Here is a 55539-nt window from a genome sequence, read left to right as displayed (position 1 = left end):
AGGATGGGCGCGGCGAAGAGCTCGCCCTTGCGGCTGGTGGCGAGAAAAATGCCGAGCGGTGCGCCGATGGCGACGCCGATGAGGGCGGAGACGGCCACCATGAAGAGCGTATCGAGCGTCGCCGACCAGAGCAGCCAGAACATGTTAGCGGACATAGCCGAGGACCTCCGAGGTCAGGCCGCGCTCTTCAATGAGCGCCTGCGCGGGGGCGAGCGCCGCCTGGTCGAGCGAGACGACGAGCGTGCCGTACGGCTTGCCGGCGATTTCGTCGACAGCGCCCGCCAGAATGTTGACGTCGGTTGCGAGCGTCTTGCCGATTTCAGCGAGGATCGGGTCGGTTGCGGTCGGACCGGTGAAGACGATTTTGACGACCGCGGCGGCGCCCGGCTCCGGTTCGCTCGTCATCTTTTCGGTCACGAAGGCGGGCAGGCGCACGCCCGTCACGCCTTCCAGGAAGGTGCGTGTGACCGGGTGCTGCGGCCGGGCGAAGACCGAATAGGTGTCGCCTTTTTCCACGATGCGGCCGCGATCGAGAACGGCGACCTGGTCGGCGATCTCGCGCACCACCTGCATTTCGTGGGTGATGAGAAGAACGGTGAGACCGAGCTCGCGATTGACCTGTTTCAGAAGCGCCAGAACCGAGCGGGTCGTCTCCGGATCGAGCGCACTCGTCGCTTCGTCCGACAGGAGGACCTTGGGGTTCGTCGCAAGTGCGCGGGCGATGCCGACGCGCTGTTTCTGCCCGCCCGACATTTCGGCGGGGTAACGGTCGCGCTTGTCGGCGATGCCCACGAGCTCGAGGAGCGGTGTGACGCGCTTGGAGATCTCGGCCTTGGAGACGCCCGCGATTTCCAAAGGCAGCGCCACGTTGGCATAGGCCGTTCGCGACGACAGCAGGTTGAAATGCTGGAAGATCATGCCGACGGACCGCCGCAGCGTGCGCATCTTGCGCTCGTCCATCGCCGCCACGTCGATGCCATCGACGATGACCTGCCCGGAGCTCGGCCGTTCCAGGCCGTTGACCATGCGGATGAGCGTCGATTTGCCGGCGCCGGAGCGCCCGATGATGCCGGTGATGCTGCCTTCGGAAACGGTGAGGTCGATGTCTTCGAGCGCGACGAATTCGGCGCCACCGTCCGGTGCCGCAAAACGCTTGCCGGCCGAGGCGAAGCGCACGATCGCAGTCTCGTCTGCCGAACCGCTTTGGGGGCCGCCGGAGAAGCCGCCTGGCGCGCTTTTATCTGAATGTGGAGAAAGCTGAAGCATAAGGTCTCGGCTCTTAGCAGCGCAGCGGTCGGTTAAGGAAGCGGCCTCGGTCGCAGCGCCCGCACCTTTTGTGCGCGAAAGGCCGCGCGCACAAGGAATGGCTTTTCACGAGCGGAACCAGGCTTTCGAAAAACTTGCCGCAGAGCCGAGAATTTTGAGACCTCGGCCCGCGGGCTTCATCCCGCCTCGGCAAATTGACCCGCGATCACGAAGATGCCGGCGATGGTGGTGCAGATGGCGACGACATAAAAGTCGAGCAGGAGCCTCCAGCCTCGGGAGGCCTCTCCGATCTCCAGAAACCAGCGCAGGATCGCCATCGCCTTGGCCGCGGCAAGGGCGAGGATGAGGGCTGCCGACACGGCACCGGCGGTGCTGCTGGTGCCGAGCGACAACAGTGTCAGCGCGACGAGCGCGAGCCATGCCAGATCGATGTCCCGCATCTCCCTCACCGCAGCAGATAAAGGGTCGGGAAGATGAGGATCCAGACGAGATCCACCATGTGCCAGAACGCGGTTCCGGTCTCGATGTTCTCCGCACTGTTCTGCCACGCGACGATGGCGAGCACGATGATGCCCATCACCACGTGGAGGGCATGGAAGCCGGTGATCAGAAAATAGAGGGTGAAGAAGGTGTCGGTTTCGATGCCGATGCCAGCCGCGAACTCGCGGCCGTATTCGATGCCTTTCAGGATCAGGAAGCCGCTGCCGATCAGCATCGCCGCGACAAGCTGCGGGCGCCCGCTCTCTCCGCGCCGGACGCAGTGAAGCGCACGAGCCGCAAGCCAACCGCTCGTTACGAGCGTGATCGTGGCGAGGCCGGCGAGGAGCGGATGGAGATGCGCCTGCGAGGCCGCGAACTCCGCCGGGTGAAGCGCTCTTGCGATGCTGAACCCGGCGAGGAGGATGGCGAAAACCAGCATTTCTCCCAGAATCAGGATCCACATCATCGGATTGCCGGGCAGGCCGTCGAGCGGGCCCCAGCCTTCCGCAATCTCCTCTGCCGCATCCGTCATCGCCACATCCATCGCCGAAGCCCTCTGATGTTCCGTAAGGGCGGATAGCAGGGGCGAGCGCGCGCGACTTTGCGCAAACACAAGCTCGTGGCCCCGCGCATATGGCGCCGTTTCGAGCACGAAGCTCCTGCCGCTTCCAAAGTTTGCGTTTCTGCAAAGAGCGCCACGGCGTGGCTGCGTAAGTCGTCTGCCCATCGACACGAGTGCCTGCAGCAAGAGGAACGCCATGCCTGCCTGTCACCGGAGCCACGCGCGATGAGCGAGCGCTTCACCAAATCCGCGGCCCGCAACATTTTCTATGGCGGGTCGATCTTCTTTTTCGTCGCCTTCGTCGGCCTGACGGCGGAGAGCCACTGGCACATCGTGAGCCAATCGACCGACACGGCGACGCTCACGCCTTCCGTCGCGCACGGCAAGAGGGTGTGGGAAAAGAACGCCTGCATCGACTGCCACACGCTGCTCGGCGAAGGCGCCTATTTCGCGCCCGAGCTCGGCAATGTCTGGGTGCGCTACGGCGGACGCGACGATCCGGAGATCGCGCGCGAAGGCCTCAAAGCCTGGATCCGCTCCATGCCGACCGGCATCGAGGGCCGCCGACAGATGCCGCACTTCGATCTCAGCGAAAAAGAACTGAATGATCTCATCGACTTCCTGGAATGGACCAGCCGCATCGACACGCAGGACTGGCCGCCGAACGACGCCGGCTGAAGGAACAAAACCCATGAAATACGCATCGCAAAGAGTGGCGTACTGGTACTTCGCCGGCGCCATGAGCTTGTTCGCAGTCCAGCTTCTCGCCGGCACGTTGGCGGGGACCGTCTACGTCCTGCCGAACTTCCTGTCGGAATTGCTGCCGTTCAACATCATCCGGATGATTCACACCAACGCGCTGATCGTCTGGCTTTTGATGGGCTTCTTCGGCTGTGCCTATTACCTCGTGCCGGAAGAGGCGGAGCGGGATATCGAAAGCCCGTTCCTCGCCTATGTGCAGCTCGGGCTCTTGATGTTCGGGGCGCTGTCGGCCGTCGCGGGCTACACGGTCGGTATCCATGAGGGCCGCGAGTTCCTGGAACAGCCTTTGTGGATCAAGGTGGCGATCGCCGTCGTCGCGGTGATCTTCCTCTACAATATTTCGATGACGGTGCTGCGCGGTCGCAAGACGGCGGTCACCAATGTCCTGCTTCTGGGCCTCTGGGGCATCGCCGTCTTCTGGCTGTTCGCCTTCTACGAGCCCACCAACATCTCTCTCGACAAGGTCTACTGGTGGTACATCGTCCATCTGTGGGTCGAAGGCGTGTGGGAATTGGTGATGGCCTCAGTTCTCGCCTTCCTGATGATCAAGATGACCGGCGTCGATCGCGAAGTGATCGAAAAGTGGCTCTATTCGATCGTCGGCCTGGCGCTGTTTTCGGGGCTTCTGGGCACCGGCCACCATTATTACTGGATCGGTGCGCCAGGGTACTGGCAGTGGGTTGGCTCGATCTTCTCAGCGCTCGAAGTCGCGCCCTTCTTCGCCATGGTGATCTTCGCCTTCTCGATGGCCTGGCGCGGCCGGCGGGATCATCCGAACAAGGCCGCGATGCTGTGGTCGCTCGGCTGCACGGTGGGTGCCTTCTTCGGCGCGGGCGTGTGGGGCTTCCTGCACACCCTGTCCTTCGTGAACTATTACAGCCACGGCACGCAGCTCACCGCAGCCCACGGGCATCTCGCCTTCTTCGGCGCCTATGTGATGCTGAACCTTGCCCTCATCACCTATGCGATGCCGTATCTGCGCGGCCACAAGCCCTACAACCAGTCGCTCAACATCCTCTCCTTCTGGATCATGACGACGGCGATGACGGTGATGACCTTCGCGCTCACCTTCGCGGGCGTCGTCCAGATCCAGCTGCAGCGCGTGATGGGCGAAAGCTACATGGAGGTGCAGGACCAGCTCGCCATGTTCTACTGGATCCGTCTCGGCTCCGGAGCCCTCGTGGTCGTGGCCGCGCTTCTCTACCTCTATTCGATTTTCGGTCCCGTGCGGGAATGCCACGCCAGCCGGACTGCGGTCTTGCAGCCCGCCGAATAGATTGAGTCAGCGCCGGGCGGGATCCCGCCCGGCGTCTCTTCCCGAGCAGCCGAAATTTCTAGAAACTCGCCGGAGCCCATCATGTCCGCGCTGATCAACACAGCCCTGTCCGAGCCGGAGCTTCCCTTCTACGCGCCCTCGGGCTCCGAATGCCTTCTCTTCGAACACGCCTATCGCAACCAGCTGCCGGTGCTTCTGAAGGGGCCGACCGGCTGCGGAAAGACCCGCTTCGTCGCGCATATGGCCGAAAAGCTCGGGCGGAAGCTCTACACGGTCTCCTGCCACGACGACCTCACCTCGGCGGATCTCACCGGGCGCTATCTTCTGAAGGGTGGTGAGACGGTCTGGGTCGACGGGCCGCTGACGCGGGCGGTGCGCGAAGGCGCGATCGTCTATCTCGACGAGGTGGTGGAGGCCCGCAAGGACGTGACGGTCGTCCTGCATCCAGTCACCGACGACCGCCGTCTCCTGCCGCTTGAACGCACCGGCGAGCTCCTCGCCGCGCCGCCGGAATTCATGCTCGTCGTGTCGTACAATCCCGGCTACCAGAATGTCCTGAAATCCTTGAAGCCGAGCACGCGCCAGCGTTTTGTGGCGCTCGAGTTCGGCTTTCCGGCACCTGAGGAAGAGGCGCGCATCGTCGCCAGCGAAAGCGGATTGCCGCGCGAGCGCTGCGTGCCGCTCGTGCGGGTCGCCAATGCGCTCCGCGAACTCACGGGCCAGGACATCGAGGAAGGCGCCTCGACGCGTCTCGTCATCCATTGCGCCAGCCTGATCGCAAGCGGCATCAAGCCGGAGATCGCGATCGAGGCGGCGCTCTTGCAGCCCCTGACCGACGATCCCGACGTGATGACGGCGCTTGCCCGTATCGCAGAGATCGCGCTCGGCTGACGGCGATGTCGATCTTCGAGCCCGAGGAGACGGTCGGCGTCTTCTGGCACCGGCTTGTGGGCGGCGTCAGCACCTATCGGCATCATCCGGAGGCGGCCGTCCGTCTCGACGAGGTACGCACGCGGCTCGGCGTCATGTTTCGCGCTTTCGGCGGCAGCGGCGCCGTGCGCATCACCGAAGGGGCGGCAAGCGTCTCCTTGCACCGTCTGCCGCTCTTGCAGAAGGTCGGGCTCGGGGCGGAAAAGATGCCCCAGGCGATCCTCGATGCGGAGACGTTGCGGTTACCGGAGGTCCTCGACGTTTTTCCGGCCCGCGCCGACAACGAGGCGCTTTATGAATGGCTTGCGGCCTGGTTCGCGCATGCCGGAGCGACACCGATGGCCGCCGATCCGCTCGTTGCGGACGTCTTGCGGCTGCGGGCCGCGGTCGCTGCCATTCGGGCGACGCTGGTGGCCTGGCCCGGATTGCGGACGACCTATCAGCGCTTGCGACAGGCGATGCTGGAGGTGCGCCCGCGCCGGGCTCTCTCTGGCGCTGAGGCCGAGATCGAGGCTGCGATCATGAGCCTTCTGGGCGGCCACCGGGCCGATGGCGGGCCGTTTCTGGCGCTGATCGAGGACGCGCATATTGCCATTGCCGGCCTATCAGCCCCGCGGGGTTACCGGCCGTTTCTGCCGGTGCCGCTCTGGGGCGAGGTGATGGCCGGTGACGGGTTGGCCCGCGCGGAAGAGGGCGACGAGCCGGGCGGGGAATCCGTCACGGTCGATGCCAAGCGCCGGCGGGCGTCGCGCCACGACAGCGAGCAGAGCGACCGCGGCGATCCTCTGATCCTGCACCGGTTCGAGACGATCTTCAGCGTCGCCGAAATGGTCAACGTCAACCGCAAGGTCGAAGACGACGACGAGGACGGCGCAAGGCAGGCGGCCGACGATTTGCCCGAACTCAGCATCGGCTCGAACCGGCAGCGCGCCGCAAGTCGGGTCAAAATGGATCTCGATCTGGCGCCGGCAGCGGCCGAAGGGGAGGTGCTTTCCGCGAGCCTCACCTATCCCGAATGGGACTTTAAGCGGCAGTGCTATCGCCGCGATCATTGCCGGGTGATCGCGGGACCAGCGGCCGAAGAGGGCGAGGACTGGACACCCGATGCGGAGATGCAACGGCGCATTCGCCAGGTTCGGCGGCAGTTCGAAGCGCTCCGCCCGAGACGTCAGATCTTTTATGGCGAGCCCGATGGCGAGGATATCGATCTTGCGGCGATCGTCCGCGATGTCGCCGAGCGCCGGGCGGGCGGCGCGGGATCGGAGCGTGTGTTCACCACGGCGCGCGCCAATGACCGCGACCTCTCCATGGCCGTCCTCATGGACGTCTCTTTATCGACGGATGCGTGGCTCGGCGGGCACCGCGTGCTCGACGTGGAAAAGAGCGCGCTCCTCGCCCTGACGCACGGGCTCACCGCCTGTGGCGACGAGCACGCGATCTTCACCTTCACCTCCAGGCGCCGGACGTCTGTGCGCGTTGCGAGCGTCAAGGATTACAACGAGCCGCTCGGCGGGCGCGTGATCCGGAGGATCGAGGCGCTCAAGCCCGGCCAGTATACCCGCATGGGTGCCGCCATCCGGCATGTTGCCGCCGGCCTCAAAGAGCGGCCGCAGCGGCACCGGCTGCTCCTGCTTCTGACCGACGGCAAGCCGAACGACATCGATTATTACGAGGGCCGCTACGGCATCGAGGATACGCGCATGGCGATCCGCGAGGCGCGCAAGGAGGGCATCCGCGTCTTCGGCGTCACCGTCGATGAGGCGGCGCGCGATTACTTTCCCTATCTCTTCGGCCGCGGCGCCTATGCGATCGTCCCGCATGGCGAGCGGCTTCCGGCGGCGCTGCCGGCGATCTATCGCCATCTCACCGCCTGAGAGACGGGCCGGTGACGCCACGCCAAAGATCCAAGTCTTTGTGATTGCACAAAGTTCGTCGGTCGGAAGGGCTCTATCAAGACGCCATGGCGCACCCCCGGACGCCGCAACGACAGGACCATGATCATGACCCTCGCCAAGACCTCTCTCGCCGCTTTCGCCGCCAGCCTCGCGCTCGCATCCTTTGCGCTCCCGGCTCAGGCGGAAGAGTTCGACGTCAAGATGCTCAACAAGGGCGAAAAGGGCGTCATGGTCTTCGAACCGGATTTCGTGCGGGCGCAGCCGGGCGACACGATCAATTTCATCGCCGCCAATCCTGGGCACAACGCCGAAACCATGAAGGGCATGCTCCCGGAGGGTGCTGAAGCCTTCAAGAGCAAGACGAGCAAGGATTTCTCCGTGACGCTCGACAAGGAAGGCGTCTACGGCGTTCGCTGCACACCGCATTTCGCCATGGGGATGGTGGCGCTCATCGTCGTCGGCGATCCCGCGAGCAATCTCGAAGAGGCCAAGGCCGTGAAAACGCCGGGCATGGCGAAGAAGAAGTTCAGCGCGCTCTTCGACCAGGCGGCCGAGCACGACGTCGCGGCAAAATAGGCAACACCCGAGACAATCTGGCCGAAGGGGATGCCCCTTCGGCCACTCAGCTTTCGGCGGCCGCTCAGCTTTCGGCGCATAGTTTCTCTCTGGCGAGGCGGCGCCTCTGTGACAAAGACGCACTGTGGAAATCGGGCGTTCCTGTCGTGGCCAGAAACCGCCGTTTCACGCGCCTTCACGGCCCTGTGAAGAGGAGCTTGTGATATCCCTCTGCCGCGCTCGAAAGCGGTGCGAGGCGAGGCCAGCCGTGCGATTGCACTTGGAAGTCACCGAGGAGTCTGATTTCTTGCGCCCCCATGGCCGCTGCTGTTTCGCGCGGTGGAGCAAGGGGGAACGAAGAGCGTATGGAGTGGCTGACAGAGCACAAACTGCCGATCGGCGCATTGGCGCGCGACGGCGTCGACTGGCTGACAGCCAACGCCTCCGGCTTCTTCGATAGCATCTCTTTTGCCCTCAGCTACGTGATCGACGCGATCTTGTACCTCCTGCAAACGCCACCAGCGTTTGCGGTCATCGCGTTCACCACGGTTCTGGCTTTTCTCCTACGGCGCTCGCTGGCTTTTGCGGTCTTCGTGGCGGCGGGGCTCCTTCTCATCGTCAATCAGGGCTATTGGGAAGAGACGACGGAAACGCTCGCTCTCGTTCTGTCCTCTGCCATCATCTGCATGGTGATCGGTGTGCCGATCGGCATTGCGGCGGCGCGACGGCCCTGGCTGATGCAGGGGCTGCGGCCGGTCCTCGATCTGATGCAGACGATCCCGACCTTCGTCTATCTCATCCCGGCGCTCATTCTCTTTGGGCTCGGCATGGTGCCGGGCCTGATCGCAACGGTCGTCTTCGCCATTCCCGCACCCATTCGCCTCACCCAGCTCGGCATCGTCTCGACGCCGCGGCCTTTGATCGAGGCGGCCGATTCCTTTGGGGCCACCTCCTGGCAGCGCCTCTTCAAGGTGGAGCTTCCCTATGCCCTGCCGCAGATCATGGCGGGGCTGACGCAGACGATCATGCTGTCGCTCTCCATGGTGGTGATCGCCGCCCTGGTCGGTGCCGACGGGCTCGGCGTGCCGACGCTGCGAGCGCTCAACCAGGTCAACATCGCCCGCGGCTTCGAGGTGGGCGTGGCGATCGTCCTCGTCGCGATCATCCTCGATCGCCTGTGCCGCGGCCAGACGGACAAAAAGGCATGAGCGGCACATCCTCACGCCAGCCGGTCGTCCGCTTCAAAGGCGTCGATATCGTCTTCGGCGATCACCCGGCGAAAGCGCTGCCCTTGATCGATGCCGGCAAGAGCCGCGCCGAGATCCAGGACGAGACCAACCAGATCGTCGGCGTCAAGAACGCCGATCTCGACGTCTACGACGGCGAGGTCGTGGTGCTGATGGGGCTTTCCGGCTCCGGCAAGTCGACGCTTCTGCGTGCCGTCAACGGCCTCAATCCGGTCACACGAGGCGAAGTCTTCGTACATGACGGCGAGAGCGACGTGCCGGTGCATTCCTGCGGAACGCGGCAATTGCGCAAACTCAGGCGCAACCGCGTCTCCATGGTGTTCCAGCAATTTGCATTGCTGCCGTGGCGGACGGTGCGCGAAAACGTTGCGCTCGGGCTCGAACTCTCACATGTCGGGCGACGCCGTCGGCGCAAGGACGTCGAACGCCAGCTCGAGCTTGTCGGCCTCGGCGGCTGGGGCGACAAGCGCGTAGAGGAATTGTCGGGCGGCATGCAGCAGCGCGTCGGGCTTGCCCGTGCGCTCGCCAACGATGCGCCGATCCTTCTCATGGATGAACCGTTTTCGGCGCTCGATCCTCTGATCCGCGATCGCCTGCAGGACGAGCTTCTCGATCTGCAGCGGCGGCTTCAGCGCACCATCATCTTCGTCAGTCATGATCTCGACGAGGCTTTGAAGCTCGGCAACCGCATCGCCATCATGGAAGGCGGCATCATCGTGCAGGTGGGCACGCCGCAGGAGATCGTGCTGTCGCCGGCGAGCGAATACGTGCGCGCCTTCGTCTCGCATATGAACCCGCTCAACGTCCTGCGGGCGCAGGAGGTGATGCGGCCTCTGCGGGCGAACGGGGAGAGTGGGCCGGCCGCGGGCGAGGGGGCAGGAGCAGAGAACGGCGGCGCCGAGAGCTTCGAGCTCGTCTCGGACGGGATCGTCCGCAACGGCGAGACGCTGCCGCTCTTCGATCTGAAAAATCTTCGCTCCGGTTCTCTGGCGCCCGGAAGTCTGGTGCGGGTCGGCCGCGAAACCGGATTGCGCGATCTGATCGATGCGCGGCTCATGCATCGGGGGGATTTCGTCGTTGTCGGCGACGACGGCGTCAAAGGCGTGATCGGCGACGAGGAGCTGTTCGGTGCGCTCATCCGCGGCCGCAGCGAGCTTCAGGCGCGATAGGCGACGAGGAAGGTGCCGCCGGCAATGGCGGCGATCCCGAGCCAGTTGAGCGCGCTCAGCTTCTCTCCGAGGAAGGTGACGCCGAAGACAGCGACCAGAAGCACGCTCAATTTGTCGATCGGTGCCACCTGCGAGGCGTTTCCGAGCTGGAGCGCGCGGAAATAGCAGAGCCAGGACGCCCCCGTGGCGAGGCCCGAGAGAACAAGAAAGGCGTAGCTGCGCGCGGGGATCTCCGGCAGCCCGCGAAATTCGCCGAGGGCTATGAGGATTCCGCCCAGAGCCACCAGGATGACCACCGTGCGGATGAAGGTGGCGAGATCGGAGTTGACGTTTTCCACGCCGATTTTGGCGAAGATCGCCGTCAGGGCGGCGAAGACGGCGGCAAGAAGTGCCCAGACCTGCCACGACAGAATGGGTGAAGGCATGCCGGTTCTCCTGCTATTTTGCTGGGATCGTCCCAAAGAGAGCGAGCATAGGTGGCGGGGAGGCGCGCGTCATGCCGACAAAGCGCAGATTCTCCCTCTGCGGATTGACAAAAGGCGCTGCCCGCGCATATCTCACCGCCGAAAACGAGCACGGGCGCGCGCCTGAAGGGCGCTGCGAGAGATCAATGAAAATTCGCAATTCGCTGAAGACGCTGAAGAACCGTCACCGCGAGAACCGCATGGTTCGCCGCAAGGGACGCATCTACATCATCAACAAGACGCAGAAGAAGTTCAAAGTCCGCCAGGGCTGAACCCTTCCGGTGGCCGTCTTTGCACGGCCCTCTTGTTGCATTTCCCCCTTTGACGCCGATGTCGGCAGGCTCTAGCTTTCCGGCATGAGGAAACTTTTGTGCCTGAGCGCCGGCTGTGCCGCGCTCCTTGCTGCTCTCATGATCCCGTCTCAGGGCGGGGCGCAGGAGCTGCCGCGGGCCAACCCGTCCCCTGGCCATCCCTCGTCCATTATGCGCCATGAGGCGCCGTCGCTGCGCGATCTCTCGCAAGATGACCTCTTCGAGATGCTCAAGGCCGCGCCGAACGAGGCCTCCGCCAAGCCGGCGGAGAGCGAGCTGCTGCGCCGTTTCCGCGAATCCGACAGCGACACGATCGATCTGTTCATGGGCTGGGCGAGCCGGGCGATGAACGGCGAGGAATGGGGCGCCGCTCTCGACGTGCTCGACCGAGTGGTGATTCTCGATCCGGGTTTTGCCGAAGGCTGGAACAAGCGGGCGACCGCGCATTTCGCGCAGAAGGAATACGGCAAGTCGATCGCCGATATCGAGCGCACGCTGCAGATCGAGCCGCGCCATTTCGGGGCGCTCGTCGGGCTCGGTATGATCCTGCGCGAGCTCAACGAGAAGGACGAGGCGATCGCCGCGTTCAAGGCGGCTCTTGCCATCCATCCCCAATTGACGGAAGCGCGCGAGGCGCTCGAAGAGCTGGAAAAGGAACAGGCTGGCCAGGAGATCTGATCGCTGGCCGGGCGTCTTCTGACTTGGCCTCTGTTGGCAGATCTCTCCTGACAGAGCTTCCCCTAATAGAGCGTCCTGGCGCGCCAGGTGTTTGCCGCAGCAGGTGAGGCGCCGAGAGGTTCGGCGCCTTTTCTCTTTTCAGATGCCGGCCAGAGGCCGGCCTTACATCCCTGAATGACCGTCCGGGCTGACGAAGGCGAGCCGCAGGAGATTGGTCGACCCCGGCGTGCCGAACGGGACGCCGGCCGTCGTGATGATCCGCTCTCCAGGAGCCGCGAAGCCCTCGTTGTAGGCAACGGAGCAGGCCCGGTCGACCATCTCGTCAATGTCCATGACGTCGTCGCTGACGACGCAATGAAGTCCCCAGACGAGGGAGAGCCGACGCGCCGTCTCGCGCACGGGCGACAAAGCGAGGATCGGCACTGTCGGCCGCTCGCGTGAGGCGCGCATGCTCGTCGAACCCGACGATGTGAAACAGACGATGGCCGCAAGCGACAGGGTCTCGGCGATCTGGCGCGCTGCGGCCGTAATGGCATCGGCACCGGTTGCCAGCGGTTCGGCCCGCTGGGCATTGATGATCATCGGATAATACTGATCGCGCTCGACCGCTTCGGCGATGGAATTCATCACGCGCACGGCATCGACGGGATGCTCGCCGGATGCCGATTCGGCCGACAGCATGACGGCATCGGCCCCTTCGAAGACGGCACCGGCCACGTCCGACACCTCGGCGCGCGTCGGGGTTGCCGCGCCGATCATCGATTCCAGCATCTGCGTCGCCACGACGACCGGCTTGCCGGCGGCCCGGCCGGCCCGCGTGATGCGCTTTTGAATGCCCGGCACCTGCTCGAGCGGGATTTCGACGCCGAGATCGCCGCGCGCCACCATGATGGCATCGGCGAGCTCGATGATCTCATCGAGCTGTTCGACGGCCTGGGGTTTTTCGATCTTGGCGAGCACGCCGACACGCCCGCGCGCCAGCTTGCGCACTTCGGCGATGTCGTCCGGGCGCTGAATGAAGGACATCGCGACCCAATCGATCGGCTCTTCGAGCGCGGCTTCGAGATCGCGCCGATCCTTCGGGGTGAGGGCCGAAGTCTTGAGCGTCGTGTCCGGCAGGCTGACGCCCTTGCGGTTGGAAAGCTGCGAGCCGGCGATCACCTCGGTTTCCGCCTGGTCCGGCGCGTTCTTGATGACGCGCAGCTGGACGCGGCCGTCATCGAGGAGAACGCGGGCGCCGGGGCGCAGGGATTCCATCACGTCGCGATGCGGCAGCTGCACGCGATTCTTGTCGCCAGGCGTCGGGTCGCTGTCGAGGATGAGCTTCTGACCGATTTCGAGCGGGATGCGGCCTTCCGCGAACTCACCGATCCTGAGCTTTGGACCCTGCAGGTCTACGAGAATGCCGATCGGGCGACCGTGCTCGGCCTCCACATTGCGGATGAGGCGCACCAGGCGGCGCATTTCCTCATGGGTGGCGTGGCTCATATTGATGCGGAAAATATCCGCTCCGGCCACGAAGAGTGCGCTGATCGTCTCAACGGTGTTCGAGGCAGGACCCAGAGTTGCCAGGATCTTGACCTTGCGATTGCGTCTCATTGGCTGTCCACGCCCCCGCTCGTCTGTTCTGTCAATTGTACTGTCCAGCTTGCCTGTTCGCCGGTGTCGACCTCGAAAAAGCCCGTTCTTTGGAAGCCGCGGGCGACGCAGTCGCCGACACTGGTGATGGTGAATTCCTTGTCCCGCGTGCACATGAAGGCCTTGCCGCCCCATTCGCCTCCGCGGTCGTAGTCGACGGCGTAAATGTAATAGTAGCGGGCTGACAGGGCCCCGGCGAGAAGCGTTTCGCATACGCCGGGATCAATGTTCCACCAACCTTCCGTCTGCCAGTCGTCGGCTCCCTTGTAGCCGATTGCAACCCCGACGCGGCTCGAGGTCTTGTTGCACAGCCGGAGGTCTGCCAAGGCGGTTCCGGCTGTCGCGGCGAGGAAGGCGGCTAGGGTGGTGACCATCAGCCCGAGACGTACTGGCGTCATAAGGTCTCTCGACGTTCTCACATTCTCGGCTGCCCCAGCGCGGGTTTTGCGCAGTGAGCGCGGCTTGTCAACGAGGTGGTGCGGCAAAGTCGTTGCTGGAACGGCGAGATTTTGGGCAGAGGGCGGTGTGGGGAGCACTCAGAGCGGCTTGGTGACGGGGCGATGCGTGCGGGGCCGCGCAAAGACGACACCTGCGAAGATCGCGGCCGCACCGACCGCCTGGAGGGCGCCGAGCGATTCGTCGAAGACGAGATAGCCGAGGAGAGCCGCGGCAACCCCTTCCAGAAAGATGACGAGTGCCGAGAAGGCGGCCGGCAGATGGCCGAGGGCGAAGGCGAGAAGGCCCTGGCCGCCGGAATGGCTGATGATGGCAAGCGACAGGAGGGCGCCGATTGCGGCACCGCTTTGCGGCCAGAGCTGCGTTTCCATCGAGACGGCTTCCACGGCGAGAACGGAGGCGGTGACGATGGAGGAAAGAAACAGCGTCCGGCCGCCGCCGAGGACCCGCCGCGCACGGCGCACGGCGATGAAGTACCCCCCGAAGAAGAGCGAGGTGATGAGGCCATAAATATCGCCGGCGAGATTTTCCGGCGAGACGGAAAGGCTCTCGCCGATAAGGAAACCGCCGCCGAGGAGACACAGGCCCAATCCGACGACAAGCCGGCGGTCGACCGGCTCGCCCAGGAAGAGGCCGGACCCGAGCGCCACCCAGACCGGCGCGAGCGTCGCCATGAAGGTGGCGTTGGCGACCGTCGTTTTGAGAACGGCGAGATGCCAGAAGGTGAGGTCACCGGCAAAGAAGATGCCGGCCAGTGCCAGCGATCCGGCGACGGGCCGCCAGGAGGGTGCGGTGCGGCCGGACGGGGTTTCGAGCCTCGCCCAGATCCACAAGAGCGGCAGGGCAAGTGCGACGCGCCAAAAGGCGCTCGTCAAAGGGCCGACTTCGGCAAAACGGACAAAGATCGGGGAGGCGCCCATGGCAAAGGCGCCGAGCACCAGCGCGGACATCGGGATGATATCCGGCATTGCGGTCACGAGACCGCTACGTTCACCAGCTTCGCTCAAGACAATCTCCGGCACGCCTTGGCCTCGAAGCCGGGCGGCGTTATGGATGGCAGGGCCTAACATGGCCGGGCCCCTTGCGAAACTGCTTCACACGGACAGATGAACGATACGAATGCGGCGCGGGCCGTGACCGAGACCGCGCCTGCCGATTCACACAAGGTTGTCCCGGGTGATCCGGGTGGCGGACTTCTGATCCTCTGCGATCACGCTTCGCGGCGCATGCCTCCGGAATATCGTGATCTCGGCATGCCGGCAGCGGAGCTCGAGCGCCACATCGCCTACGATATTGGCGCCGGTGCGTTGAGCGAGGAGCTCGCCGAACGTCTGGATGCACCGGCCGTTCTGACGCAATTCTCCAGATTGCTGATCGACCCCAATCGCGGCGAGGACGATCCGACCCTCGTCATGCGGATTTCCGACGGGGCGGTGGTGCCCGGCAATGCCCGCATCGGAGCTGATGAGCGCGCGCGGCGTCTTGAGCGCTTCTATCGGCCGTACCATCGCAAAGTGTCGGAGACGATTGATCAGATGATCGAGACGGGGCGCCCGCCGGTCATCTTTTCGGTGCATTCGTTCACGCCGGATTGGAAGGGAACGCGGCGGCCCTGGCATGCGGGCATTCTGTGGGACAAGGATCCCCGCCTGCCGCTGCCGCTTTTGGAGGCGCTGAGGGGCGAGCATGGTCTCAGGATCGGCGATAACGAGCCTTACACGGGGGCTCTCGCCGGCGACACGCTTTACCGGCACGGCACGTTGCGGGGCCTCGCGCATGCCCTCGTCGAGGTCCGCAACGACCTTATCTCCACCGCTTCCGGCATCGCGGAATGGGCCGAGCGCCTGGAAGCGCTCCTGCGCCCACTTCTCGCCAATGAGGAGCTCTACGAGATCCGCCATTACGGCTCGCATGCCGATGCGCAAGCGTGAAAGGAGAGACAGTGAGCGAAGATAGGGAGCGAAGCGAGATCGAGGCGGCTGTCTTTCGCCGGCTTGTCGAGCATCTGCGCGCACGCAGCGACGTGCAGAATATCGACCTCATGAATCTGGCCGGCTTTTGCCGCAACTGCCTGTCGAACTGGTATCAGGAGGCAGCGGAGGAGAGGGGCCTTACGCTCAGCAAGGCCGAAAGCCGCGAGATCGTCTACGGCATGCCGTACGACGAATGGAAGAGCCGTCACCAGGCGCCGGCGAACGCCGAGCAGCAAGCCGATTTCGAGAAGAACAAGCCACAGCATTGAGGTCAGGCCGGCCGCCGCGTGGAAAACGTGGATGAGGTCTTTCCGGCATTGACCGAAGCGGGCATCACCTGCACGCGAAACCCAAGAACTTGAATCTCAGGAGAAAATCATGGCCGAAGAGTCATCCGGACCGGGCGGGGTGGCCGCCGGCCAGCTGCGCGCCTTTATCGAACGCATCGAGCGGCTGGAGGAAGAGAAGAAGACCCTGTCTGAGGATATCCGCGAGGTCTATGCGGAGGCCAAGTCGAACGGCTTCGACACCAAGGTGATGCGCCAGGTCGTGCGCCTCCGGAAGCAGGATGTCGCCGAGCGGCAGGAGCAGGAGGCGATCCTCGACCTTTATATGCATGCGCTCGGCATGGCGCCGGCGGCGCTCGACGACGATGAGGCCGCCTGAACCGTCCGATGAACGAGGATTGCGCCGCGCCCGTGTCTGAGCCTTGCGAGGCGAGACGGGCGCGATCGACCTTTCTTCCCGCCCCTTTCTTTGCCTCCCGCAGGAGCCTCTATCATGACGCCGAGCTACGACATTCTTGTTATCGGAGGCGGCGTCAACGGATGCGGCATTGCGCGGGATGCGGTCGGGCGTGGCTGGTCGGTTCTCTTATGCGAGATGAACGATCTCGCCAGCGGCACCTCGTCGTGGTCGACGAAGCTCATTCACGGCGGTCTGCGTTATCTCGAATATTACGAGTTCCGTCTGGTGCGCGAAGCGCTGATGGAGCGGGAGAGGTTGTGGGCGATCGCGCCGCACATCATCCATCCCTTGCGTTTCGTGTTGCCGCATCATCGCGGGCTGCGCCCAGCCTGGTTTCTGCGGCTCGGACTTTTCCTTTATGACCATCTGGGCGGGCGCAAGAATCTGCCGCCGACGAAGACGCTCGATCTCAGAAACGACCCGGCCGGGGAGCCGCTTGCCGGCGATTATCGCCGCGGCTTCGAATATTCCGACTGCGCGGTCGACGATGCGCGGCTTGTGACGCTCAACGCCTGCGATGCCCGTGACCGGGGCGCGACGATCGAAACGCGGACCAAGGTCATCAAGCTGGAGCGCGTCGAGGGCGGCTGGAAAGCCATTCTTCGCACGTCAGATGGCGAGGAGAGCGAAGTTCGCGCCCGGCTCGTGGTCAATGCGGCCGGTCCGTGGGTCGACGACGTCCTGGAGACGGCCGCGGATGCGAAGCAGCAGCCCATTCGTCTCGTGCAGGGCAGCCACATCGTCGTGCCGAAACTCTACGAGCACGACCGCGCCTATATCTTCCAGAATGCCGACGGGCGCATCGTCTTCGCGATCCCCTATGAGAGGGAGTTCACGCTGATCGGCACGACCGATCGCGATTACGACGGCGATCCCGCCAAAGTCCGCATCACGGCCGAAGAGACCAGTTATCTGTGCGAGGCGATCAGCGCCTATCTCCGTCGCACGGTTCGCCCGGACGAGGTGGTGTGGTCGTTTTCCGGTGTCCGTCCGCTCGTCGATGAAGGCAGCGGCTCAGCGCAGGCAGCGACCCGCGACTATGTCATCAAGGTCGACGATGGCGACGGCCGCGCGGCGCTCGTCAACGTTCTGGGTGGCAAGCTGACCACCTACCGGCGCCTTGCCGAGACGGTTCTTCTGCGCATCGAGGCGGCGCTCAACGAAAAGCGGGGCAAGCCCTGGACCGCCGATGCGCCTCTGCCGGGCGGCGATTTTCCGATCGACGGTCTCGCCGCGCTGGAAGAGAAGGTGGCCGGCCAGTATCCGGGCCTGCCTTGTCCGCTGATCGCCCGGCTTGTGCGCGCCTATGGCACGAAGACGTTCGAGCTCCTGGAAGGGGTCTCATCGCCCGCCGATCTCGGACGGCATTTCGGCGCCGACCTCTATCAGAAGGAGGTCGAGTATCTCCGACGTGCGGAATTCGCGGTGAGTGCGGAGGATATCCTCAACCGCCGTTCAAAACTCTGCCTGCACGTTTCGGCGGAGGGCCGGGAGGCGCTCGATCGCTATCTCGGCGAAGGGATTGCGAGCGCGGTGACGGCGCCCGCCACGTGAGCGGACAGGTCGGCGCTCCTTTTTGAAGCGCGGACACCGCTGAGTGATCTCTGGTGAGTGATCTCTGGGATCTGCGTCAGTCCAGCGACGCGACGAGAAGATAGACCTGGTCGGGTTCGTCGATGAAGGCGAGGTCGTCCTTCGTGGCGAAGCGATCGGTGCGCAGCTGCTCTGCCTTGCTGATCGCCCGGGCGACACCCTCATTCACCGGAATGGCGAAGAACTCGACCGCGCCGGAGGGCCGCGGTGCCTGCAACAGGGCGAAGATGAAGGTCCGCGTCGTATCCTTGCCCATCAGGCGTGAGAGATCGCCGGAATCGGGCTTTTGGGTGATGAGGCGAGCGACAGGGGCCGCCGGCGCCGTGATTTCGACTGCGGCGGCGAGGCCGAGCGGGGTCTCCTGCGGAATGGCGAGGCCTGCGGCTTCTTCGAGCGCGGCTGGCGCCTCGGGGCGATCCTGGGCGGGGCGATCCTGGGCGGGGCGATCCTGGGAAGAGGCATAGGCGAGCGTCGCCTCCTCTTCGGCGGCGATCCCGGTTTTCGATCCGGCGAGACCCGCAGCGGCGTCGATGGCATCAAAACCCTGTGGCTCGGCGTCGAGCGAGGCCGTCACGATCGGACGGGCTGCCGGCAGAGTGATTTCTTTCGCCATATTCGACGGCGCCAACACGGCATTTGCCAGGACGAGGCCGGCCGTCGCCTGCGCATCGCGCGGGGAGGCGGTGGCCGGATCGGCGTTGGCAAGGGCGCGCTCATAAAGAGCCGTCAACTCGCTGGCGTCCTCGGCCGTCGCCGGGCCTGCCGTCTCAGGCATGACGGCTGGGAGGCCGTCCGGGCGGGCCTGCGCCATCGCCGCATAGGCGAGAAGACCGACAGCGTCTTGCTCGGCGATCTGAGGCGCCGCAGGTGCGGTCGGATCCGCCGTCTCCGTCCGTGTCGCCACCGCGATCGCCCTGATGGCGGAAGGAGCGGCGCGTGGCAGCATCTCCGGAGGAGACAGCTCTTGCGGCGCAACGCTGGCGACTTGAACTTCCTGAGGTGCGGAGCGTGCCGTCTGGACGGGAGCAAGGGCCCGCGCCGGAGCTGTCTTGGAGCGCATCGGGCGGGTCTGATCGCCCTCGTCCTCGTCGCCGTCGAAGACATTCTTCAGCCAGGCGACGACGGTCGCCTTCTCGTTCGGGTTCGACGATCCGCCAGATCTTCCGAGCGTCTCTTTCTTGCCGCTGCGGCCATATTCGGCGAGCACGATCTTGTAGCCCGGCAAAGGCTTGCCGTCGGACGGGATGTGCAGGGTCTTGCCGTCCGGGAAGAGCGCCAGGAGCTGCTGGCGCGTCATGCGCGGCCAGTGGCGGACACTGCCGACGTCGAGATGCACGAAGGGCGAGCCGGACGTCGGATAGTAACCGACGCCGCCGACCTGTTTCTTCAATGCGATCTTGCGGAGTCTTTCGAGCGGCACACCGGGGATGAAGAAATCCATCGCCTTGCCGGCGGTGTGCTGACTGCGCTTGGCGACGCCGGAGGAGCGCTTGCGCAGCATGTTGTTAGTCTTCAGAGAGCGGAAAGCGGAGACGACCGTGACAGGGTTTTGCGCGCCGGCCTCCTGATAGACCTCCCAGACGAGGTCGAAGAGGCGCGGATCCATGTCGGTCGGCTCGTCGGCACGCCAGTCGCGCAGAAAATAGTTGAGGCGCTTCAGCTCGCGCTGGTCATAGCGGCCGTTGCGACGGAAGGTGAACTCGCCGCGTTCGCCCGTATGGGCGAAAAAGAGCTTCAGAGTTCGGTCGCCGGAACGCGATAGGGATGGATCGGAACCTCCGAGAAGGAGGGCGAAGGCCAGCGTCAGGCACACCATTGGGCCGCGCAGGCGCGAGAGTTTGAACTCGGCCGGTATCAGCAAGCGTGATCGCCTTCTTTTGCGGGAAGCCCCTTCCCCATCCCCAGGCACGAGAGCGAATTCTCGCTTCTCTTGCTTAACGCTCAATTACAAAATGGAAAGCTGTGGCGAAAATGCGACTGAGGCGCCATTTTCTCGCCTCAGCCTAGGTCATGGTTACAGATTGAGTAACTTAGCCAGCTTCTCGTCATAGCCATAAACGTCGGGAACGGTCTTCAAGCTTCCGTCTGCTTCCGGGATCATCGTGAAGTACGCAAGGAAAACCGGCAGCTTCTGCTGCAAGTTGATGCGCACTTCCTGGTTCGAATACATTCGTTTCAGCCGCGTAGAATTCCACTGGTCGTCGTTTGCCAGGATGGAGTCCGCGAACGCCATCGGATCTTGCACGCGCACGCAGCCGTGAGAAAAAGCCCTCGAGGATCTCTGGAACAGGCTTTTCGCAGGTGTGTCGTGCAGGTAAACGGCGTGCCGGTTCGGGAACATGAACTTGATGCGGCCGAGCGCATTGCGGTCACCCGGCGGCTGACGAATGCGAAGCTGCCGCGTGTCGACCGCGTACCAGTCGATCCGCGTCGGATCGAGCCGGTACGTCTTGCCGCGGATGTCGGCGAGAAGCTGGTAGCCCGTCGAGTTGAAGTATCCATAAGGATCCTTCCGGATCTTGGGCAGCATTTCCGCGGTTACGATCGAATTCGGCACGTTCCAGTAAGGATTGAGGATGAGATGGTCCATCTCGTCGCCGAAAAGCGGGGTCGGATGCGACCGCTGGCCGACGACGACACGCGTCTCGTGGTTGAGCGCGCCGTCGCGGTAAACACGGACCATGAATTCCGGCACATTGACGAAGATATAGTCGTCGCTGAAGTCGCGCGGCATCCAGCGCCACCGCTCCATATTCACGATGACGGTCTTGATGCGGTTTTCGCGGCTCGCGCCGTTCAGGGTCTCAAGCGTCTGCGGACCGACCATGCCGTCGACCGAAAGGCCGTTTTCGCGCTGGAAGTCTTCGACGGCGGCGACGACCGTCTCGTCGTAGAGCATCGCATCGTTGCCGGCGCGATAGGCGACCGGCGTCGGATCGAGCTTGAGATCGGCGCTGTAATCGTGCGCTTTCTCCAAGAACCCTGCCGGGGGCTGTGACCGCGAGGCCTCATCCATCTTGGTGGAAGACGCGGTCTGAGCCAGCGAACCCGTCGTTTCCGGCTCCGGCATGTCCGCGGCCGGGACGGGGGCAAACTGCGCTTTCTGTGGCGGTTCCGGGATCTCGATGCCGAGCCGCTCGCGCAATGTGAGGACGCGCGGGTCGCGCTGGCCGACCTTCAAGGTCGGGCCCTCGGCGATGTGCGGCAGCGGCTTGCCGTCGCTCTCGCGCAGCTTCGCGAGCTTCGCCTTCAGCGCCTGATATTGCGGATGCGGGGGCGCAAAGGCGGAGATCGTGGCGTCGACATCCTTCGCCATGGTCGTCTTGGCGAGGGCTTCACCGAGATCCGGCAGGGCCGGCGCGTAATAGACTTCCTTGTTGACCGACTTCGGCAGAACCCGGCCGATCGCAAGATGCGTGATGAAGCGGGCGGCGTTCTCGCTGAGGGCCACGTCTTTCGCCGCAATGGCATCGGCATCGGAGAGCTGGTCTTGCGGCAGCTCGATCGCCTCAAAGTCGGAAGGAGCAAGGCCGTCCTCAGCCGCGCGGGCCATGCGGTCGAGCAAGGCACGGGCCTGCTCCGTCGCTTTGCCGTCATGAATCCACACGGGAGCGAAAGATCGCTCTTCATAAAAACTGCGCACCGACGCGGCGATGTCTTTGGCGCGCGGATCGGAATATCCCGGCTGATGGGCGAGAGCGGCCCGGATCGCTGCGGCTTCCGTCGTGATGGCCGGTGACGACGTCTCGGCGGCGTCTTCGACCCCGACCGTGGCAACCTTTAGGGCAGGTGCTGCGGCGACAGGTGTCGCTGCCATCAACGCCAGGAAAACCGCCGTGCCTCTCAATCGCATCCAACTCTCCAGTTTGTCATTCCTTGGCGAACGCGCGCCTCAGGCCGCATCGGCGGCGGCCGTCTCGATCCCGTAGTCTTTCAGCTTCCGATAAAGCGTCGAGCGGCCAATGTGCAGGCGTCGTGCCACTTCGCTCATCCGGCCGCCGTAATGCTCGACGGCAAAGCGCACGGCTGCCTCCTCGAGCGCATCGAGCGCCCGCATCTCACCGTCCCGATCCAGAAGATGCAGGAGACCATAAAGGGGGGGCGAGATTTTGTCAGCCGATGCGACAGGCCTGTCAGGTGTTTCCCTATCGCGATGGTGCGCGCGTGCAACATGGCCTGTCCCCGATGCCCGCGTGCGGGCCGCGGCGGCGCCCTCGTTCTGCCAGGCTTTGACCAGTTCCGGGATGGCGCCGGCATCGAGAGCCGTCTGGATCTGCGGGAAATCCCAGGGGCGCAAAAACTCTCCCTCGCACAGGATGACGGCGCGGTAGACGGCGTTTTCGAGCTGGCGAATATTGTCGGGCCAGTGAAAGGCGGTGAGAAGCGCTTTCGCCTCGGGCGCCAGCCCCTTGAGGCGAGGGCGACCCTCTTCCGCGGCGAAGCGGGCGAGGAAGGTGGCGGCGAGTGGGAGAAGATCCTCGACGCGGTCGCGCAGCGGCGGCAGCCAGATCGGGAAGACGTTGAGCCGGTAGAACAGGTCCTCGCGGAAGACGCCCTCGGCCACGCGGTCGACGAGCCGGCGGTCGGTCGTGGCGATGAGGCGAAAGTCGGCGCGGGCCACGCGTTCGCCGGCGAGAAGCGGGAGGGTGCCCTCTTCAAGAACGGCGGCAAGGCGCGCCTGCACGCTCGCCGGCAGGTCTGCGATCTGCCGCAAAAGCAGGGTGCCGCCCTGGGCCTCGTGGAGGCGGCCGCGAAGGGCCGGCGTCGCACCCGTCGCGGGACGGCCGAAAAGAAGCGTTTCGATATCGTCGGCGGTGTCAGCACCGCAATCGACGCTGACGCAGGGTCTCGCCCGGCGCGCGCTTTCGCCATGGATGGCGTGTGCGAACCATTCCTTGCCGGTGCCGGCCTCGCCCTCGATGAGGACGGGGATGGCGGAACGTGCCGCGCGCTGGCCGAGCTCCATGGTGCGCATCATCGCCGGTGCGGATGCGATCATGTCGTCGAAGGAGACGGTCTCTTCGCGCCGGTGGCGCAGGCGCTGGACCTCGCCCTGCAAAGCCGAGAGCTTGAGCGCATTGGCGATCGAGACCCGCAGGCGTTCGGGAGCCGCCGGCTTGACCAGAAAATCGAAGGCGCCGGCGCGCATCGCCGAGACGGCGGTGTCGATGCCGCCTTGCGCAGTCTGGACGATGACGGCCGGAGGCGCCGGCATTTTCTTCAGTGTTTCGAGCACCATCATGCCGTCGACATCGGGCATGACGAGGTCGAGGATCACGACATCGATCGGAGAGGAGGCCGTATCTTTGAGGCGGTCGAGGGCGGCCTGACCGCCGGATACCGATTCCGACAGATAGCCGAAGGAGTGCATCATGCCTGCGAGCAGACGCAGGGTGATCGGGTCGTCATCGACCAGAAGCATACGAGCTGGCATCAAGCGTCTTCGTGGCACGAGAGCGTTTCATTTCGCACCAAGCTGCCCCGACTCAGGTTAAGGGGTTGTTACCCATGACGCGGAAGCGGTGGAATTCTTGCCCACCGAGATCGCTTGCGCCGTACCGGAATTTTCGGTCGCAGGCGTGGGACGCTCCCGCAAAGCTTGCTCTTGCCGCACAAATTGCCAGATGAGAGGCTGGGCGCTACGCCGTCTGCACCAGCTATCAAGGAGAATGATTGATGCGCACCGAGCAGAGTTTGCTGCAATTCCAGCCTGGCTTCGATGTGACGAAGGAGGGTGCGCAGGTCGCAGACGAGGGCCTCGGCGCTCTCCCGGAATGGGATCTGACCGACCTCTACCCGTCGATGGATGCGCCGGAAGTGGCCGCCGATATCGCCAAGGTGGACGAAAAGGCGACGGCCTTCGAAGGGGCCTATAAGGGCAAGCTCGCCGAGATCGCGCAAAGTGCGGATGGCGGTAGCCGCCTTGCCGGTGTGATCGAGGAATTTCAGGCGATCGAAGAGATCATCGGCCGGCTGGTGAGCTATGCGGGGCTCGTCTATGCCGGCGATACCAGCGATCCGAAGCGGGCGAAATTCAACGGCGATCTGCAGGACAAGCTGACGGCGGTTTCCACGAAGCTCCTGTTCTTCCCGCTGGAGCTCAACCGGATCGACGATGCGGTGCTCGACAAGGCCATGGCGAGCCCGGAGCTTGCGCATTGGAAGCCGTGGCTCGACGATCTGCGCGAAGAGCGCCCCTACCAGCTTTCAGACGAGATCGAGCGGCTTTTCCATGAGAAGTCGCTGACGGGCCGCGCAGCCTGGAACCGGCTCTTCAACGAGACGATGGCGGCGCTTCGCTTCAAGGTGAACGGCAAGGATCTCACCCTGGAGCCGACGCTCAATCTTCTGACCGACCACGACGAGGCGCAGCGCAAGGCCGCCGCCACCGCGCTTGCCGATACGTTTCGCGAGAATCTGCGCACCTTCTCTTTGATCACCAATGTGCTGGCCAAGGACAAGGCGATCTCCGACAGCTGGCGTGGCTTCACGGATGTCGCCTCCGCCCGCCATCTCGCCAACCGGGTGGAGCCGGAGGTTGTCGATGCGCTGGTGCAGGCCGTGGCGACTTCCTATCCGAAGCTGTCGCACCGCTATTACGCGATGAAGGCGAAATGGCTCGGCAAGGACAAGCTCGACCATTGGGACCGCAATGCGCCTCTTCCGGAGACGTTGAAGCGGACGATCGACTGGCAGGAAGCGAAAGAGACGGTGCTTTCCGCCTATGGCAGTTTCGACCCGCGCATGGCGGAGATTGCCGGCAATTTCTTTGAAAAAAGCTGGATCGATGCGCCGACGCGTTCGGGCAAGGCGCCGGGCGCCTTCGCGCATCCGACGGTGCCGAGCGCGCATCCTTATGTGCTCCTCAATTACCAGGGCAAGGCGCGGGACGTGATGACGCTCGCCCACGAGCTCGGCCACGGCGTGCACCAGGTTCTCGCCGGAGAGCAGGGGCTGTTGATGGCGCAGACGCCGCTGACTTTGGCGGAGACGGCAAGCGTTTTCGGCGAGATGCTGACCTTCCGTTCCATGCTCGACAATGCCGCGACGCCGAAGGAGCGTAAGATCCTGCTCGCCGGCAAGGTCGAGGACATGCTGAACACGGTCGTGCGCCAGATCGCCTTCTATCAGTTCGAGCGCCGCGTCCACACGGCGCGTCGCGAGGGCGAACTGCCGGCCGAGGTGATCGGCGACATCTGGATGGAAGTGCAGAAGGAGAGCCTTGGACCTTCGATCCGGCTCGGCGAAGGCTATGAGGTGTTCTGGGCCTATATTCCGCACTTCGTGCATTCGCCGTTCTATGTCTACGCTTATGCCTTCGGCGACTGCCTGGTGAACTCGCTCTATGCCGTCTACCGCGATGCCGAGACCGGCTTCCAGGACCGCTATTTCGACATGCTGAAAGCCGGCGGCACCAAGCGCCACAAGGAGCTCCTGGCGCCCTTCGGGCTCGATGCGTCCGATCCGGCCTTCTGGATGCAGGGGCTGTCGGTCATCGAAGGGCTGATCGACGAATTGGAGAGTGTGCAGGCCGCGTAAGACGTGGCAGACCACGCGAATGGCGGCTTTTTCATCGAGCCCACAAAATTTGCGGATCTTGCAAATTTTGTGCTTGCCAAGCAGCCGCTTGGTGGAGAAACTCAGAATTGGTCGAAACAGCTTGAAAGGAGGTGATCCAGTGTCGAGTGAGAATGGATGGGGTATTTGCCTGATCGGTCTCGAGGCGGTGGAGCAACCTCTGTCGCTTTCGTGATCGAGTAAATTCTGGGCAAATCGCCCGCTTCTCGCGGAGGGCCGCCGTTCTGGCGGCCCTTTTCCTTTTTGGGGAATGCGTTTTGGGCGATGTGTTTTGCGGGCCGGGGGCAGATCGGGGCGGGCATGAAAACCCGTCCGTGCAAGACCGCCTGCATGTCCGCCTTCCGAAGCGAAAAAGTTTCAGCACCGCAATGCGCGAAAGGCGGATGCAGGTCAGCCTCAGGCACCCTATCTAGCGGATACGAAGACGCGTGCGTGTATGACGTAAAGGGTTACCTCTATGCCTGTTGATCCGCCCCGTGACGACGAACGCAACCGCTTTACCGGCCGCATGACGCGCTATGCGCGGGTCGGCGCAGGAATGGGCGGGATTGCGGCGCGTATGGTCGGTTCGCGCGCCTTGGGTCGCGAGATCGATCCGAGCCGTAACGCGCAGGAACTGGCGCAGGCGCTGGGCGGTCTCAAAGGCCCGATCATGAAGGTGGCCCAGCTGATGGCCACGATCCCGGACGTGCTGCCGCCGGAATATGCCGCCGAACTGACGCAGCTTCAGTCTGATGCGCCGCCGATGGGTTGGGCGTTCGTCAAGCGGCGCATGACGGCGGAGCTCGGGGCTGGCTGGCAAAGCCGCTTCCAGGAATTTGAGCATCAGCCGGCGGCTGCCGCCTCGCTCGGCCAGGTGCACCGTGCCGTCGACCACGACGGGACGAAGCTCGCCTGCAAGCTGCAATATCCAGAGATGGCGAGCGCGGTCGAAGCCGATCTCGGCCAGCTGTCCGTGCTCTTCTCGTTGCACCGGCGCATGGACACGGCGATCGATACGCGTGAGATGGCCGAAGAGATCGCCGCGCGGGTGCGCGAAGAGCTCGATTACGAGCGCGAGGCCAAACACATGGCGCTCTACGATGCCGTCCTTGCGGACGAGCCGCGGGTGCGGGTGCCGAAACTGCGGCCGGAGCTTTCCACCCGCCGGCTTCTCACCATGACCTGGCTCGACGGCAAGAAGCTCCTCGACTACCGCGACCATTCGCTGGAGGAGCGCAATCATCTCGCCGCTTCGATGTTCAAGGCCTGGTGGCAGCCTTTCAGCCATCAGGCGATCATTCACGGCGATCCGCATCTCGGCAATTACACGGTCTTCGAGGAAGAGGGGCGCCCCGCCGGCATCAACCTCCTCGACTATGGCTGCGTGCGCATCTTCCCGCCGCATTTCGTGGAAGGCGTGATCGAGCTCTATCGCGGCCTGCAGACCGACGATCGCGACCGCATCGTCAGCGCGTACGAGACCTGGGGGTTCCGCGGGCTTTCCAACGAACTCATCGATATCCTCAATATCTGGGCGCGCTTCATCTATGGGCCGCTTCTCGACGACCGGACGCGGGCGATCGCCGACGGCATCTCGCCGGCGCAGTACGGACGGGGCGAGGCCTACCGCGTGCATATGGCTCTCAAGGAGAAGGGGCCGGTCACCGTGCCGCGCGAATTCGTCTTCATGGACCGTGCGGCGATCGGTCTCGGTGGGGTCTTCCTGCATCTGCGTGCGGAGATGAATTTCCATCGTCTCTTCAACGAGGAAATCGACGGATTTTCCGTCGACACGGTCACCCGCAACCAGGCGGCGGCGCTTCGAGCCGCGAATCTTGTCGTTGAATCTGCGGGATCAAATTCGCGGCAAGGGCATTAAAGCAGCAATGAACTGCTGGAGGCTCAATTTGCAAACCCGTTACGTTACCGCTGCCGTCCTTCTTTCCGCGGCCTTTCTGGCCGGCTGTCAAACGGGCATCGGGGGACGAGAGATTTCATCGCCTGTCGAGGGGCGCTGGATGTCCAGCGACCGGGTCTTCGTCTCGACCTTCTCGAACGGCTCCATGACCACCGAAGACGCCAAGACGGGCGCCCAGCTCGCCACCGGCAGCTACAATATGGCCGGTCCGCAGACCGTCGAGATCAGCTGGTACTCCATCGCCACCAAGCAGCAGCGCGCGGCCACCTGCACGCTTGCAGGCTCAAGCAGCATGACCTGCCGCCAGCCGGGCGCGTCCTTCACCTTGCACCGCGTCTGATTGCACCGCGTCTGAGACGCCCATCTTTCTGTCTTGTGACGGCGCCCACGGGGCGCCGTCTTCGTTTGTGCGTCGGCCTGTATTCGAAGCCCCTGCGGCATTTGGAGGTTTACCCGGCGTTGCCCTTGTCTAAGATGGCGTGGTAAGGCCGGCGATATATCCCGCCAATCTATGCAAGGGCAGTAGCGCATGGCTGAACAGGTGATGGCGTCGGCAGGTTCCGCAATGGATTACGAGCACCACGAGAAGACGTACGACAGGTTTCTGTCGCTCCTCATCTTGGGTATCATACATGTCGTCACGATCGTCCTGATCGTCGCTATTTTCGGCCTTGGGGGCGCCCTGTGGCTCGGCTCTATCGCGCTCGCGCTGACGCTCGCCACGCTGTTCTACGGCCTGTTCAGGCAGAGCAGATGGGGGCCCTCCGCGGTCGTCCTCGGGATTACTTTCGTCTTCTTCCTCTTCGCAGTGGCCTGAGCTAAATCATTATGCGCATTGCAGTTCTTAAGGAACCGCGGGACGACGAGCCGCGTGTCGCGGCAACTCCCGAATCGATCAAGAAATTCAAGACTCTCGGCGCCGATGTGGTCGTTGAGAGCGGCGCCGGGGCAGGCTCTTCGCTTGCCGACGAGGTCTTCGCCGAAGCGGGCGCGGACGTCGCCCAGACCCGGCAGGCGGCGCTTCAGGGCGCCGACATCGTCCTCACCGTTCGCCGTCCGGACGATTTTTCCGGCTTTCCGGAAGGCGCGGCCGTCGTCGCCCTCATGGATCCGTACGGCCATGAGGAGGCGTTGAAGAAGATGGCCGCGGCGAAGCTTTCCGGCTTTGCGCTCGAGCTCATCCCGCGCATCACCCGCGCCCAGTCGATGGACGTTCTCTCCTCGCAGGCGAACCTTGCGGGCTATCGTGCCGTCATCGAGGCTGCGGAAGCCTATGGGCGCGCCTTGCCGATGATGATGACGGCCGCCGGCACGGTGCCCGCCGCCCGCGTCTTCGTGATGGGAGCCGGCGTCGCCGGTCTGCAGGCGATCGCCACCGCCAAACGCCTCGGCGCCGTCGTCACGGCGACGGATGTGCGCCCGGCGGCCAAGGAGCAGGTGGAGTCCCTCGGGGGCAAGTTCATCGCGGTCGAGGACGAAGAGTTCAAGGCGGCGGAGACCGCCGGCGGCTACGCCAAGGAAATGTCGGCGGAATACCGCGCCAAGCAGGCGGAGCTGGTGCGCGAGCACATCGCCAAGCAGGACATCGTCATCACCACGGCGCTCATTCCGGGCCGGCCGGCGCCGAAGCTCGTCGACGCGGAGATGGTGAAGTCGATGAAGGACGGTTCCGTCATCGTCGATCTCGCCGTGGAACGCGGCGGCAATGTCGAGGGCGTGGAAGCCGACAAGCAGGTCGTGAAGGACAACGTCACGCTCATCGGCATCGTCAATATGGCGGGGCAGATCGCAGCGTCCGCTTCGGCGCTTCTCGCCCGCAACATCTATGCCTTCGTCGAGCCGATGGTCGACAAGGAGACGAAGGCCCTTTCCATCAACCGTGAAGACCAGATCGTGGCGGCGACGCTGCTCACCCATGGCGGGGCCGTCGTGCACCCGCAGTTTGGTGGCGAGCCGGTGAACGCGCCGAACGAGAAATAGGGGATAGCCGATGGCTGAAGAAACAGTAAGGCAGGCTGTCGAACAGGCGCAGTCGGCCGCGGAGGCGGCGCGGGAAGCCGCCTCGCAGGCGCTCAATGCGCTGGGAGACGGGGAGGCCGTGGGTCAGCTCGCGCATGCCGCGAGCGGTGGCATGATCGACCCGTTCGTCTTCCGCTTCTCGATTTTCGTGCTGGCGATCTTCGTCGGCTATTATGTCGTCTGGTCGGTGACGCCGGCGCTGCATACGCCGCTCATGTCCGTGACCAATGCGATCTCGTCGGTCATCGTCGTCGGCGCGCTTCTTGCGGTCGGCGTCGACCTCGTCGCGGACGGTTCCAGCACAGCGCGCTGGTTCGGTTTCTTTGCGGTGATGCTGGCGAGCGTCAACATTTTCGGCGGCTTTCTCGTCACGCAGCGCATGCTGTCCATGTACAAGCGGAAAGAGCGGTAAAATGAGCCAGTTTTCCAAGGCTCGGGCGGCAGGCGCCGCCGCTGAGGGAGTGCGCGCCTGATGTCTGCCAGCGTCACAGCCTTTCTTTATCTGATTGCGGGTGTCCTTTTCATTCTGGCACTGCGCGGTCTTTCACACCCGGAAACCAGCCGCCAGGGCAACCAGTTCGGCATGGCCGGCATGGTCATTGCCGTGCTCACCACGCTGATCGGGCATCCCCCGGCCAGCTTCGGATCCTGGGGTCTCATCATCCTGGCGATCGCCATCGGCGGTGGCGCCGGCGCGGTGATCGCCAAGCGCATCGCCATGACGGCGATGCCGCAGCTTGTGGCCGCGTTCCATTCGCTCGTCGGCCTCGCCGCCGTCCTGGTGGCCGCAGCCGCGCTTTATGCGCCGCAGGCCTTCGGCATCGGCGATCCCGGATCGATCCACGGAGCAAGCCTCATCGAGATGTCGCTTGGCGTGGCGATCGGCGCGATCACCTTCACCGGCTCGATCATCGCGTTTCTGAAGCTCGACGGGCGCATGAGCGGCAAGCCGATCATGCTGCCGATGCGCCATCAGGTGAATATCGGCCTCGGCGTCTTCCTGCTTCTCTGCATCATCATCTTTGCGGCCAGCGAGAGCCACACGGCTTTCTGGCTGATCACCATCGTCAGCCTGGCGCTGGGTGTTCTGATCATCGTCCCGATCGGCGGGGCGGACATGCCCGTCGTCGTGTCGATGCTGAACTCCTATTCGGGGTGGGCGGCCGCCGGCATCGGCTTCACGCTCGGCAACACCGCGCTCATCATCACGGGTGCGCTCGTCGGCTCGTCGGGTGCGATCCTGTCCTACATCATGTGTAAGGGCATGAATCGCTCCTTCATCTCCGTCATCCTCGGCGGCTTCGGCGGCGAGACCACGGCTGCGAGCGGCGGTGCGGACGATCGTCCGGTCAAGCAGGGCTCGGCGGAAGATGCGGCCTTCCTGATGAAGAACGCCTCCAAGGTCATCATCGTGCCGGGTTACGGCATGGCGGTGGCGCAGGCGCAGCACGCGCTTCACGAAATGGCAGCGGCTTTGAAGAAGGAGGGCGTGGAAGTGAAATACGCCATCCATCCGGTCGCCGGCCGCATGCCGGGGCATATGAACGTGCTGCTGGCCGAAGCGAACGTGCCTTATGACGAGGTCTTCGAGCTCGAAGATATCAACTCCGAGTTCAGCCAGGCTGATGTGGCCTATGTCATCGGCGCCAACGATGTCACCAACCCGGCCGCGCGCGACGATCCGCAATCTCCGATCTACGGCATGCCGATCCTCGACGTCGACAAGGCGGGCACGGTGCTCTTCGTCAAACGCTCCATGTCGTCGGGCTATGCCGGCATTCAGAACGAGCTCTTCTTCCTCGACAAGACGATGATGCTGTTCGGCGATGCCAAGAAAATGACGGAAGCGATCGTCAAGTCGCTCGGCTAGCGTCCGAGGGATTTTCCGTTTTCCAACGGCCGCAGCGCATGCTGCGGCCGTTTTTTATTGTCTGACGAAGTTTACGGTCAGCGGCTGAAGGCGGCGGCTCTGTGGAGAGATTGATCGCCTTTTAATCAAGTTTTTCACTTGGTTTGATCCCGCACATCGGATTTATGGGCTCCATAAAGTCGAAGAGACGCCGTTCCCCCTTCCTGGAAATCGCGCCGCATGAGTGAAGCGGTCGGCACCAGGGGAGGGCGGCACCATTGAGGGATCGCCTCATGGATGTGATGAACGTTCTTTTGCTGTTTTTGGAGCTGACCGTCTATTTCGCGGTCATGGCCGGTCTCTTCAGGCTTCGTCATCGGTTGGGGATCGGCATCTTCTTCTGCGCCCTCGGCGCCATGCATTTTTTGGAAACCTATCTGGCGGCGATCCTCTACGTGCCTTTCGCGGAGGGGACTGCAATTTCACCGGGCTCGACCGTTCTCTTCGCCGGCAAGCTCGTACTCCTTCTCCTCGTCTATATCCGCGAAGACGCTTCCACCGTTCGCCAGCCGATCTACGGGCTCCTCATCGGCAATTTCCTGACCGTCGCTCTCGTTTTCCTGGCGCGCCATCACATCGTCGCGCCGGCGACCGGGCAATTGCCGGATTTCAGCTTCATGAACGACATGGGCTGGCTGATGGTGTGGGGAACGGTGCTTCTGTTCGTCGACAGCATTCTCATCATCCTGCTTTACGAGCGGCTCGGCCGGATCATGCGGCAGAGCATTGGCCTGCGCATCGCGCTCTGCGCCATGGTGGTCCTCACCTTCGATCAGATCGGCTTCTATTCGGCGCTCTGGGCGCTTCTCGATGCGCCGATCGACGTTCTGGTCGGCGGCTGGCTCGCGAAGATGGTGACGGCCTGCATCTATGGCGTGCTTGCCTGGTTTTATCTGCGCCATCTGGAGCGCCCGCCGCTGGTGGCGCCGCGGCAGAAGCGGATCTCCGACATTTTCGACATCCTCACATATCGGGAAAGATACGAGGATCTTCTGAAGCGGGTGGGACGGGACGAGCTGACCGGCGTTTTCGACCGCAGCCGGCTTCCTGGCGAAGGCAAGGATGCGCTCAACTGCACCCCCGAGGCGGGGCGGCCGTTCAGCGTGCTCGTTGTGGACATCGACGAGTTCAAGGCGATCAACGACGATTTCGGCCATGCGTGCGGTGATCTCGTTCTCAAAGAGATGGCCGCGACGATGCAGGGCGTCCTGCGAAAGGAAGATGTGCTGGTGCGCTACGGGGGCGACGAGTTCGTCATCTGCTGCAACGACCTCGACCGCTGGGAGGCGACATCGCTTGGCGATCGGCTGATGCGCCGGGTTGCCGCGCTGCAATTGCCGCCGCTCGGCCGGCCGGTGACCGTCAGCATCGGCCATGCGACATCGCCCGATGAAGGGCGCACATTCGAGGAATTGTTCGCGGCCGCCGACCGGTCGCTTTACCGGGCGAAGCGGCGGCGGCACGGGCAAAGCTCAAAGCTGCGGGCGGAAGGAGACCTTGCACGAGATCCGGGCGTGCAGCCTGACGGCGCTCAAGATCCCGAAGGCCTCGGGACCGAGCTCGTCTGAGCCCTCGAATCTGCTGTCACCTGTGACTGGTGCGCTTGTGACTGGTGCGCTTGTGACCGGGGCTCTCTTGCTGGCAGATGGCTGCGCTTTCAGACTCGCTCGATGCGCGGCACGTCGGCGCCTCGTCGCTTTTCATCCATGCATCGACGCTGACCACGGCCGGCAGCCGAAGATGGTGGAAACCCGCGTGGGCATAGCCCGCGACCGACGCCAGCGTCAGCGCAGTGGCGACCAGAATACGAATCAACATTTGGAGCTCTGTCCGCTCGCCTCGTCGAAAGGCTCAATGATAGGTGCGGGCGATCTGTGGCTCAGATTCCGGCGGTTCGATCAGGCCCCGAACCACCTCGCAAGGCACCGACATCAGCCGCTGGCCGTGTGAGTCGAGCGCCGATGCGAAGCCGAGCGCTGCCTCAAGCGGTTCGCGATGATCGGCAAAGCCGCAAAAACGCTCCAGACAATAATCGAGGCAGGAGCCGTCTCGATGCTGACAGGCGGCGATCATCGCCACGGCGAGACATTCGTCGCGGCAGATATGGGGGCAGCCTGAGCTGAAGCACTGGATCGGATCCGTCCGCCAGAGAAAGACGGAGCGCACCCAATGGGCGAGCTGGGTGACGGAATGGCGTGCCGGGCCGTGACCGAATTTTTCGGAGAAGAGATTCCAGGCCTCGCTCCAATGCTCGATGTCGCCCGTCTGATAGCCGGCGACCCACAGCCTGAAGCCGTTGACCACGAGGGCTTCCGGAGGGCGCTTGAGATAGCCGCAGGCCCCGGCGAAAGGACATTCGTGCATGGGCTATTCCTGTTCGCGGAGAGAGAGGTGTGTCGCTTGGAGACGCGCCTGAAGACGCGGCGCACGGGACGGTTCTGGGCCATGGGCCGAACCGGCTGCGTGAAGGAGGGGCGGATGCGCCTGATCCGCTGCGGTCGCGCAGAAAAATCTCATTTATTTCCTCCAATCGAAAGGGTTCAAGGCCCTGACATCAAAGGACGTTGCGACGGGTGTCGCGACCTTGCGAACGAACCAGAAGGCCCGAGCAAAATCAAACACTATGTTCTGGATCTATTCTAAAGAGAGCGGCGCTCCCTCGGAGTTCGGTTCGCGCGGCCAGAGCGTGGTGAAGGGCTCCGACACGTTGCTGAACCCGCGATTGCGGGTAGGCTTTCGTTAAGGTTTAGAGGCGTGGTTAATCTTCATAGTTAAGTGCTTCTTAAGTGATTGCGGCTAAACCTTGTCGACATCAGTGGGTGATTTCGGGCTGCCGGATGCGCCGCAAAAGACGAGGACCACTATGTTGAAACGCGCCACTCTTGCGCTTGCTGCCAGCGTGACGGCCTTGACCGCGGCACCGGCAGTTTTTGCTGCCGATCTTCCGCTTCCGCCGATCGTCGAGCCAGAGCCGCTGCCGCCGGCCGCGCCTTCCTTCAGCGGCTGGTATTTGCGCGGTGACATCGGCATCACCAATCAGCGGGTCGACAAGATCACGAGCAGCCTCATCGATCAGGCGATCGCGAACGGCGACACCGTCAGCTTCGTCAATGATCCGGAATTCGACAGCGGCGGCTTCGCCGGCGTCGGTATCGGCTACCAGATCAATCCCTGGGCCCGTGTGGACCTGACCGGCGAATATCGCGGCAAGACGAGCTTCTCCGCATTCGACACCTATGTCGGCGCAGATCCGGCTTTCATCGGCTCGAACGAATACGAGGCGATGAAGTCGGAATGGCTGTTCCTGGCCAACGCCTATGTCGATCTCGGCAGCTGGCACGGCTTCTCGCCCTATGTCGGCGCGGGCATCGGCGCCTCGCGCAACACGATCAGCGGCATGCGCGACATCAACACGCCGAACGGCTACGTGTCGTACGGCCGCGATCACAGCGAGTGGAACCTCGCCTGGGCGCTGCATGCCGGTGTCGCCTATCAGGTCACACCCAATCTCGCGCTCGACCTCGGCTATCGCTACGTCAATCTCGGTGACGCGGAATCGGGCGACATGGTCGGTTACGATGGCAACAACGACAACGTGAACCCGATCAAGTTCAAGGACATCGATTCCCACGATGTGAAGCTCGGCGTGCGCTACACCTTCGGGGGGCCGGCCGCGGAACCCGATCCGATGTATTATGGCGAGCCCGCCGTCGTTAAGTACTGAAGCTCCAGTCCTGAGCCTCTCTCTGGCTCTGCTCCTGGAACGGGTCGGCTTTGCCGGCCCGTTTCGCGTTCTGGGGCCCGGTTTTCGTGCGGAGCGGCAGAGACCCGGATGCGCAGGCGTCGTTCAGCCCGAGGAGGGCGGCAGCCGGCTCGGAGAGAAGAACGCGGCCAGGCGCCATGCAGCGAGCGTCGACAGGCCGGCGACGGCTGAACAGGCGCGCACGACCGACCATGTCTCGATCGCGTGAAGCGGCACCTGCAGCGCGACGAGCGGCGAAATCGCAAAGAAGACGATGGCCGGGGCAAGAAGCCCCAAAAGGCCGAAGGCGAGCGCCAGTTTTGCAAGCAGGCTCGCCAGAAGAACCAGAAAAAACACGATCAGGACGATTGCGGCGAGCCGCTCTGCGAGGGGCGGCCTGCGCCATTTCCAGCTGACGGGGTCATGCAGCTCCGCCACTGCGGCGCCGCTCGCCAATGTGGCGGCCGAATAAAGCAGGAGCGTCACAGCGCCCGACATCACATCTTCCCCAACCCGCGTCTCTGCCACCCCCGAAAGGGTCGGATCGACGCTCCCCCGACGACACTCTTCTGAAAACGCATTCTCTATATTGAGGCAAGCGCGCAACAGACATGGCTGGTCTCTGGTGGCCCACAATAAGCCAGTTGCGTTGTCACCCCCATTTCTGTAAAGGCGGCGGCGGGACACTCCGCCCCAACGCGGAGCGCCTATCTGAAAGGGTAGACTGACATGACGATGATTTCGCAGCCGGCAGAGCGCCCGGCCAATCCCCGCTTTTCTTCTGGCCCGACTGCCAAGCGCCCCGGTTGGACGCTTGATGCACTCTCCGACGCCTTCCTCGGCCGTTCGCACCGCTCCAAGGGCGGAAAGGCCAAGTTGAAGCAGGCGATCGAAGAAACCCGCGACATTCTCGGCGTTCCCGCCGACTACAAAATCGGCATCGTGCCCGCATCCGATACAGGCGCCGTGGAAATGGCGCTGTGGTCGATGCTCGGCGCACGTGGCGTCGACGTTCTCGCCTGGGAGAGCTTCGGCTCCGGCTGGGTGACGGACGTCGTCAAACAGCTGAAACTTGAAGATACGCGTACGCTCAAGGCCGAGTATGGCGCGCTCGTCGACCTCGGCGAGGTCGATTTCAGCCGCGATGTGGTCTTTACCTGGAACGGCACCACCTCTGGTGTGCGCGTGCCCGATGGCAAATGGATCCCGGCCGACCGCGAGGGGCTGACGATCTGCGACGCCACCTCCGCCGCCTTTGCGCAGAAGCTGCCTTTCGATAAGCTCGATGTGGTCACCTTCTCCTGGCAGAAGGTCCTGGGCGGTGAGGCGCAGCACGGCATGCTGATCCTGTCGCCGCGCGCGGTGGAACGGCTCGAGAGCTACACGCCCGCCTGGCCGATGCCGAAGATCTTCCGCATGGTGAAGGGCGGCAAGCTCAACGCCGAGATCTTCGAAGGTGCGACGATCAACACGCCCTCGATGCTCGCCGTGGAAGATTATCTCGACGGTCTCGCCTGGGCCCGTTCCGTCGGTGGTCTCAATGGCCTCGTCGGTCGCGCCGATGCGAATTTCGCCGTCATCTCAGACTGGGTGGCCAAGACCTCTTGGGTCGATTTCCTGGCGCATGAGCCGGCGATCCGCTCCAACACCTCCGTCTGCCTCGTCATCGTCGACGACGAGGTGAAGGCGCTTTCCGAGGCCGAGCAGGCCGCCTTTGCCAAGGCGCTCACTGCCCGTCTCGACAAGGAAGGCGTCGCCTTCGACATCGGCGCCTATCGCGATGCGCCGGCCGGTCTCCGCATCTGGTGCGGCGGTACGGTCGAAAAGGCCGATCTGGAAAAGCTGACGCCCTGGCTCGACTGGGCCTTCGCCACGGAAAAGAGCGCGCTCAAGAAAGCCGCCTGACCTTTTCTTCGCCTGCGGGACAAGCGCCCGCGGGCGCTTCCCGATCTTTCACGAATTGACCGGCCTCCGGCGTGTCCAAACGACCACCGCTGCAGGCCCGACGAGGATTTTCGCCATGAGCAAACCCCGCGTACTCATTTCCGACGCCCTTTCCGAAACCGCTGTCGCCATCTTTCGCGACCGCGGGGTGGAAGTCGATTTTCAGCCGGCTCTCGGCAAGGACAAGGATGCACTGATCGCCGCCATCGGCGAGTATGACGGTCTCGCCATCCGCTCCGCCACGAAAGTGACCGACAAGGTGATCGCCGCTGCCAACAAGCTGCGGGTCATCGGCCGGGCCGGCATCGGCGTCGACAATGTCGATATCCCTGCGGCGACCGCCAAGGGCATCATCGTGATGAACACGCCTTTCGGCAATTCCATCACTACGGCCGAGCATGCGATCGCCATGATGTTCGCCTGCGCCCGCCAGATCCCGAAGGCCGATGCTTCGACCCAGGCCGGCAAATGGGAGAAGTCGAAGTTCATGGGCGTCGAGATCACCGGCAAGACGCTCGGCATCATCGGCTGCGGCAATATCGGTTCCGTCGTGGCGCGGCGTGCGCTCGGGCTTTCCATGCGCGTGGTCGCTTATGATCCGTTCCTGTCGGAAGACAGGGCGGCCGATCTCGGCGTGGAAAAGGTCGAGCTCGACGAGCTGTTCCGCCGTGCCGATTTCATCACGCTGCACACGCCGCTCACCGACCGGACCCGCAACATCATCAGTGCCGATGCGATCGCCAAGATGCGCGACGGCGTGCGCATCATCAATTGCGCGCGCGGCGGCCTTATCGACGAGCAGGCGCTGCGCGATGCGCTCGACAGCGGCAAGGTGGCTGCCGCGGGCGTCGACGTCTTCTCCCAGGAGCCGGCGAAGGAAAATGTTCTCTTCGGTGCGCCGAATGTCGTCTGCACGCCGCATCTTGGAGCTTCCACGATGGAAGCGCAGGAGAATGTCGCGCTGCAGGTCGCCGAGCAGATGGCCGATTACCTGACGACCGGGGCGGTGACGAATGCCCTCAACATGCCGTCGATTTCGGCCGAAGAGGCGCCGCGGCTCACGCCCTTCGTCAAGCTCGCCGAACAGCTCGGCTCTTTTGCCGGTCAGCTGACGGAGACGGGCGTGCGCAGGGTCCGCATCGAATATGAGGGCACGGTCGCAGAGATGAACACGAAGGCGCTGACCTCTGCGGCGCTGACGGGCTTCCTGCAGCCGCTGCTGCAGTCCGTCAACATGGTCTCCGCGCCGGCCGCCGCCAAGGAGCGCGGCATCCAGGTGGAAGAGACGCGGCGCGAACAGCACGGCGCCTACGAAACCTATATCCGCCTCACCGTCGTGACCGACAAACAAGAGCGCTCCGTCGCCGGGACGGTCTTCGCCGACGGCAAGCCCCGCATCATCCAGATCAAGGGCATCAATATGGAGGCGGAGCTGTCGGAGCTGATGCTCTACATCACCAACAACGACAAGCCGGGTTTCATCGGCCGAATCGGCACGCTCCTTGGTGAGAACGGCATCAACATCGCCCGCATGCAGTTCGGCCGCGACTTCGAGGGCGGTAACGCGATCGCCCTCGTTTCGGTCGACCACAAGATTTCGCCGGAGCTGATGGAGGCGATCAACCGGATCGAGAACGTGCAGCAGGTGAAGCCGCTCGTCTTCTGACGCGCTTCGATGCGCGATCGGCGGCCGGCCTGACCGGCCGCCATCATCCGAGAGCCGGCGCCGCGATGCGGGGTCCGGCTCTTTTGCTGCCCTCAGGCACCCGGCGCGGGCGGCGCTCACCGCCATGCCCTGCACCTCAGACAAGGCCGCCATCCGCTGCAACGCTTGACGGAAGGGGCCAAAGCAGGGCACTCGCGATAGGAATTCCTGAAAGACGCTGGACGCAGAAAGGCCTCGTGTCATGGCCAATGTGGTGGTTGTCGGCTCGCAATGGGGCGACGAAGGTAAGGGCAAGATCGTCGACTGGCTGTCGGAGCGCGCCGATGTGGTGGTGCGTTTTCAAGGCGGCCACAATGCCGGTCATACGCTCGTCATCGATGGCGTGTCGTTCAAGCTGAGCCTGTTGCCCTCCGGAGTGGTGCGGCCGGGCAAGCTTGCCGTCATCGGCAATGGCGTGGTGCTCGACCCGCACGCCTTGATTGCCGAGATCGACCGTCTCGCCGAGCAGGGCGTGACCGTGACGCCCGAGACGCTGCGCATCGCCGACAATGCGCCCCTCATCCTGTCGTTGCACCGACGCCTCGACGGGCTGAGAGAGAATGCCGCCGCGCCTGAGGCGAAGATCGGCACGACGCAGCGCGGCATCGGGCCGGCCTATGAGGACAAGGTCGGCAGGCGCTCGATCCGGGTCATGGACCTTGCCGAACCTGAGACGCTGCCGGCCAAAATCGATCGGCTTCTTGTCCACCACAATGCGCTTCTGAAAGGCCTCGGCGAGCCGGAAGTCTCGCGCGAGGACATTCTTGCCGAGCTCGAGGACGTGCGCGAACGGGTCATCCCGTTCTGCGATACCGTGTGGGCGCTGCTCGATGCGCGGCGCAAGGCGGGCGATCGCATTCTCTTCGAGGGGGCGCAGGGCGCGCTCCTCGACATCGATCACGGCACCTATCCCTATGTCACCTCCTCAAACACGGTGGCGGGACAGGCCTCGGCCGGGTCGGGGATCGGGCCTTCGGCGCTCGATTACGTGCTCGGAATCACCAAGGCCTACACGACCCGGGTCGGGGAGGGGCCGTTCCCGACCGAAGACAAAGGCGAGATCGGCAACTTCCTCGGCGAGCGCGGCCGCGAATTCGGGACCGTCACGGGCCGCAAGCGGCGTTGCGGCTGGTTCGATGCGGCGCTCGTGCGCCAGACGGTCAAGGTCTCCGGCATCGACGGCATCGCCTTGACGAAGCTCGACGTGCTCGACGGCCTCAACGAGATCAAAGTCTGCGTGGGCTACGAGGTGGACGGCCGCCGCGTGTCCTGGCTGCCGGCGGGTGCTGCGGCCCAGGCGCGGTTGAAGCCGATCTATGAAAGCCTCGAAGGCTGGCAGGAATCGACAGCCGGCGCACGAAGCTGGGTCGATCTTCCCGCCCAGGCGGTGAAATACGTCCGGCGCATCGAAGAACTCATCGAAGCTCCGGTCGCTCTTCTGTCGACGAGTCCGGAACGAGCCGATACGATCCTTGTCCGTGATCCATTTCAGGACTAAGCCTTGCCGTTAATCCACGGTTACACAGTTCTTCAAGCGTTATGCCCGATTACGTAGCGATCCTTAAACGCTCCATCGCCAGTCTTCCCGATGACGGGCCGGACATGCGCCAGGCGGTCTATGACCGCGCCCGCTCTGCGTTGGCGCGCCAGCTCACCGCCGTGGAGCCTCCGCTGCCCCCCGAAGATATCGACGGGCATCACGCGGCGCTCGAAGATGCGATTGCCGTCGTGGAGGAAGATTTCGCGGCCGAGAGTGCCGGTGTCCAGGAGCCCGACGAGGAGCCGGCACCACCACCGCCTCCTCCACCCCCTCCGCCACCACCACCTCCACCTCCGCCCCCGCCTCCTGCAAAAGAGGCGCCTCGGGCGGAGCCGCCGCACGCCCGGGCCGTGCCGCAATATGCGGAGCGCGACCTTCGGGGAAGCGGCTCTGTTGGGGGCGGTGCTGCTGGCGGCGATTTCGCCGGAAGCCGGGAGCCGAAGCGGCCGGATGCTGCGGCCGGGGCCGGCCCCGCCGGCGCGCCCGTGCCGAATGTGACGTCCGAGGGCAAAGACGATTACCCGCAGGACGCCCGGATCGATGGCGCCGGTGTCGAGGACGAAACGCCTTCTGCCCGCAAGTCGCGTTGGAAGAAGGAAAAGAAGCCCAAGGCCAAGGGCGAGGCCGGAGACGAGGTCAGGGACGAGGCCGTCGCGGCGCCGCGCCATGACGATGGTTCGGAGAAGGTGCGGACATCGCGCGCGCCGGCGCTGATCGCGACCGTCCTGGTTCTGTTGATCGCGCTCGGCATCGGAGCGGTCGTCTATTCGCAATGGGATACGATCGTCACCGCGTATGACGATATCTCCGGCCAGGTTTCCTCCGACGAGACGGCACAGGGAACGGCCCCGGGGAACGCCGAGGACAACCCGTCCTCGTCGCCTTTGACGGGCCTCATCGAGAGCCAGGGCGAACGCGTGGAAGGCAAGGACGAGGATCGTCTCCTCTCCGGGCCGGAAGCCGAGACGTCCGATGCCGGACCTTCCACGAGCCAGGAAGAGCCGATGGATGCGCCACTCGACGGTGCGCCGAGCGATGAAGGTCTGCCGGACGACACGGGCGAATCAGATGCCGCTGGTCTGCCGGCCGACGAGGCGCAGCCGGGAACGCCGGACGAGCTCTCCGAGACGGCGCCCTCCAGCGGGAATGCCACGGAACAGGCCGCGAGCGGTTCGCTCGTCGGGCAAAGGGCGATCTTCTACGAGCAGGGCGAAGACGGGGCCGCCGGCAAGGCGGTGAACGGCGCCGTGTCGTGGTCGACGGTCAAGCGCGACGACGGAGGCTCTGCCATCCAGGCGAAAATCGATGTGCCGGAGCGTGAGGCCGAGGTCACGATCACCATTTCCAAGAACAACGACGTTGCCCTGCCGGCGAGCCATCTCATCGAGATCGCCTTCTCCGGTACGCTCGACGACACCGCGGTCGTGCAGCGTGTTCCGGCCTTGGTGATGAAGCCGAACGAGCAGGCGCGCGGACAGCCGCTCGCAGGCGCTGCCGTCGACGTGACCGGTGATCTCTACTGGATCGCGCTTTCCGACACGCCCGATCAGGTGGAGCGGAATCTGGAGCTTCTGCGCAGCGGTTCCTGGTTCGACCTGCCGATCCTGTTTGAGGGCGGAAAGCGGGCCCTGATCACCTTCGAGAAGGGGATTCCGGGCGACAAGGTGTTTGAGAATGTGATGCAGAGCTGGGGCGATTCCTGATCGCCCCAGCCTGACTGGCTTTCACCGAACTGGCCTTTACCGAACGGCCTGGGCGTAGCTTTCCAGCTCCGGCACAGTCTCGATCAGTCCCTGATCTTTCATGAATTCCGCGAACCGCTGATAGCGGCCGGCGTCGAAAGCTCCGGGGCTTTTCGAAAAGCGGGCGACCGTATCCATGAAGGCACGGCGGTTGAGCTCGTCGCCGAGATCAGGATGCGCTTTCGTGAAGATCTCGAGGGCTTCCTCGGGATGGTTGGTCAGATAAAGCGTTGCGCGCTCGATCGCCTTCAGGAAGCGCGGCAGCCTGTCGTCGTCGAGCTTGTCGGAGCGTGCGATGAAGATGAGCTCGTCATAAGGCGGCACGCCGTGCTCCTCGGGATAGAAGGCGCGGCCGGGCTTGCCTTCGATGTCGAGCTGGTTGAGCTCGACATTGCGGAAGGCGCCGATGACGGCATCGACACGTCCTGCGAGAAGGGCCGGTGAGAGCGCGAAGTTGACGTTGACGAGATCGACGTCGTCGAGGGTCACGCCGCTTTCTCCGAGCATCATCTTCAGAAGCACGTCTTCGAAGCCACCAACCGAGAAGCCGACCGTCTTCCCCTTGAGGTCGGCGAGCGTCGTGACATCACTGCCTTCCAGAACCACGAGCGAGTTGAGCGGCGTTTCGACGAGCGTTCCGAAGCGCGCCAGCGGCAATCCTTCGGCCACCTGAAGATAGAGGTTGGGCTGGTAGGAAATGGCGACATCGCCTTCGCCAGCCGCAACTAGGCGGGGCGGGGCGCTCGGGTCGGCCGGCGGGATCATCTCCACATCGAGGTCTTCCTCGGCGAAATAGCCCTTTTCCTGCGCGACGACCAGCGGCGCGTGGTCGGGGTTCACGAACCAATCGAGCAGCACGGTCAGGTGGTCCGCGGCTGCGGCGGGCGATGCCGTCAAGATGAGCGCCAGAAGCATCAGGCGCAGGCGGTCGAGCATGGTCATTTCCTCTCTTTTCGGATGTCGGGTTTAGGCGGATCGTCAGGCGATGCTCGCTTCTCCCGGCACCCAGCCGAGGAGGCGGCGCAGGAAGAGGTCGATCAGGGCGCGCAGCAGGATCGCCATGGCGGCGAGCAGGAAGAGGCCGACGAAGACGCGGTCGGTCTGCATGCGGGCATTGGCCTGCAGCATGACAAAGCCGAGGCCAGCCGAGGCGCCGACCCATTCCCCGACGACGGCGCCGATCGGCGCGATCGCGGCGGCGACCCTGAGCCCGGAGGCGAGGGCGGGCAGGGCTGCAGGAATGCGGATGTAGCGGAAGGTGTCGCGCCTGGAGGCGCGGTTGAGCTTTGCGAGATCGAGAAGGCCCGGATCGGTGCGCTTCAGACCGTCGGCAAACGCAGTGGCCACCGGAAAATAGATGATGAGCCCGGCCATCACGACTTTGGACGCCATGCCGAAGCCGAACCAGATGACGAGAAGCGGCGCGATGGCGAAGACCGGGAGCGCCTGGCTTGCCGCCAGGATCGGCATGGCGAGCCTTTCAAGCGCGGGAGAGGCAACGACCAGGATCGCCGTCAATGCGCCGACCAGCGCTCCGGCGACGAGGCCGACCACGATCTCCGTCGCGGTGACGGCGGCATTGCCGAGATAATAGAAGGGGAGGGCGGAGAAAGCCGTCACGAGATCGCTCGGCGCCGGCAGGATGAAGCGCGGCACGCCGGTTGCGCGCACGAGGCCTTCCCAGATGGCGAGGAGTGCGATCGCGATCGCGAGACGGATTGCGAGAATGGCCAGCACGCGCCCCTTTCATGGCAGAGATCATGCGTGCTGGAGAGACTGAGGCCCGTCCCTTCGCCGGCATGACCCGGATCAGGTTCAAAGGGTCCGGCCGCCATCACGGCCATCTCAGCGCGGTTTGTCCGCACACCCCTCGGAAACGCCCACCATAACTCTCCGGTCGAGGCTTGCAAGCCGTCTCACGGTCGCCGCACGGTCGCGTTTGCGCTCTCATCCATGGTCCCGGTGGATGACAAATTTGCCGCAGAGGAATAGAGGCGGGGAAATGCGTGTCCTCTTTGCCCCTTTTCGTTGGCTTTTCGATCAACCCTATCTGCTCTTGACGCTGACCTCGCTCTTCTGGGCCGGCAATGCGGTGGTCGCGCGGGCGGTGATCGATGATTTCTCACCGATTCTTTTCGCGCAGCTGCGCTGGGGTGGGGCTGCGCTGTTGATCCTGCCTTTCGCCATGAAGGCTCTGCGCGCCGACTGGCCGGTGATCCAGCGTCATCTCGGCGTGCTGACGCTGATGGCTTTGTGCGGCATCACGCTCTTCAACACGCTTCTCTACTGGGCTCTCGAATATACGACGGCGCTCAATGTCGTGCTTCTGCAGGCGACGACGCCGCTTGCCATCGCCTTCGTCGTTTTCATGCTCTTCCGCGAGCGGCTCACCTTCGGCCAGCTTGCCGGGATCGTCGTCTCCCTCATCGGCGTCGTGGTCATCGTCTCGCGCGGGCAATTGCAGGTGCTGGCGCATCTGCGGCTCAATCCGGGCGACGTGATCATGCTGATCGACGTCGTCATCTATGCCACCTATTCCGCGCTTTTGAAGCGGCGGCCGCCTCTTCACTGGCTGAGCTTCCTGGCGATCACCATCGGATGGGGCGCCATCATGCTCCTGCCGGCAAGCGCGCTCGATCTTTTGCGCGGCGGCCATATCGACATCAATGCGGCGAGCGTTGCGGCGCTCTTCTACGTCGCCGTTTTTCCCTCAGTGCTCGCCTATATCTGCTTCAACCGGGGCGTCGATCTCATCGGTCCGAACAGGGCGGGGCCCTTCTTCCATCTGGTGCCGTTCTTCGGCGCCATTCTCGCTGTCTTCGCCCTTGGCGAGACTTTTACCTACGCCCACGCTTTCGGCGGCGTGTGCATTCTCGGCGGCGTCTTCCTGGCGAGCCGGAGGCAGCGCCTCAAGAATCGGGTGGAGCCGGAGAGAAGTCTCTCTTAGGGCTCGTCACATGGACGCCAAAACCCTCCCCACATCTTCTCGCGCCGCGCCAGCGGAGGCTTCTCTCGATCTCGGCAGCCTGACGCTTCTCGTCCTTCTGTCGCTCCTCTGGGGCGGCTCGTTCCTGTTCATGCGCGTCGCGGGGGCGGAGGTGCCGGTCTTCACGCTCGTGCTCTTGCGCGTCGGCATCGCGGCTGCGGCACTCTGGGTCGTCATCATCGTTTCCGGGCGGCGCCTGCCGAGCCGGGGTGGGATTTACCTGCGCGCGCTTTTGATGGGTTTTCTCAACAACGCCGTGCCGTTTTCGCTGATCACTTTCGCGACCGTCGAAATCGGTGCGGGAGCGGCCTCTATCCTCAATGCGACGACGCCGATCTTCACCGTCCTCATCGCGCATGTTCTGACGGCGGATGAGAAGATGACGACGAACAAGGTCACGGGCGTCGTTCTCGGTTTTCTGGGTGTGGCCGTGATGATCGGCCTGCCGGCCCTGCGCGGGCTGTCGGCCGATTTCCTGGCCGTTCTGGCGATGCTTGCCGCGGCGACGTCTTATGGGTTTTCGGCGGTCGTCGGAAAGGGATTTCGGGCGACCGATCCCGTCGTGGCGGCTGCGATGCAGCTTTCCACATCGACCCTTTTGATGGTTCCGGTCGCATTTCTCATCGACCGGCCCTTCGCGACGGCAATGCCCGGCATGGCCGCGATCTTTTCGATCCTCGGCCTTGCGCTCCTCTCGACGGCATTCGCCTATGTGCTGTTTTTCCGGATTCTGGCGCGCGCCGGCGGCACGAACGCGATGCTCGTCACGCTTCTCGTGCCGGTGAGCGCGGTGACGCTCGGCGTCGTGCTACTCGGAGAAAGCCTGTCGGCGGGGCAGTTTGCCGGCATGGCGATGATCGGCGCAGGGCTCGTCGTCATGGACGGACGGGCCCTGCGGCGGTTGCGGGGCGGTTGACGCGCCTGGTGGGTGAAGCGCGGCGCGATCAAGCGCTTGGGCGGGTGCTCCGCCTCAGGCGTCGGCGAGGAGGCGCTGCTGGGCGCCGCGGTCGCGTTCCTTGGAGGCGCGGATCATCGCCTTCTGCACCTTTTCGAAGGCCCTGACCTCGAGCTGGCGCACACGCTCGCGCGAGACGCCGAACTCGCCCGAGAGCTCTTCCAGCGTCAGCGGTTCGTCGGAGAGACGACGCGCCTCGAAGATCCGCCGTTCGCGCTCGTCGAGCACCTCGATCGCGTCCTTCAGCATGGCGCGGCGCTGCTGGAGTTCGTCCTGGGCAATGAGGTTCGTCTCCTGGCTTTCCGTCTCATCGTCGGACAGCCAATCCTGCCATTCGCCGCCTTCGCCTTCATTGGCGCGGATCGGCGCGTTGAGCGAGGCATCACCGGACAACCGCCGGTTCATGGAGATGACCTCCTCCTCGCTCACATTGAGACGCTTGGCGATCGTTGCCACCTGCTCGGGCTTCAGATCGCCTTCTTCCAGTGCCGAAATCTGGCTCTTGGCCTTGCGCAGGTTGAAGAAGAGCCGCTTCTGATTGGCCGTTGTGCCCATTTTTACGAGCGACCAGGAGCGCAGGATATATTCCTGGATCGCGGCGCGGATCCACCACATCGCATAGGTGGCGAGGCGGAAACCCTTGTCCGGATCGAAGCGCTTGACGGCCTGCATCAGGCCGACATTGCCTTCCGAAATGACCTCGCCGATCGGCAGACCATAGCCGCGATAGCCCATGGCGATCTTGGCGACGAGGCGCAGATGGCTCGTCACCAGACGATGCGCGGCATCGCGGTCGTCATGCTCCTGATAGCGCTTGGCGAGGATGTACTCCTCTTGCGGCTCGAGCATGGGGAATTTGCGGATCTCGTCGAGATAACGAGACAAACCGCCTTCGGCGGTGGATACGACGGGGATGTTGCCTGTGGCCATCGGGATTGCCTGTCATCAGAAGAGTCGACACCGGGAGGCGCCGCGGAGCGGCCGCATCCTGTGCACTCGTGGATTGTCTTGGAGCAGAGCTTTCGACCCCGCCTGTCTAACTTTTGTCACGTCCTGGCTTGCGTCAAGCCTATCATGCCTCTCGGGATGCTGCCTAATTACGGCCTTGTAAGGCTTCAGAAGGCTTTCTTAAGGCGTTCAGAAGTGTCTCGAAATCGCTCGGCAGTTGCGAATGGAAGAGCACCGTCTCGCCGGTTTCGGGATGGCGAAAGCCGAGCGAGCGGGCATGCAGGGCCTGGCGGGAGAGGGCGCGAAGGGCGTCGGCCGCGTCTGCGGGAAGCTTTGCGACCTTCGACTGAAAGCCCGAGCCGTAAAGTGCGTCGCCCAGAAGCGGATGGCCGATATGGGCCATGTGCACGCGAATTTGATGGGTGCGACCGGTCTCGAGACGACAGGTGACGAGGCTTGCGAGCCCGTTCTGAAAGGTTTCCTCCACCCGGTAATGGGTGACGGCATGACGGCCGCCGCGGCGGACGGCGCGTTTTTCGCGGTTCTTCGTATCGCGTTCAAGCGGGGCATCGACCGACCCGGCGCGCAATTGCGGCACGCCCCAGACGAGCGCGCAATATTCCCGCTTCAGCGGGCCTTCGCGGCCGTGATCGGCAAATTGCGCCGAGAGATCGCGATGGGCGACATCGTTCTTGGCGATCACCAGAAGACCGCTCGTGTCCTTGTCGAGGCGATGGACGATGCCCGGACGACGAATGCCGCCGATGCCGGAAAGCGTGTCGCCGCAATGATGAAGGAGGGCATTGACGAGGGTTCCGTCGTGAGCGCCGGGGGCGGGATGGACGACCATGCCTGCAGGCTTGTCGACGACAACGAGATGGTCATCCTCATAGACGATCGCAAGCGGGATCGCTTCCGGCCGCGGGGTGGCTTCTTCCGGCTCCGGCAGGTCCACTTCGACCGTCTCGCCGGGTTTGACCCGGTAGTTCGGCTCGTCTAATTTCCGCGCGCCGACGCGGACATGGCCGTCCTTGATCAAAGCCTTGAGGCGGCTGCGCGACAGACGATCGGCGCGGGCAGCCAGAAAGGCATCGAGGCGCAGGCCGGTTTCGTCCGGCTCCACAGTGTAATCCAACACGCTTTCGTGATCCTTCATGACGCCTCACGCATCCGCCAAAGAGCGCCCCGGAAAACTGCCGCCGGTGGGCGACGACGACGAAAAGCCTCTCGATCCGGCCGCAGAAAGAGTGCGCCGACGGCTCGTCCGCCTGTTGATCGTTTCGTTCGGGACCATGGTTTTGGGCTTTGTCGCCGTGTTCGGCGCAATAGTCTACAAGCTCGGTCTCCTCGGCGCCCCGGCAGGGACGGGGCCGAGCGTCGCCGAAGTGCGGCTGCCGGCGGGATCCACCGTCACGTCGGCCGCGCTCGACGGCGACAACATCCTTCTACGGATCAGCGAAGCGGCGCGCGGCGACGGGCAGGAGGGCCGGGGCGAAGAGCTTCTCGTCCTCGATGCGGCGAGCGGCGAAATCCTGCACCGCATCAAATTGCTCCCGGGCGACTGATCGAGGGCCTGCAAGCGCGGCTGGCTTGGGGCGGGGGCTGTGCTTGCCGGAATAGGCGGCAAGACCCGCACGCCACAAGACCTGCAGGTGGCAGGACCCGCACGCGCCAAGCCGCAATGGCGCGCTGCGGCTTTTGCGCCTTGTTGTGCCGTTGTTGTTTTGCGCCTTGCGCTGCTTTGAGTGTTTCGCACCTTGCGGCGCTGGCAGTGAGCGAGCCTTTTGCCGTGATTTGCGGCGTTCTACGGGGCGCCTCGTCCGCACAACGGGCCGGGTGGATCGGACGCTGTCCGGCTCGCAGGCGGGATTTTGATTTCTCGTCTTCTCGCCTCTTGCATCGCCGCGCGGGTCATGCCACATAGCGCCTCCGATGCTTCGTGCGGGCGCTTTCGCCTGCCAGGCTGACGCCGCTGCTCCCTTCGTCTAGCGGTCTAGGACGCCGCCCTCTCACGGCGGAAACAGGGGTTCGATTCCCCTAGGGAGTACCAGCGCCTAAGTCCTTGATATTTCCTCGGAATTTCGCGTTCCCGCCTGATTCGTACGCAGCTTTGTACACAGGCGTTCTATGCATGTTCTGACCCGTGGAACCGGCTCCACCTTCCAGATTCGGGTGCCTTCCGATCTGGTAACGATTCTCGGCCATACTCCCTTCCGCACTACGCTCGGTTTTCTGCCCAAGCGAGAGGCGCAGCGGCGCGCGCGTCTTCTGGCCGGGCAGGCCGAAATCCTGTTCATGCGGTTGCGGCAGGCACGCCAGATGGTCGGCGACGACGAGAAAAGCTTTGATACCTCGCTGCGCTCCGACTTTGCCGCCGCCCTCGACGAGCTTGCCGTAGCGCCTGCCGATAAATTCCAGAGCCTTCAGGAATACGAAGCGAAGCTGAAGGAGCTGGAGCAGCGCCTTCAGGAGAAGGAAGCCGCGCTCGCGCTTAAGGAAAAGGCGGTCGTCGATCTCAGCGAAGGTCAGGCTTCATCGGCCCACGCGGCGAGCACCGACGAGGACACTTCAGAACATCCCATTCCGCTCTTCAGCGAGGCCGCGGCGGAGTTCCTGAAGGGCAAGCGTGAGGCGCTGGGGCCGAAGAGCTCCTTCGTGGCACGCCGCGCCCTCGCTCTGCGCGCGTTCCGTGACATCGTCGGCGACCGACCTCTCAATGAATACCGTTCTGCCGATCTTCAGGACTTCGTCGCCGTTGTCGGCAGGCTGCCGCGCGACTGGGCGAAGAGCCGTCGCTTTGCCGGGTTGAGCCTGCGCGAAGTGGCGGACGCCAACAGCGGTCTGAGGCAGCCATTGCCGTTCCTCACGACGACGACCGTGAATGAATATGTTGCGGCCGTGCGCACGCTCTGGAGGTCGGCCCGGATCGACTATGAAAACGTCCGCCCTTTGGAGAAGGCGCAACTGACGCTGCCCAGAACTCTGCGGCGCCCGACGCGGCGTGAGGGGATCGAGGTCGAGCATCTCAATCTCTGGCTTGCGGCGGCTGCTGCCTGCCCGAGGCCGGATGATCGGTGGCTGCCTCTTCTGGGGTTGCTCACCGGCGCGCGCCTAGCCGAACTCGTCTATCTGCAGGGACAGGATTTTCGACGCCTCGGCGAGCACTGGACCGTCGATCTTCGCACCGATCTGACGAGCGACAATGGCGATCCACTCGAGCGCCGGGTCAAGACACAGGCCGGACGGCGGGTCTTTGCGCTTCACAAGACGCTCGATGAGCTTGGCTTCGTGGACTGGGCCCGTGGGCGCGACGGCTTCATCTTCGATCTCCTCCACCGCGCTCAATGGCCAGCCCATACGGCCTCCAAGCGTATGCTGCGCCAGATGAAGGGTGTCGGCATCCACCTGCCGCAGGCGGGCGTCTTCCACAGCCTTCGCCATACGACGAAAGCCTGGCTGCGCGAGGAGGGGCGCCCTCTCGGCACCGACAAGCGCATGGAGAATTTACAGGTCGGCCACGCATTGAGCGGGATCGACGACCATTATGGCTGGCAGAGCCTGCGCCGGAAGGAAGTCGAGCGGCTCGCAACCCTGCCACTTCTGGAAGGCCTCGATCTCTCGCCCTATCAAGGACAGGTCGAAGAGGAGAGGGAGAAACCGAAGCCGCGTGGACCAGTTCGGAAGCGACCGTCTCCTCGCACGAAGAAGGCGAAGTCCCACGCTCGTTAACCATGTTTGAGGTTTTGAGCTCACAACCTGGGCGGGTCCTGGCAGGCTGATCGTGTTCCCGATGACGGGAGCGCAAAGCGGCCACCGGCGCTGTTGGCGCAGCACCGATGGCCTGACCACACCAAGCAATGAAGGTGCTTGCCATGGCTATTGGCCGTCTTAGCCCGAACTGGGCTCTATCCAAAATCCCCTTGTCGCTTGTCCGCCCGCACGGGATGTCCTCGGCGTCGCCGGGTCGCACGCACCGGCGCGCCTGAGGCTGCTTTCCCTTTGATCTGACGATCGGGAGAGCGTCCGGCTGACGGCTGGCGCCTTCGGCGGATTGTTTCGGACATTGCAGGTGCCTTCCCCCCGGCGTGTCCCCCGCCGCCGGGAACGACGGCGGCTGCCTTATGCTCCGAGCGATCCTCGCTGCGGACATCATCCCCTGTCCGAGCGCAGGCTCTTGTCCAATCCCCCAGGAGCCTCCGGTGGCACCAGCCGTCTGTTGGCCGCTCTCTCCGATCGTCTTCCGAACATCCTCTTGAACTCAAGGAAGACATCCATGTCCGACACCATTTCTGCCACTTCTGATCTCTCGTCCCGCGCCTCCGGCTCCGAAGAGATGCCTCACTCCAACGAACGAGACGGCGAGACCGCGCACGCTGCGAAGAGCCTCCATCTCAGCCTTGAAGATCTTGCACCGACATCCTTCTGCTCCACAGATCTCGGCAGCGTCACGCTGATCCGGCGCCTCGACGCGATGTCCGGTCCGCTTTCGGCGCGCTCTGCCGAGAACGTCGTCGGCACCGCCTGCGCTTTCTCCGCCCCGTTCCGGCACACCGAGGCGCTGCGGGAGCTCGGTCTCAAATCCGGTGAGGCTGCGACCTACATTCTTGTCGGTCGCAACGGGTCTGAGACGCTCGCCTATGTCGGCGAGACCGTCGATGTCATGAAGCGCCTCAGCTCCCACCGGCGCGACAAGGACAAGGCCTTTGCCGAGATGGTCTTCGTCGTCACCAGCCGGAGCGGCCTGAACTCAAAAGATCTGGCGCGCCACCGGCAGGCCAAATATGCGGCGCTCATTGCCGCCTCCGGCCGGGCAAAGCTGGTCGGTGCGCCGCCGGAAGCGGCCGAGCTTCCGCCCGTCTTTGCTGCCATTGCCGACCCGCTGGCAGATCAGGAGCGGCAGCTTCTCTGGGATCTCGGCTGCCCGCTGCTGGAGCCGTCTCTCCGCCATCCGGCCCTCGGCATTGTCGATGCGGAGGCTGGTGGAGCGGATGTCCTCTCGCCGGACCAGGCGAAGCGCCCGATGATGGAGATGACCTATGCAGGCCTCTTCGGACGTGGGCTTGAATGCGACAACCTTTTCATCGTGCTGCCGGGCTCTGAAGTCCGCGTTCTGGGCGAGAGCGGCAACGAAGAGAGCTCTGTCCGAACCCGCCGAGCGATCCTGGAGAAGCGCGGCGTTCTGACCCCGATCCCGGGCGTGGAAGACCGGCAGAGGCTCAATTCCGCGGTGGCGTTCTGGTCGAAGTCGATCGCGGCACGGGTTCTGGCGGGCTCGCATGTGCCGAGCAATGTGTGGCGCCCCATCCATCCGTGGCGGTCGCTCGAAGTCGTCGAGTAGTCGAGGCTCCCTCCCCACCACTCCACAAGGAAAGAACAAAACCGGACCGGCGGCGTCGGTCCGGCAGGATCGACACGTCTTATTTTGAAGGACAGAGCAGATGCTCATTCTCGACCAGACAGGCCTCGGGCCGTATGCGGCGCGCGATGTCGCGCGCGTGGAAGCGCTCGCGGCCGACCTCCGCGCGCTTCATCAAGGCCGGATCCCCGCAGCGCAGGATCTTATCGGTGCACCGATGATCGACCGCTGGGCCTTCGTCACCATCCCTGCCTCAGCGCTCATGGGCCATGTCACGGGCCATCCGGTTCTCGGCACCCGCGAGGTCCTGACCTCCGCTGTGTGGGTGGCGGCTCCCGACTTCGGCTTCGTGCGGACCCTTTCCCGCTATTACCGGCTGGGTCGTGCGGCCGATGCGACGGAGATCGGCTCATGAGCGACGATCAGAAGAAAAGCGCACTTGCGGACTATCTGCGGCGTCGCCAATCCAGCGATGACGAGAATCCGGCATGTCCCGTCTGGCCCGATCCAGATCCGGAAGGACGGGAACGGCGCGAACGGCGATGGTCCCGTCGTTCGAAAGCCGCCAGAGAACGGCGGCATCTTCCCGATCTCGCCGAGCTCATTCTCTACATGTCGTTCTTCGGCAACGACCTTGCGGCGGATGTCCAGACATGGGCGGAGCGCGTCTACCCGCTCATCCCGGAGGATGATCGTGAGGACCACACGGCTCTGCGCCACCATCTGACGATCCTCACGGTCTCGGCGAGCCTGGACGATCTCAGAGACACTGCCGAAGCCTTCCGTCGGGCGGGGAAGCTGAAGCGTATCAACAAGGCGGTAGCGGCGCTGCGGCTCGATTACTATTCTGCGTGTCTCGGGGACCGGCATGCGCCGTGGCGGATTGCGGGTGAGGCGATCTCGCGTGCCTATGATCTCCAGACGCCACAGGATCAGGCGCTCGACTATGCGACCGCCGCCGTCGGCTGGCTCATCCATGCGGGTCGCTATGAACCGCTTTCCGCCGACCGGCTCGCCGGCCGACGCTCCCGGCCGCGAATGGATTTCCGCGGCGATACGTCCGACTTCGGCCTCGAAGTTCTGGCGCGGATGCTCGACGAGCGGGAACGGCGCATCTATCGGCGTGTCGAGACCTATTTCAAGACACGCACCGAGCCGAACCGGGACGGAGCCTCACCGACCGGGGACGCTGAGGAGGCCGGAGGAGAAGAGCCCCGGCCGGAGGATCCGGGCGCCGTCGTCTTCCGCTCGGTCGGCAATGTCGAGACATCGCAGCGCGTGGCGCGGGAGTTCGCGGAACTTCTCAACACGCGCCTGCGGCTCGCTCACAAGCCTGATCTTGCGGTCCTGCAAAAAACTCTCACGGATGAGTTTCCGCAGGCAGCCGAGATCATCTCGGCGATCCTCTCCGAACTCGTCCCACTCGACATCGTCCGGCTCCGGCCGATCCTGCTGGTCGGAGAGCCCGGCGCGGGAAAGACGCGGTTTGCGGAGCGGCTCTGCGACACCCTCGCTCTGCCGCACGAGACGTATTCTTGCGGCGGCGTCTCCGATGCTGCGCTTGGCGGAACGGCAAGGCGGTGGATGTCGGCGGAGCCGTCGCTTCCGGTGAGCCTCATTCGCCAGTTCCGTCATGCCTCGCCCGGGATCATTCTCGATGAGATCGAGAAGGTTGGGACGAGCCGCCACAATGGCAACCCGCTGGACGCTCTGTTGCCGATGCTGGAGCCGCTGTCGGCGACGCACTGGCACGACCCCTATCTCCAGGCGCACGTCGACCTCTCGCATGTCGTCTGGATCGCCACCGCAAACGAGCTCCGAAGTCTCCCGGGGCCGCTGAGAGATCGCTTCCGCGTGTTCCATTTCCCGGAGCCCGGGCCGGAACATCTCCTTCCGCTTGCGGGGCGCCTCATGCAGGACATCGTTCAGGAGCGCGGACTCGACCCCCGCTGGGCGATCCCGCTCGACGGCGAGGAGCTGTCGGCCCTGCAGGCGGCATGGCCGGGCGGCTCCGTCCGCATCCTCAGGCGGCTGGTGGAACGGCTCCTGCTGGCGCGCGACAGGTGGAAGGCGGAGGAGGAGGTGCAGTGACCGGACGCCATGCTGTGGCATCGATGCCGTATCGGCTCGACAGCGTTTTGCGTCGGCTTCTTTCGGGCGGGCGTTTTTGCGCTGTTCGGAAAGGTCGAACTCACCCTCCCGCTGCTCTGCCGATGGCCGGAAGCGGCCCGCTCCGGCCATCGATAACGTGCCTGCACATCATGATGACTTGCGGATTTTTGTGACACGACCCCGAGACAAACGATTCAGATCTCCGCGCATTGGTTTCGAAACCCGAGACATACGTTCCGGGTCTTGGCGCGGACGATTTGAGAGGCTGTGCATGTGTTTCGAAAGCCTGAGAGTTTTGTTTCACGATGTGCGCGCAAGGCAGGATAATGTACGGGCAGGTTGCCAGCACGTTGCGGTGCCAGGGCAGCCTCCGCGCGGGTAAGGCGACAGCAGGGGAGAATGCCCGAGGCCCATATCGGCAAGAGGATGATGCGGGGTCGCACCGCGGCATCGTCTCGCGTCACACCCGGCGTCTGGTGCTCGTAAGCTGAGGTCATGAGAAAGCCCAAGCCACGCCGCCCGGAGCAGAAAGACAAGCAGCGGGCCTATCGCGCCCGGCAGAAGGCGGAACGGATCCCGTCACGTGACGACGTCGCCCGCATCGTCCTGCATTGGGCCATCACCGGCGCTCTCGAACCTGGTCAGGAGAGGCAACTGTCCGGATTGCGCAACATGGTCATCCAAAAACTGGTGGAGCAGGACTTCTCAGAGGAAGGTGCAAGGCGCCGTTTCGATGAGATCGTGGAGCGCTACCAAAAAGGCTGGGACTTCCGCGCCAAACCCCATCTGCTGCGCGTCAAAGAAGGCATCCCCGACGACGAAGCGTCCTGATTCCCCCCATTACTCCCTGAAACGGCGTTTCCGAGATTTTTGATTCAGGAGGAACGGGGTTGCTGTTTGAATCGGGCGCAGCCCACCTTGCTAGCCCCCGATGCCCGGATGCCTCTGCGAGCTCCCCGGACCGGTCCATGAGACGGTCTTCCGTGTTGAAAGCCATGTCAGAATCCTCCAGAAGTCGGAACAGTCCGCCGCTCAAACAAGTGATCGGAGTTTGCGATCGATGACTGCTCTCGAAGAGGTAAAGAGCGGAGCTCTCATCAA

General features: G+C 64.0%; 53 protein-coding genes, 1 tRNA gene and 1 riboswitch (2 of these 55 running past the window's edge). Of the genes, 36 read left to right on the top strand and 18 right to left on the bottom strand.

The window, feature by feature from the left end; translation table 11 throughout:
* The 4 genes from NYQ83_RS12405 to NYQ83_RS12390 all read right to left on the bottom strand — a co-directional run.
* Positions 1 to 155, bottom strand: the 5' portion of a protein-coding gene (locus NYQ83_RS12405; protein ID WP_092815597.1) for a methionine ABC transporter permease. The gene continues 511 nt to the left of window position 1, outside the view; only the first 155 of its 666 coding nucleotides appear in the window; the start codon lies at positions 153 to 155; its stop codon lies beyond the left edge, outside the window.
* Positions 145 to 1266, bottom strand: a complete 1122-nt coding sequence (locus tag NYQ83_RS12400; protein ID WP_261215010.1) for a methionine ABC transporter ATP-binding protein — start codon at positions 1264 to 1266, stop codon at positions 145 to 147. Before NYQ83_RS12400 ends, NYQ83_RS12405 begins: the two co-directional genes overlap by 11 nt.
* Positions 1267 to 1442: 176 nt before the next feature.
* Positions 1443 to 1706 carry a cytochrome C oxidase subunit IV family protein gene (locus tag NYQ83_RS12395; protein ID WP_128291032.1) on the bottom strand — a complete coding sequence of 88 codons (264 nt, stop codon included), beginning with the start codon at positions 1704 to 1706 and terminating at the stop codon, positions 1443 to 1445.
* A gap of 5 nt (positions 1707 to 1711) precedes the next feature.
* On the bottom strand, positions 1712 to 2278 hold the full coding sequence (locus tag NYQ83_RS12390; RefSeq protein WP_261215007.1) for a cytochrome c oxidase subunit 3 family protein: 567 nt from the start codon (positions 2276 to 2278) through the stop codon (positions 1712 to 1714).
* 255 nt (positions 2279 to 2533) lie between these two features.
* Between NYQ83_RS12390 and NYQ83_RS12385 the strand changes: the two genes are divergently transcribed.
* The 7 genes from NYQ83_RS12385 (at position 2534) to choV (ending at position 10142) form a co-directional block, all read left to right on the top strand.
* A complete protein-coding gene (locus NYQ83_RS12385; RefSeq protein WP_128291034.1) occupies positions 2534 to 2986 on the top strand; it encodes a c-type cytochrome in 453 nt (150 codons plus the stop codon).
* A gap of 13 nt (positions 2987 to 2999) precedes the next feature.
* Positions 3000 to 4346: a cbb3-type cytochrome c oxidase subunit I gene (locus NYQ83_RS12380; RefSeq protein ID WP_261215004.1), complete on the top strand. Its 1347-nt coding sequence runs from the start codon at positions 3000 to 3002 to the stop codon at positions 4344 to 4346.
* 81 nt (positions 4347 to 4427) lie between these two features.
* Positions 4428 to 5237, top strand: coding sequence for a CbbQ/NirQ/NorQ/GpvN family protein (locus tag NYQ83_RS12375; RefSeq protein ID WP_261215003.1), 810 nt, complete (start codon positions 4428 to 4430; stop codon positions 5235 to 5237).
* Between the two features lie 5 nt (positions 5238 to 5242).
* The gene (locus tag NYQ83_RS12370) at positions 5243 to 7150 is read left to right on the top strand and encodes a nitric oxide reductase activation protein NorD (RefSeq protein ID WP_261215001.1); all 1908 of its coding nucleotides are present in this window, start codon (positions 5243 to 5245) and stop codon (positions 7148 to 7150) included.
* A gap of 126 nt (positions 7151 to 7276) precedes the next feature.
* Complete coding sequence (locus NYQ83_RS12365; protein ID WP_261215198.1) at positions 7277 to 7747, top strand: pseudoazurin; 471 nt, start codon at positions 7277 to 7279, stop codon at positions 7745 to 7747.
* A gap of 344 nt (positions 7748 to 8091) precedes the next feature.
* Positions 8092 to 8934, top strand: a complete 843-nt coding sequence (gene choW, locus NYQ83_RS12360) for a choline ABC transporter permease subunit (RefSeq protein ID WP_261214999.1) — start codon at positions 8092 to 8094, stop codon at positions 8932 to 8934.
* Positions 8931 to 10142 (top strand): choline ABC transporter ATP-binding protein, encoded by a 1212-nt coding sequence (choV, locus tag NYQ83_RS12355; RefSeq protein WP_261214997.1) that lies wholly within the window; start codon positions 8931 to 8933, stop codon positions 10140 to 10142. The genes choW and choV overlap by 4 nt, the downstream gene beginning before the upstream one ends.
* Here the strand turns inward: choV and NYQ83_RS12350 are convergent.
* Entirely contained in the window at positions 10130 to 10567 is a 438-nt protein-coding gene (locus NYQ83_RS12350) for an EamA family transporter (RefSeq protein ID WP_261214996.1), read from the bottom strand. The two genes, choV and NYQ83_RS12350, sit on opposite strands and share 13 nt — an antisense overlap.
* A 185-nt stretch (positions 10568 to 10752) precedes the next feature.
* Here NYQ83_RS12350 and ykgO point away from each other — a divergent pair, with 185 nt between their 5' ends.
* Both ykgO and NYQ83_RS12340 read left to right on the top strand, forming a co-directional pair.
* Positions 10753 to 10878 (top strand): type B 50S ribosomal protein L36, encoded by a 126-nt coding sequence (gene ykgO / locus NYQ83_RS12345; RefSeq protein ID WP_092815928.1) that lies wholly within the window; start codon positions 10753 to 10755, stop codon positions 10876 to 10878.
* Positions 10879 to 10962: 84 nt separating this feature from the next.
* Positions 10963 to 11595, top strand: a complete 633-nt coding sequence (locus NYQ83_RS12340; RefSeq protein ID WP_261214993.1) for a tetratricopeptide repeat protein — start codon at positions 10963 to 10965, stop codon at positions 11593 to 11595.
* A 162-nt stretch (positions 11596 to 11757) separates the two neighbouring features.
* Here the strand turns inward: NYQ83_RS12340 and pyk are convergent, their stop codons facing one another.
* From pyk to NYQ83_RS12325, 3 genes are all read right to left on the bottom strand, one after another.
* A complete protein-coding gene (pyk, locus tag NYQ83_RS12335) occupies positions 11758 to 13194 on the bottom strand; it encodes a pyruvate kinase (protein ID WP_261214991.1) in 1437 nt (478 codons plus the stop codon).
* Complete coding sequence (locus tag NYQ83_RS12330; RefSeq protein ID WP_244514634.1) at positions 13191 to 13607, bottom strand: DUF1036 domain-containing protein; 417 nt, start codon at positions 13605 to 13607, stop codon at positions 13191 to 13193. Before NYQ83_RS12330 ends, pyk begins: the two co-directional genes overlap by 4 nt.
* A 162-nt stretch (positions 13608 to 13769) precedes the next feature.
* Positions 13770 to 14696, bottom strand: a complete 927-nt coding sequence (locus NYQ83_RS12325) for a DMT family transporter (RefSeq protein ID WP_261214990.1) — start codon at positions 14694 to 14696, stop codon at positions 13770 to 13772.
* Between the two features lie 99 nt (positions 14697 to 14795).
* On the opposite strand from NYQ83_RS12325, the gene NYQ83_RS12320 reads away from it, so the two are divergent.
* From NYQ83_RS12320 to glpD, 4 genes are all read left to right on the top strand, one after another.
* Positions 14796 to 15620, top strand: coding sequence for an N-formylglutamate amidohydrolase (locus NYQ83_RS12320; protein WP_261214989.1), 825 nt, complete (start codon positions 14796 to 14798; stop codon positions 15618 to 15620).
* Positions 15621 to 15631: 11 nt separating this feature from the next.
* Complete coding sequence (locus NYQ83_RS12315) at positions 15632 to 15931, top strand: DUF1244 domain-containing protein (RefSeq protein ID WP_261214988.1); 300 nt, start codon at positions 15632 to 15634, stop codon at positions 15929 to 15931.
* Between the two features lie 109 nt (positions 15932 to 16040).
* Positions 16041 to 16328 (top strand): DUF2312 domain-containing protein, encoded by a 288-nt coding sequence (locus tag NYQ83_RS12310; protein WP_128291045.1) that lies wholly within the window; start codon positions 16041 to 16043, stop codon positions 16326 to 16328.
* Positions 16329 to 16442: 114 nt separating this feature from the next.
* Positions 16443 to 17963 (top strand): glycerol-3-phosphate dehydrogenase, encoded by a 1521-nt coding sequence (gene glpD, locus NYQ83_RS12305; protein ID WP_261214987.1) that lies wholly within the window; start codon positions 16443 to 16445, stop codon positions 17961 to 17963.
* Positions 17964 to 18039: 76 nt separating this feature from the next.
* On the opposite strand, the gene NYQ83_RS12300 is transcribed toward glpD, so the two are convergent.
* From NYQ83_RS12300 to NYQ83_RS12290, 3 genes are all read right to left on the bottom strand, one after another.
* On the bottom strand, positions 18040 to 19863 hold the full coding sequence (locus NYQ83_RS12300; protein ID WP_261214985.1) for a DUF882 domain-containing protein: 1824 nt from the start codon (positions 19861 to 19863) through the stop codon (positions 18040 to 18042).
* 153 nt (positions 19864 to 20016) lie between these two features.
* Positions 20017 to 21855, bottom strand: a complete 1839-nt coding sequence (locus NYQ83_RS12295) for a murein L,D-transpeptidase (RefSeq protein WP_261214983.1) — start codon at positions 21853 to 21855, stop codon at positions 20017 to 20019.
* A gap of 39 nt (positions 21856 to 21894) precedes the next feature.
* The gene (locus tag NYQ83_RS12290) at positions 21895 to 23436 is read right to left on the bottom strand and encodes a sigma-54-dependent transcriptional regulator (protein ID WP_261214982.1); all 1542 of its coding nucleotides are present in this window, start codon (positions 23434 to 23436) and stop codon (positions 21895 to 21897) included.
* Between the two features lie 242 nt (positions 23437 to 23678).
* On the opposite strand from NYQ83_RS12290, the gene NYQ83_RS12285 reads away from it, so the two are divergent.
* The 8 genes from NYQ83_RS12285 (at position 23679) to NYQ83_RS12250 (ending at position 32976) form a co-directional block, all read left to right on the top strand.
* Complete coding sequence (locus tag NYQ83_RS12285; RefSeq protein ID WP_261214980.1) at positions 23679 to 25541, top strand: M3 family oligoendopeptidase; 1863 nt, start codon at positions 23679 to 23681, stop codon at positions 25539 to 25541.
* Positions 25542 to 26037: 496 nt separating this feature from the next.
* Positions 26038 to 27441, top strand: a complete 1404-nt coding sequence (locus NYQ83_RS12280) for an ABC1 kinase family protein (RefSeq protein ID WP_261214978.1) — start codon at positions 26038 to 26040, stop codon at positions 27439 to 27441.
* 139 nt (positions 27442 to 27580) lie between these two features.
* Complete coding sequence (locus NYQ83_RS12275) at positions 27581 to 27820, top strand: hypothetical protein (protein ID WP_128291051.1); 240 nt, start codon at positions 27581 to 27583, stop codon at positions 27818 to 27820.
* Positions 27821 to 28009: 189 nt separating this feature from the next.
* Entirely contained in the window at positions 28010 to 28297 is a 288-nt protein-coding gene (locus NYQ83_RS12270) for an aa3-type cytochrome c oxidase subunit IV (RefSeq protein ID WP_092815669.1), read from the top strand.
* An 11-nt stretch (positions 28298 to 28308) separates the two neighbouring features.
* Positions 28309 to 29460 carry a Re/Si-specific NAD(P)(+) transhydrogenase subunit alpha gene (locus NYQ83_RS12265; RefSeq protein WP_261214973.1) on the top strand — a complete coding sequence of 384 codons (1152 nt, stop codon included), beginning with the start codon at positions 28309 to 28311 and terminating at the stop codon, positions 29458 to 29460.
* A gap of 10 nt (positions 29461 to 29470) precedes the next feature.
* On the top strand, positions 29471 to 29911 hold the full coding sequence (locus NYQ83_RS12260; protein WP_092815675.1) for an NAD(P) transhydrogenase subunit alpha: 441 nt from the start codon (positions 29471 to 29473) through the stop codon (positions 29909 to 29911).
* 60 nt (positions 29912 to 29971) lie between these two features.
* Complete coding sequence (locus NYQ83_RS12255) at positions 29972 to 31369, top strand: NAD(P)(+) transhydrogenase (Re/Si-specific) subunit beta (RefSeq protein ID WP_128291053.1); 1398 nt, start codon at positions 29972 to 29974, stop codon at positions 31367 to 31369.
* A 281-nt stretch (positions 31370 to 31650) separates the two neighbouring features.
* Positions 31651 to 32976, top strand: a complete 1326-nt coding sequence (locus NYQ83_RS12250) for a GGDEF domain-containing protein (protein WP_261214972.1) — start codon at positions 31651 to 31653, stop codon at positions 32974 to 32976.
* A 16-nt stretch (positions 32977 to 32992) separates the two neighbouring features.
* Here the strand turns inward: NYQ83_RS12250 and NYQ83_RS12245 are convergent, their stop codons facing one another.
* Together NYQ83_RS12245 and NYQ83_RS12240 are read right to left on the bottom strand one after the other, a co-directional pair.
* Complete coding sequence (locus tag NYQ83_RS12245) at positions 32993 to 33226, bottom strand: hypothetical protein (protein ID WP_261214971.1); 234 nt, start codon at positions 33224 to 33226, stop codon at positions 32993 to 32995.
* 33 nt (positions 33227 to 33259) lie between these two features.
* On the bottom strand, positions 33260 to 33772 hold the full coding sequence (locus tag NYQ83_RS12240; RefSeq protein ID WP_128291056.1) for a hypothetical protein: 513 nt from the start codon (positions 33770 to 33772) through the stop codon (positions 33260 to 33262).
* A gap of 499 nt (positions 33773 to 34271) precedes the next feature.
* Between NYQ83_RS12240 and NYQ83_RS12235 the strand changes: the two genes are divergently transcribed.
* Positions 34272 to 35132: an outer membrane protein gene (locus NYQ83_RS12235; protein ID WP_314733304.1), complete on the top strand. Its 861-nt coding sequence runs from the start codon at positions 34272 to 34274 to the stop codon at positions 35130 to 35132.
* 123 nt (positions 35133 to 35255) lie between these two features.
* Here NYQ83_RS12235 and NYQ83_RS12230 read toward each other — a convergent pair whose 3' ends face one another.
* Complete coding sequence (locus tag NYQ83_RS12230; protein WP_261214970.1) at positions 35256 to 35648, bottom strand: hypothetical protein; 393 nt, start codon at positions 35646 to 35648, stop codon at positions 35256 to 35258.
* A gap of 231 nt (positions 35649 to 35879) precedes the next feature.
* Here NYQ83_RS12230 and NYQ83_RS12225 point away from each other — a divergent pair, with 231 nt between their 5' ends.
* The 4 genes from NYQ83_RS12225 to NYQ83_RS12210 all read left to right on the top strand — a co-directional run bounded on the left by NYQ83_RS12225 (position 35880) and on the right by NYQ83_RS12210 (position 42042).
* Positions 35880 to 37055 carry a phosphoserine transaminase gene (locus NYQ83_RS12225; protein ID WP_261214969.1) on the top strand — a complete coding sequence of 392 codons (1176 nt, stop codon included), beginning with the start codon at positions 35880 to 35882 and terminating at the stop codon, positions 37053 to 37055.
* Between the two features lie 115 nt (positions 37056 to 37170).
* Positions 37171 to 38760, top strand: coding sequence for a phosphoglycerate dehydrogenase (gene serA, locus NYQ83_RS12220; RefSeq protein ID WP_261214967.1), 1590 nt, complete (start codon positions 37171 to 37173; stop codon positions 38758 to 38760).
* Positions 38761 to 39001: 241 nt separating this feature from the next.
* A complete protein-coding gene (locus tag NYQ83_RS12215) occupies positions 39002 to 40297 on the top strand; it encodes an adenylosuccinate synthase (RefSeq protein WP_261214965.1) in 1296 nt (431 codons plus the stop codon).
* A 41-nt stretch (positions 40298 to 40338) separates the two neighbouring features.
* On the top strand, positions 40339 to 42042 hold the full coding sequence (locus NYQ83_RS12210; protein ID WP_261214963.1) for a hypothetical protein: 1704 nt from the start codon (positions 40339 to 40341) through the stop codon (positions 42040 to 42042).
* 36 nt (positions 42043 to 42078) lie between these two features.
* Here NYQ83_RS12210 and NYQ83_RS12205 read toward each other — a convergent pair whose 3' ends face one another.
* Positions 42079 to 43017 carry an ABC transporter substrate-binding protein gene (locus NYQ83_RS12205; RefSeq protein WP_261215194.1) on the bottom strand — a complete coding sequence of 313 codons (939 nt, stop codon included), beginning with the start codon at positions 43015 to 43017 and terminating at the stop codon, positions 42079 to 42081.
* A 42-nt stretch (positions 43018 to 43059) separates the two neighbouring features.
* The gene (locus tag NYQ83_RS12200) at positions 43060 to 43818 is read right to left on the bottom strand and encodes an ABC transporter permease (RefSeq protein ID WP_261214961.1); all 759 of its coding nucleotides are present in this window, start codon (positions 43816 to 43818) and stop codon (positions 43060 to 43062) included.
* Between the two features lie 32 nt (positions 43819 to 43850).
* A riboswitch (TPP riboswitch) is annotated at positions 43851 to 43962 on the bottom strand.
* A 121-nt stretch (positions 43963 to 44083) separates the two neighbouring features.
* On the opposite strand from NYQ83_RS12200, the gene NYQ83_RS12195 reads away from it, so the two are divergent.
* Both NYQ83_RS12195 and NYQ83_RS12190 read left to right on the top strand, forming a co-directional pair.
* Positions 44084 to 45028: a DMT family transporter gene (locus tag NYQ83_RS12195; protein ID WP_261214959.1), complete on the top strand. Its 945-nt coding sequence runs from the start codon at positions 44084 to 44086 to the stop codon at positions 45026 to 45028.
* A 10-nt stretch (positions 45029 to 45038) separates the two neighbouring features.
* Complete coding sequence (locus NYQ83_RS12190; protein WP_261214957.1) at positions 45039 to 45983, top strand: DMT family transporter; 945 nt, start codon at positions 45039 to 45041, stop codon at positions 45981 to 45983.
* 54 nt (positions 45984 to 46037) lie between these two features.
* On the opposite strand, the gene rpoH is transcribed toward NYQ83_RS12190, so the two are convergent.
* Both rpoH and NYQ83_RS12180 read right to left on the bottom strand, forming a co-directional pair.
* Entirely contained in the window at positions 46038 to 46952 is a 915-nt protein-coding gene (gene rpoH / locus NYQ83_RS12185) for an RNA polymerase sigma factor RpoH (protein WP_092815711.1), read from the bottom strand.
* A gap of 163 nt (positions 46953 to 47115) precedes the next feature.
* A complete protein-coding gene (locus tag NYQ83_RS12180; RefSeq protein ID WP_261214954.1) occupies positions 47116 to 48126 on the bottom strand; it encodes an RluA family pseudouridine synthase in 1011 nt (336 codons plus the stop codon).
* On the opposite strand from NYQ83_RS12180, the gene NYQ83_RS12175 reads away from it, so the two are divergent.
* The 8 genes from NYQ83_RS12175 to NYQ83_RS12140 form a co-directional block, all read left to right on the top strand.
* Entirely contained in the window at positions 48125 to 48535 is a 411-nt protein-coding gene (locus tag NYQ83_RS12175) for a hypothetical protein (RefSeq protein WP_261214952.1), read from the top strand. The genes NYQ83_RS12180 and NYQ83_RS12175 overlap by 2 nt on opposite strands.
* 409 nt (positions 48536 to 48944) lie before the next feature.
* Positions 48945 to 49020 (top strand) — tRNA-Glu (locus NYQ83_RS12170).
* 77 nt (positions 49021 to 49097) lie between these two features.
* Entirely contained in the window at positions 49098 to 50699 is a 1602-nt protein-coding gene (locus tag NYQ83_RS12165; RefSeq protein WP_261214951.1) for a DUF6538 domain-containing protein, read from the top strand.
* A gap of 544 nt (positions 50700 to 51243) precedes the next feature.
* Entirely contained in the window at positions 51244 to 52308 is a 1065-nt protein-coding gene (locus tag NYQ83_RS12160; protein ID WP_261214949.1) for a hypothetical protein, read from the top strand.
* A gap of 100 nt (positions 52309 to 52408) precedes the next feature.
* Positions 52409 to 52741 (top strand): DUF6634 family protein, encoded by a 333-nt coding sequence (locus tag NYQ83_RS12155; protein WP_261214947.1) that lies wholly within the window; start codon positions 52409 to 52411, stop codon positions 52739 to 52741.
* Entirely contained in the window at positions 52738 to 54417 is a 1680-nt protein-coding gene (locus NYQ83_RS12150; protein ID WP_261214945.1) for an AAA family ATPase, read from the top strand. The genes NYQ83_RS12155 and NYQ83_RS12150 overlap by 4 nt, the downstream gene beginning before the upstream one ends.
* 516 nt (positions 54418 to 54933) lie before the next feature.
* Positions 54934 to 55269 carry a hypothetical protein gene (locus NYQ83_RS12145; RefSeq protein WP_261214943.1) on the top strand — a complete coding sequence of 112 codons (336 nt, stop codon included), beginning with the start codon at positions 54934 to 54936 and terminating at the stop codon, positions 55267 to 55269.
* 229 nt (positions 55270 to 55498) lie between these two features.
* A protein-coding gene (locus tag NYQ83_RS12140; RefSeq protein WP_261214942.1) for a helicase-related protein crosses the window boundary here: on the top strand, positions 55499 to 55539 show its 5' end (the start). It continues 3472 nt past the right edge of the window; only the first 41 of its 3513 coding nucleotides appear in the window; it begins with the start codon at positions 55499 to 55501; the stop codon falls past the right edge of the window.

The organism is Afifella sp. JA880 (genome assembly GCF_025379905.1).
Lineage (GTDB): Bacteria > Pseudomonadota > Alphaproteobacteria > Rhizobiales > Afifellaceae > Afifella > Afifella aestuarii.
This window is presented reverse-complemented; position numbering and strand designations above follow the sequence as displayed.

Excerpts from the sequence above, each read along its gene's own strand:
- NYQ83_RS12285 (WP_261214980.1), top strand. The coding sequence starts at position 23,679 with ATGCGCACCGAGCAGAGTTTGCTGCAATTCCAGCCTGGCTTCGATGTG.
- NYQ83_RS12205 (WP_261215194.1), bottom strand. The coding sequence starts at position 43,017 with ATGCTCGACCGCCTGCGCCTGATGCTTCTGGCGCTCATCTTGACGGCA.
- NYQ83_RS12160 (WP_261214949.1), top strand. The coding sequence starts at position 51,244 with ATGTCCGACACCATTTCTGCCACTTCTGATCTCTCGTCCCGCGCCTCC.
- NYQ83_RS12350 (WP_261214996.1), bottom strand. The coding sequence starts at position 10,567 with ATGCCTTCACCCATTCTGTCGTGGCAGGTCTGGGCACTTCTTGCCGCC.
- NYQ83_RS12180 (WP_261214954.1), bottom strand. The coding sequence starts at position 48,126 with ATGAAGGATCACGAAAGCGTGTTGGATTACACTGTGGAGCCGGACGAA.
- NYQ83_RS12260 (WP_092815675.1), top strand. The coding sequence starts at position 29,471 with ATGGCTGAAGAAACAGTAAGGCAGGCTGTCGAACAGGCGCAGTCGGCC.
- NYQ83_RS12245 (WP_261214971.1), bottom strand. The coding sequence starts at position 33,226 with ATGTTGATTCGTATTCTGGTCGCCACTGCGCTGACGCTGGCGTCGGTC.
- rpoH (WP_092815711.1), bottom strand. The coding sequence starts at position 46,952 with ATGGCCACAGGCAACATCCCCGTCGTATCCACCGCCGAAGGCGGTTTG.
- NYQ83_RS12250 (WP_261214972.1), top strand. The coding sequence starts at position 31,651 with ATGAACGTTCTTTTGCTGTTTTTGGAGCTGACCGTCTATTTCGCGGTC.
- ykgO (WP_092815928.1), top strand. The coding sequence starts at position 10,753 with ATGAAAATTCGCAATTCGCTGAAGACGCTGAAGAACCGTCACCGCGAG.
- NYQ83_RS12230 (WP_261214970.1), bottom strand. The coding sequence starts at position 35,648 with ATGTCGGGCGCTGTGACGCTCCTGCTTTATTCGGCCGCCACATTGGCG.
- NYQ83_RS12235 (WP_314733304.1), top strand. The coding sequence starts at position 34,272 with ATGTTGAAACGCGCCACTCTTGCGCTTGCTGCCAGCGTGACGGCCTTG.
- glpD (WP_261214987.1), top strand. The coding sequence starts at position 16,443 with ATGACGCCGAGCTACGACATTCTTGTTATCGGAGGCGGCGTCAACGGA.
- NYQ83_RS12145 (WP_261214943.1), top strand. The coding sequence starts at position 54,934 with ATGAGAAAGCCCAAGCCACGCCGCCCGGAGCAGAAAGACAAGCAGCGG.
- NYQ83_RS12330 (WP_244514634.1), bottom strand. The coding sequence starts at position 13,607 with ATGGTCACCACCCTAGCCGCCTTCCTCGCCGCGACAGCCGGAACCGCC.
- NYQ83_RS12150 (WP_261214945.1), top strand. The coding sequence starts at position 52,738 with ATGAGCGACGATCAGAAGAAAAGCGCACTTGCGGACTATCTGCGGCGT.
- NYQ83_RS12340 (WP_261214993.1), top strand. The coding sequence starts at position 10,963 with ATGAGGAAACTTTTGTGCCTGAGCGCCGGCTGTGCCGCGCTCCTTGCT.
- NYQ83_RS12370 (WP_261215001.1), top strand. The coding sequence starts at position 5,243 with ATGTCGATCTTCGAGCCCGAGGAGACGGTCGGCGTCTTCTGGCACCGG.
- NYQ83_RS12225 (WP_261214969.1), top strand. The coding sequence starts at position 35,880 with ATGACGATGATTTCGCAGCCGGCAGAGCGCCCGGCCAATCCCCGCTTT.
- NYQ83_RS12310 (WP_128291045.1), top strand. The coding sequence starts at position 16,041 with ATGGCCGAAGAGTCATCCGGACCGGGCGGGGTGGCCGCCGGCCAGCTG.
- NYQ83_RS12215 (WP_261214965.1), top strand. The coding sequence starts at position 39,002 with ATGGCCAATGTGGTGGTTGTCGGCTCGCAATGGGGCGACGAAGGTAAG.
- serA (WP_261214967.1), top strand. The coding sequence starts at position 37,171 with ATGAGCAAACCCCGCGTACTCATTTCCGACGCCCTTTCCGAAACCGCT.
- NYQ83_RS12395 (WP_128291032.1), bottom strand. The coding sequence starts at position 1,706 with ATGCGGGACATCGATCTGGCATGGCTCGCGCTCGTCGCGCTGACACTG.
- NYQ83_RS12165 (WP_261214951.1), top strand. The coding sequence starts at position 49,098 with ATGCATGTTCTGACCCGTGGAACCGGCTCCACCTTCCAGATTCGGGTG.
- NYQ83_RS12275 (WP_128291051.1), top strand. The coding sequence starts at position 27,581 with ATGTCCAGCGACCGGGTCTTCGTCTCGACCTTCTCGAACGGCTCCATG.
- NYQ83_RS12400 (WP_261215010.1), bottom strand. The coding sequence starts at position 1,266 with ATGCTTCAGCTTTCTCCACATTCAGATAAAAGCGCGCCAGGCGGCTTC.
- pyk (WP_261214991.1), bottom strand. The coding sequence starts at position 13,194 with ATGAGACGCAATCGCAAGGTCAAGATCCTGGCAACTCTGGGTCCTGCC.
- NYQ83_RS12290 (WP_261214982.1), bottom strand. The coding sequence starts at position 23,436 with ATGCCAGCTCGTATGCTTCTGGTCGATGACGACCCGATCACCCTGCGT.
- choV (WP_261214997.1), top strand. The coding sequence starts at position 8,931 with ATGAGCGGCACATCCTCACGCCAGCCGGTCGTCCGCTTCAAAGGCGTC.
- choW (WP_261214999.1), top strand. The coding sequence starts at position 8,092 with ATGGAGTGGCTGACAGAGCACAAACTGCCGATCGGCGCATTGGCGCGC.
- NYQ83_RS12320 (WP_261214989.1), top strand. The coding sequence starts at position 14,796 with ATGAACGATACGAATGCGGCGCGGGCCGTGACCGAGACCGCGCCTGCC.
- NYQ83_RS12295 (WP_261214983.1), bottom strand. The coding sequence starts at position 21,855 with ATGCGATTGAGAGGCACGGCGGTTTTCCTGGCGTTGATGGCAGCGACA.
- NYQ83_RS12375 (WP_261215003.1), top strand. The coding sequence starts at position 4,428 with ATGTCCGCGCTGATCAACACAGCCCTGTCCGAGCCGGAGCTTCCCTTC.
- NYQ83_RS12365 (WP_261215198.1), top strand. The coding sequence starts at position 7,277 with ATGACCCTCGCCAAGACCTCTCTCGCCGCTTTCGCCGCCAGCCTCGCG.
- NYQ83_RS12240 (WP_128291056.1), bottom strand. The coding sequence starts at position 33,772 with ATGCACGAATGTCCTTTCGCCGGGGCCTGCGGCTATCTCAAGCGCCCT.
- NYQ83_RS12385 (WP_128291034.1), top strand. The coding sequence starts at position 2,534 with ATGAGCGAGCGCTTCACCAAATCCGCGGCCCGCAACATTTTCTATGGC.
- NYQ83_RS12280 (WP_261214978.1), top strand. The coding sequence starts at position 26,038 with ATGCCTGTTGATCCGCCCCGTGACGACGAACGCAACCGCTTTACCGGC.
- NYQ83_RS12155 (WP_261214947.1), top strand. The coding sequence starts at position 52,409 with ATGCTCATTCTCGACCAGACAGGCCTCGGGCCGTATGCGGCGCGCGAT.
- NYQ83_RS12380 (WP_261215004.1), top strand. The coding sequence starts at position 3,000 with ATGAAATACGCATCGCAAAGAGTGGCGTACTGGTACTTCGCCGGCGCC.
- NYQ83_RS12195 (WP_261214959.1), top strand. The coding sequence starts at position 44,084 with ATGCGTGTCCTCTTTGCCCCTTTTCGTTGGCTTTTCGATCAACCCTAT.
- NYQ83_RS12210 (WP_261214963.1), top strand. The coding sequence starts at position 40,339 with ATGCCCGATTACGTAGCGATCCTTAAACGCTCCATCGCCAGTCTTCCC.
- NYQ83_RS12390 (WP_261215007.1), bottom strand. The coding sequence starts at position 2,278 with ATGACGGATGCGGCAGAGGAGATTGCGGAAGGCTGGGGCCCGCTCGAC.
- NYQ83_RS12190 (WP_261214957.1), top strand. The coding sequence starts at position 45,039 with ATGGACGCCAAAACCCTCCCCACATCTTCTCGCGCCGCGCCAGCGGAG.
- NYQ83_RS12175 (WP_261214952.1), top strand. The coding sequence starts at position 48,125 with ATGACGCCTCACGCATCCGCCAAAGAGCGCCCCGGAAAACTGCCGCCG.
- NYQ83_RS12265 (WP_261214973.1), top strand. The coding sequence starts at position 28,309 with ATGCGCATTGCAGTTCTTAAGGAACCGCGGGACGACGAGCCGCGTGTC.
- NYQ83_RS12255 (WP_128291053.1), top strand. The coding sequence starts at position 29,972 with ATGTCTGCCAGCGTCACAGCCTTTCTTTATCTGATTGCGGGTGTCCTT.
- NYQ83_RS12270 (WP_092815669.1), top strand. The coding sequence starts at position 28,010 with ATGGCTGAACAGGTGATGGCGTCGGCAGGTTCCGCAATGGATTACGAG.